57 protein-coding genes and 2 pseudogenes (2 of these 59 running past the window's edge) are annotated in these 57,671 nt (G+C 40.0%); 28 read left to right on the forward strand and 31 right to left on the reverse strand.

Annotated elements, in window-relative coordinates; genetic code table 11:
- The 3 genes from carB to ACT3S9_RS05850 form a co-directional block, all read left to right on the forward strand.
- A protein-coding gene (gene carB, locus ACT3S9_RS05840; protein WP_441834823.1) for a carbamoyl-phosphate synthase large subunit crosses the window boundary here: on the forward strand, positions 1 to 872 show its end. It extends 2,347 nt beyond the left edge of the window; the window shows 872 of its 3,219 coding nt (coding positions 2,348-3,219); its start codon lies off the left edge, out of view; the stop codon is at positions 870 to 872.
- 51 nt (positions 873 to 923) lie between these two features.
- Positions 924 to 1,400, forward strand: a complete 477-nt coding sequence (greA, locus tag ACT3S9_RS05845; RefSeq protein ID WP_441834822.1) for a transcription elongation factor GreA — start codon at positions 924 to 926, stop codon at positions 1,398 to 1,400.
- 382 nt (positions 1,401 to 1,782) lie between these two features.
- Entirely contained in the window at positions 1,783 to 2,841 is a 1,059-nt protein-coding gene (locus tag ACT3S9_RS05850) for a S66 family peptidase (protein WP_441834821.1), read from the forward strand.
- An 80-nt stretch (positions 2,842 to 2,921) separates the two neighbouring features.
- Here the strand turns inward: ACT3S9_RS05850 and ACT3S9_RS05855 are convergent, their stop codons facing one another.
- On the reverse strand, positions 2,922 to 3,578 hold the full coding sequence (locus ACT3S9_RS05855) for a nitroreductase family protein (protein ID WP_441834820.1): 657 nt from the start codon (positions 3,576 to 3,578) through the stop codon (positions 2,922 to 2,924).
- 100 nt (positions 3,579 to 3,678) lie between these two features.
- Here ACT3S9_RS05855 and ACT3S9_RS05860 point away from each other — a divergent pair, with 100 nt between their 5' ends.
- The gene (locus ACT3S9_RS05860; RefSeq protein ID WP_441834819.1) at positions 3,679 to 4,620 is read left to right on the forward strand and encodes a LysR family transcriptional regulator; all 942 of its coding nucleotides are present in this window, start codon (positions 3,679 to 3,681) and stop codon (positions 4,618 to 4,620) included.
- Positions 4,621 to 4,701: 81 nt separating this feature from the next.
- On the opposite strand, the gene ACT3S9_RS05865 is transcribed toward ACT3S9_RS05860, so the two are convergent.
- Positions 4,702 to 6,624, reverse strand: a complete 1,923-nt coding sequence (locus ACT3S9_RS05865; RefSeq protein ID WP_441834818.1) for a S9 family peptidase — start codon at positions 6,622 to 6,624, stop codon at positions 4,702 to 4,704.
- Between the two features lie 158 nt (positions 6,625 to 6,782).
- Here ACT3S9_RS05865 and ACT3S9_RS05870 point away from each other — a divergent pair, with 158 nt between their 5' ends.
- On the forward strand, positions 6,783 to 7,373 hold the full coding sequence (locus ACT3S9_RS05870; RefSeq protein WP_441834817.1) for an ABC transporter ATP-binding protein: 591 nt from the start codon (positions 6,783 to 6,785) through the stop codon (positions 7,371 to 7,373).
- Positions 7,370 to 8,482 (forward strand): DUF6136 family protein, encoded by a 1,113-nt coding sequence (locus ACT3S9_RS05875; RefSeq protein ID WP_441834816.1) that lies wholly within the window; start codon positions 7,370 to 7,372, stop codon positions 8,480 to 8,482. Before ACT3S9_RS05870 ends, ACT3S9_RS05875 begins: the two co-directional genes overlap by 4 nt.
- Before the next feature lie 11 nt (positions 8,483 to 8,493).
- Here the strand turns inward: ACT3S9_RS05875 and fadE are convergent, their stop codons facing one another.
- The gene (fadE, locus tag ACT3S9_RS05880; protein WP_441834815.1) at positions 8,494 to 10,953 is read right to left on the reverse strand and encodes an acyl-CoA dehydrogenase FadE; all 2,460 of its coding nucleotides are present in this window, start codon (positions 10,951 to 10,953) and stop codon (positions 8,494 to 8,496) included.
- A 262-nt stretch (positions 10,954 to 11,215) separates the two neighbouring features.
- Here fadE and ACT3S9_RS05885 point away from each other — a divergent pair, with 262 nt between their 5' ends.
- The gene (locus ACT3S9_RS05885; RefSeq protein WP_441834814.1) at positions 11,216 to 11,980 is read left to right on the forward strand and encodes a class II glutamine amidotransferase; all 765 of its coding nucleotides are present in this window, start codon (positions 11,216 to 11,218) and stop codon (positions 11,978 to 11,980) included.
- A 72-nt stretch (positions 11,981 to 12,052) separates the two neighbouring features.
- On the opposite strand, the gene ACT3S9_RS05890 is transcribed toward ACT3S9_RS05885, so the two are convergent.
- The 8 genes from ACT3S9_RS05890 to ACT3S9_RS05925 form a co-directional block, all read right to left on the reverse strand.
- Positions 12,053 to 12,781, reverse strand: coding sequence for a DUF3108 domain-containing protein (locus ACT3S9_RS05890; RefSeq protein ID WP_441834827.1), 729 nt, complete (start codon positions 12,779 to 12,781; stop codon positions 12,053 to 12,055).
- 16 nt (positions 12,782 to 12,797) lie between these two features.
- Positions 12,798 to 13,445 (reverse strand): phosphoribosylglycinamide formyltransferase, encoded by a 648-nt coding sequence (gene purN / locus ACT3S9_RS05895; RefSeq protein ID WP_441834813.1) that lies wholly within the window; start codon positions 13,443 to 13,445, stop codon positions 12,798 to 12,800.
- The gene (gene purM / locus ACT3S9_RS05900) at positions 13,445 to 14,497 is read right to left on the reverse strand and encodes a phosphoribosylformylglycinamidine cyclo-ligase (RefSeq protein ID WP_441834812.1); all 1,053 of its coding nucleotides are present in this window, start codon (positions 14,495 to 14,497) and stop codon (positions 13,445 to 13,447) included. Before purM ends, purN begins: the two co-directional genes overlap by 1 nt.
- A gap of 206 nt (positions 14,498 to 14,703) precedes the next feature.
- A complete protein-coding gene (gene cmoB, locus ACT3S9_RS05905) occupies positions 14,704 to 15,672 on the reverse strand; it encodes a tRNA 5-methoxyuridine(34)/uridine 5-oxyacetic acid(34) synthase CmoB (protein WP_441834811.1) in 969 nt (322 codons plus the stop codon).
- Between the two features lie 20 nt (positions 15,673 to 15,692).
- Positions 15,693 to 16,418: a carboxy-S-adenosyl-L-methionine synthase CmoA gene (gene cmoA, locus ACT3S9_RS05910; protein WP_441834810.1), complete on the reverse strand. Its 726-nt coding sequence runs from the start codon at positions 16,416 to 16,418 to the stop codon at positions 15,693 to 15,695.
- Positions 16,419 to 16,557: 139 nt separating this feature from the next.
- A complete protein-coding gene (locus ACT3S9_RS05915; RefSeq protein ID WP_441834826.1) occupies positions 16,558 to 16,815 on the reverse strand; it encodes an ATP-binding protein in 258 nt (85 codons plus the stop codon).
- A gap of 199 nt (positions 16,816 to 17,014) precedes the next feature.
- On the reverse strand, positions 17,015 to 17,515 hold the full coding sequence (locus ACT3S9_RS05920; protein WP_441834809.1) for a M48 metallopeptidase family protein: 501 nt from the start codon (positions 17,513 to 17,515) through the stop codon (positions 17,015 to 17,017).
- A 22-nt stretch (positions 17,516 to 17,537) separates the two neighbouring features.
- Positions 17,538 to 18,386: a DUF72 domain-containing protein gene (locus ACT3S9_RS05925; protein ID WP_441834808.1), complete on the reverse strand. Its 849-nt coding sequence runs from the start codon at positions 18,384 to 18,386 to the stop codon at positions 17,538 to 17,540.
- A 198-nt stretch (positions 18,387 to 18,584) separates the two neighbouring features.
- On the opposite strand from ACT3S9_RS05925, the gene aspS reads away from it, so the two are divergent.
- Both aspS and ACT3S9_RS05935 read left to right on the forward strand, forming a co-directional pair.
- Positions 18,585 to 20,372 carry an aspartate--tRNA ligase gene (aspS, locus tag ACT3S9_RS05930; protein WP_441834807.1) on the forward strand — a complete coding sequence of 596 codons (1,788 nt, stop codon included), beginning with the start codon at positions 18,585 to 18,587 and terminating at the stop codon, positions 20,370 to 20,372.
- A 96-nt stretch (positions 20,373 to 20,468) separates the two neighbouring features.
- Positions 20,469 to 21,074, forward strand: coding sequence for a pentapeptide repeat-containing protein (locus ACT3S9_RS05935; protein WP_441834806.1), 606 nt, complete (start codon positions 20,469 to 20,471; stop codon positions 21,072 to 21,074).
- A gap of 40 nt (positions 21,075 to 21,114) precedes the next feature.
- Here the strand turns inward: ACT3S9_RS05935 and ACT3S9_RS05940 are convergent, their stop codons facing one another.
- Entirely contained in the window at positions 21,115 to 21,438 is a 324-nt protein-coding gene (locus ACT3S9_RS05940; protein WP_441834805.1) for a hypothetical protein, read from the reverse strand.
- 93 nt (positions 21,439 to 21,531) lie between these two features.
- Entirely contained in the window at positions 21,532 to 22,734 is a 1,203-nt protein-coding gene (locus ACT3S9_RS05945; RefSeq protein ID WP_441834804.1) for a bifunctional alpha/beta hydrolase/OsmC family protein, read from the reverse strand.
- A gap of 235 nt (positions 22,735 to 22,969) precedes the next feature.
- On the opposite strand from ACT3S9_RS05945, the gene ACT3S9_RS05950 reads away from it, so the two are divergent.
- The 3 genes from ACT3S9_RS05950 (at position 22,970) to ACT3S9_RS05960 (ending at position 25,241) form a co-directional block, all read left to right on the forward strand.
- Positions 22,970 to 23,809, forward strand: coding sequence for an isopenicillin N synthase family dioxygenase (locus tag ACT3S9_RS05950; protein ID WP_441834803.1), 840 nt, complete (start codon positions 22,970 to 22,972; stop codon positions 23,807 to 23,809).
- 89 nt (positions 23,810 to 23,898) lie between these two features.
- Entirely contained in the window at positions 23,899 to 24,399 is a 501-nt protein-coding gene (locus ACT3S9_RS05955) for a transposase (protein ID WP_444750572.1), read from the forward strand.
- On the forward strand, positions 24,396 to 25,241 hold the full coding sequence (locus tag ACT3S9_RS05960; protein ID WP_444511517.1) for an IS3 family transposase: 846 nt from the start codon (positions 24,396 to 24,398) through the stop codon (positions 25,239 to 25,241). Before ACT3S9_RS05955 ends, ACT3S9_RS05960 begins: the two co-directional genes overlap by 4 nt.
- Positions 25,242 to 25,354: 113 nt before the next feature.
- On the opposite strand, the gene trpA is transcribed toward ACT3S9_RS05960, so the two are convergent.
- From trpA to ACT3S9_RS05990, 6 genes are read right to left on the reverse strand one after another with little or no spacing between them, the layout of a single operon-like run.
- Positions 25,355 to 26,185 (reverse strand): tryptophan synthase subunit alpha, encoded by an 831-nt coding sequence (trpA, locus tag ACT3S9_RS05965; protein ID WP_441836037.1) that lies wholly within the window; start codon positions 26,183 to 26,185, stop codon positions 25,355 to 25,357.
- Positions 26,182 to 27,366, reverse strand: a complete 1,185-nt coding sequence (gene trpB / locus ACT3S9_RS05970; protein WP_441836036.1) for a tryptophan synthase subunit beta — start codon at positions 27,364 to 27,366, stop codon at positions 26,182 to 26,184. Before trpB ends, trpA begins: the two co-directional genes overlap by 4 nt.
- 7 nt (positions 27,367 to 27,373) lie before the next feature.
- Positions 27,374 to 28,738 (reverse strand): bifunctional indole-3-glycerol-phosphate synthase TrpC/phosphoribosylanthranilate isomerase TrpF, encoded by a 1,365-nt coding sequence (gene trpCF / locus ACT3S9_RS05975; RefSeq protein ID WP_441836035.1) that lies wholly within the window; start codon positions 28,736 to 28,738, stop codon positions 27,374 to 27,376.
- Positions 28,731 to 29,810, reverse strand: a complete 1,080-nt coding sequence (gene trpD, locus ACT3S9_RS05980; RefSeq protein ID WP_441836034.1) for an anthranilate phosphoribosyltransferase — start codon at positions 29,808 to 29,810, stop codon at positions 28,731 to 28,733. Before trpD ends, trpCF begins: the two co-directional genes overlap by 8 nt.
- 11 nt (positions 29,811 to 29,821) lie before the next feature.
- Positions 29,822 to 30,424: an aminodeoxychorismate/anthranilate synthase component II gene (locus ACT3S9_RS05985; RefSeq protein WP_441836033.1), complete on the reverse strand. Its 603-nt coding sequence runs from the start codon at positions 30,422 to 30,424 to the stop codon at positions 29,822 to 29,824.
- Positions 30,425 to 30,435: 11 nt separating this feature from the next.
- Entirely contained in the window at positions 30,436 to 32,001 is a 1,566-nt protein-coding gene (locus ACT3S9_RS05990; protein ID WP_441836032.1) for an anthranilate synthase component 1, read from the reverse strand.
- A gap of 431 nt (positions 32,002 to 32,432) precedes the next feature.
- On the opposite strand from ACT3S9_RS05990, the gene rnm reads away from it, so the two are divergent.
- The 6 genes from rnm (at position 32,433) to ltrA (ending at position 38,093) form a co-directional block, all read left to right on the forward strand.
- Positions 32,433 to 33,290, forward strand: a complete 858-nt coding sequence (rnm, locus tag ACT3S9_RS05995) for an RNase RNM (protein ID WP_441836031.1) — start codon at positions 32,433 to 32,435, stop codon at positions 33,288 to 33,290.
- Positions 33,283 to 33,903, forward strand: coding sequence for an L-threonylcarbamoyladenylate synthase (locus tag ACT3S9_RS06000; protein ID WP_441836030.1), 621 nt, complete (start codon positions 33,283 to 33,285; stop codon positions 33,901 to 33,903). Before rnm ends, ACT3S9_RS06000 begins: the two co-directional genes overlap by 8 nt.
- Before the next feature lie 5 nt (positions 33,904 to 33,908).
- A complete protein-coding gene (locus tag ACT3S9_RS06005) occupies positions 33,909 to 34,745 on the forward strand; it encodes a segregation and condensation protein A (protein ID WP_441836029.1) in 837 nt (278 codons plus the stop codon).
- A 140-nt stretch (positions 34,746 to 34,885) separates the two neighbouring features.
- Positions 34,886 to 35,440, forward strand: a complete 555-nt coding sequence (locus ACT3S9_RS06010; protein WP_441836028.1) for a cytochrome b — start codon at positions 34,886 to 34,888, stop codon at positions 35,438 to 35,440.
- A gap of 1 nt (position 35,441) precedes the next feature.
- The gene (locus ACT3S9_RS06015; RefSeq protein WP_441836027.1) at positions 35,442 to 36,020 is read left to right on the forward strand and encodes a YceI family protein; all 579 of its coding nucleotides are present in this window, start codon (positions 35,442 to 35,444) and stop codon (positions 36,018 to 36,020) included.
- 798 nt (positions 36,021 to 36,818) lie between these two features.
- On the forward strand, positions 36,819 to 38,093 hold the full coding sequence (gene ltrA / locus ACT3S9_RS06020) for a group II intron reverse transcriptase/maturase (RefSeq protein WP_086960535.1): 1,275 nt from the start codon (positions 36,819 to 36,821) through the stop codon (positions 38,091 to 38,093).
- Positions 38,094 to 38,517: 424 nt separating this feature from the next.
- Here ltrA and ACT3S9_RS06025 read toward each other — a convergent pair whose 3' ends face one another.
- A complete protein-coding gene (locus ACT3S9_RS06025) occupies positions 38,518 to 38,685 on the reverse strand; it encodes a hypothetical protein (protein WP_441835015.1) in 168 nt (55 codons plus the stop codon).
- Between the two features lie 548 nt (positions 38,686 to 39,233).
- Here ACT3S9_RS06025 and icd point away from each other — a divergent pair.
- Positions 39,234 to 40,508 (forward strand): NADP-dependent isocitrate dehydrogenase, encoded by a 1,275-nt coding sequence (gene icd, locus ACT3S9_RS06030; RefSeq protein WP_441835014.1) that lies wholly within the window; start codon positions 39,234 to 39,236, stop codon positions 40,506 to 40,508.
- A 149-nt stretch (positions 40,509 to 40,657) separates the two neighbouring features.
- Here icd and ACT3S9_RS06035 read toward each other — a convergent pair whose 3' ends face one another.
- The 3 genes from ACT3S9_RS06035 to ACT3S9_RS06045 all read right to left on the reverse strand — a co-directional run bounded on the left by ACT3S9_RS06035 (position 40,658) and on the right by ACT3S9_RS06045 (position 43,522).
- Positions 40,658 to 41,101 carry a hypothetical protein gene (locus ACT3S9_RS06035; RefSeq protein ID WP_441835016.1) on the reverse strand — a complete coding sequence of 148 codons (444 nt, stop codon included), beginning with the start codon at positions 41,099 to 41,101 and terminating at the stop codon, positions 40,658 to 40,660.
- Between the two features lie 193 nt (positions 41,102 to 41,294).
- The gene (locus tag ACT3S9_RS06040; protein ID WP_444750811.1) at positions 41,295 to 42,410 is read right to left on the reverse strand and encodes a GGDEF domain-containing protein; all 1,116 of its coding nucleotides are present in this window, start codon (positions 42,408 to 42,410) and stop codon (positions 41,295 to 41,297) included.
- A 212-nt stretch (positions 42,411 to 42,622) separates the two neighbouring features.
- Entirely contained in the window at positions 42,623 to 43,522 is a 900-nt protein-coding gene (locus ACT3S9_RS06045) for a TIGR01777 family oxidoreductase (RefSeq protein ID WP_441835012.1), read from the reverse strand.
- A 185-nt stretch (positions 43,523 to 43,707) separates the two neighbouring features.
- Between ACT3S9_RS06045 and ACT3S9_RS06050 the strand changes: the two genes are divergently transcribed.
- Positions 43,708 to 44,745: an AI-2E family transporter gene (locus tag ACT3S9_RS06050; RefSeq protein ID WP_441835011.1), complete on the forward strand. Its 1,038-nt coding sequence runs from the start codon at positions 43,708 to 43,710 to the stop codon at positions 44,743 to 44,745.
- Between the two features lie 375 nt (positions 44,746 to 45,120).
- Here the strand turns inward: ACT3S9_RS06050 and ACT3S9_RS06055 are convergent.
- From ACT3S9_RS06055 to ACT3S9_RS06070, 4 genes and pseudogenes are all read right to left on the reverse strand, one after another.
- Positions 45,121 to 46,462 (reverse strand): annotated as a pseudogene (locus tag ACT3S9_RS06055) (ATP-binding protein).
- A complete protein-coding gene (locus ACT3S9_RS06060) occupies positions 46,456 to 47,130 on the reverse strand; it encodes a response regulator transcription factor (protein WP_441835010.1) in 675 nt (224 codons plus the stop codon). Before ACT3S9_RS06060 ends, ACT3S9_RS06055 begins: the two are co-directional and overlap by 7 nt.
- 4 nt (positions 47,131 to 47,134) lie before the next feature.
- Complete coding sequence (locus ACT3S9_RS06065) at positions 47,135 to 47,398, reverse strand: PepSY domain-containing protein (RefSeq protein ID WP_441835009.1); 264 nt, start codon at positions 47,396 to 47,398, stop codon at positions 47,135 to 47,137.
- Positions 47,399 to 47,546: 148 nt separating this feature from the next.
- The gene (locus ACT3S9_RS06070) at positions 47,547 to 47,849 is read right to left on the reverse strand and encodes a YciI family protein (RefSeq protein WP_441835008.1); all 303 of its coding nucleotides are present in this window, start codon (positions 47,847 to 47,849) and stop codon (positions 47,547 to 47,549) included.
- A 219-nt stretch (positions 47,850 to 48,068) separates the two neighbouring features.
- Between ACT3S9_RS06070 and ACT3S9_RS06075 the strand changes: the two genes are divergently transcribed.
- Positions 48,069 to 49,493 carry a sodium-dependent transporter gene (locus ACT3S9_RS06075; RefSeq protein ID WP_441835007.1) on the forward strand — a complete coding sequence of 475 codons (1,425 nt, stop codon included), beginning with the start codon at positions 48,069 to 48,071 and terminating at the stop codon, positions 49,491 to 49,493.
- A 50-nt stretch (positions 49,494 to 49,543) separates the two neighbouring features.
- Here ACT3S9_RS06075 and ACT3S9_RS06080 read toward each other — a convergent pair whose 3' ends face one another.
- Together ACT3S9_RS06080 and ACT3S9_RS06085 are read right to left on the reverse strand one after the other, a co-directional pair.
- Positions 49,544 to 50,182 carry a CPBP family intramembrane glutamic endopeptidase gene (locus ACT3S9_RS06080; protein WP_441835006.1) on the reverse strand — a complete coding sequence of 213 codons (639 nt, stop codon included), beginning with the start codon at positions 50,180 to 50,182 and terminating at the stop codon, positions 49,544 to 49,546.
- Positions 50,183 to 50,241: 59 nt separating this feature from the next.
- Positions 50,242 to 50,785, reverse strand: a pseudogene (locus ACT3S9_RS06085) (inner membrane-spanning protein YciB).
- A gap of 209 nt (positions 50,786 to 50,994) precedes the next feature.
- Here ACT3S9_RS06085 and ACT3S9_RS06090 point away from each other — a divergent pair.
- Positions 50,995 to 51,264, forward strand: coding sequence for an HU family DNA-binding protein (locus tag ACT3S9_RS06090; protein WP_441835005.1), 270 nt, complete (start codon positions 50,995 to 50,997; stop codon positions 51,262 to 51,264).
- 96 nt (positions 51,265 to 51,360) lie between these two features.
- Complete coding sequence (locus ACT3S9_RS06095; protein ID WP_441835004.1) at positions 51,361 to 52,770, forward strand: DEAD/DEAH box helicase; 1,410 nt, start codon at positions 51,361 to 51,363, stop codon at positions 52,768 to 52,770.
- Between the two features lie 71 nt (positions 52,771 to 52,841).
- Here ACT3S9_RS06095 and ACT3S9_RS06100 read toward each other — a convergent pair whose 3' ends face one another.
- Both ACT3S9_RS06100 and ACT3S9_RS06105 read right to left on the reverse strand, forming a co-directional pair.
- On the reverse strand, positions 52,842 to 53,588 hold the full coding sequence (locus ACT3S9_RS06100) for a DUF3307 domain-containing protein (RefSeq protein WP_441835003.1): 747 nt from the start codon (positions 53,586 to 53,588) through the stop codon (positions 52,842 to 52,844).
- Positions 53,585 to 54,214 carry a hypothetical protein gene (locus ACT3S9_RS06105; protein ID WP_441835002.1) on the reverse strand — a complete coding sequence of 210 codons (630 nt, stop codon included), beginning with the start codon at positions 54,212 to 54,214 and terminating at the stop codon, positions 53,585 to 53,587. Before ACT3S9_RS06105 ends, ACT3S9_RS06100 begins: the two co-directional genes overlap by 4 nt.
- Before the next feature lie 185 nt (positions 54,215 to 54,399).
- Between ACT3S9_RS06105 and ACT3S9_RS06110 the strand changes: the two genes are divergently transcribed.
- From ACT3S9_RS06110 to nagA, 5 genes are all read left to right on the forward strand, one after another.
- Complete coding sequence (locus ACT3S9_RS06110) at positions 54,400 to 54,912, forward strand: LabA-like NYN domain-containing protein (RefSeq protein ID WP_441835001.1); 513 nt, start codon at positions 54,400 to 54,402, stop codon at positions 54,910 to 54,912.
- 129 nt (positions 54,913 to 55,041) lie between these two features.
- On the forward strand, positions 55,042 to 55,470 hold the full coding sequence (locus ACT3S9_RS06115; RefSeq protein WP_441835000.1) for a hypothetical protein: 429 nt from the start codon (positions 55,042 to 55,044) through the stop codon (positions 55,468 to 55,470).
- A 1-nt stretch (position 55,471) separates the two neighbouring features.
- A complete protein-coding gene (locus ACT3S9_RS06120) occupies positions 55,472 to 55,684 on the forward strand; it encodes a helix-turn-helix transcriptional regulator (RefSeq protein WP_441834999.1) in 213 nt (70 codons plus the stop codon).
- Between the two features lie 332 nt (positions 55,685 to 56,016).
- Positions 56,017 to 56,925 carry an N-acetylglucosamine kinase gene (gene nagK, locus ACT3S9_RS06125; protein WP_441834998.1) on the forward strand — a complete coding sequence of 303 codons (909 nt, stop codon included), beginning with the start codon at positions 56,017 to 56,019 and terminating at the stop codon, positions 56,923 to 56,925.
- Positions 56,925 to 57,671: the 5' portion of an N-acetylglucosamine-6-phosphate deacetylase gene (gene nagA / locus ACT3S9_RS06130; protein WP_441834997.1), read on the forward strand. The gene runs 372 nt beyond the window's last position; 747 of the gene's 1,119 nt are visible here — the first part of the coding sequence; it begins with the start codon at positions 56,925 to 56,927; its stop codon lies beyond the right edge, outside the window. Before nagK ends, nagA begins: the two co-directional genes overlap by 1 nt.

Here is a 57,671-nt window from a genome sequence, read left to right on the forward strand (position 1 = left end):
AAGCGGGCGTTCACTCGGGTGACTCAGCCTGTTCATTACCAGCACACTCGTTAACGCAAGAAGTACAAGACGTAATGCGCAAGCAAGTAGCGGGTATGGCCCTTGAGCTTGGTGTGGTTGGGTTGATGAATACTCAGTTTGCAGTAAAAGATGGTGAAGTTTATTTAATCGAAGTCAATCCACGTGCAGCACGTACCATACCGTTTGTATCTAAAGCAACCGGTGTGCCACTTGCAAAAGTAGCTGCGCGTTGTATGGCGGGTCAATCACTTGCAAGCCAAGGTATCACTAAAGAAGTGCTTCCACCTTACTATAGCGTAAAAGAAGTGGTACTTCCTTTTGCTAAATTTCAAGGTGTTGATCCTATTCGTGGTCCTGAAATGCGTTCAACCGGTGAAGTAATGGGTGTGGGTGATACATTCGCAGAAGCTTTTGCAAAAGCACAACTCGGTGCAAGCAATACTTTACCACGCGGTGGCCGCGCGTTATTATCAGTACGTAATAGCGATAAACCACGCATTGTTGAGCTTGCAAAAACCATGACCGATCTTGGTTTTGAAATTGATGCAACAGGCGGTACAGCCGTAGCGCTTGAAGAAGCAGGTATTGCTGTACGTCGTGTAAATAAAGTATTCGAAGGCCGTCCTCACATTCTTGATAGAATCAAAAATGGTGAGTACAGTTATATCGTTAATACCACAGAAGGTCGCCAAGCGATTGAAGATTCGAAGGTGTTGCGTCGTGGTGCTTTACAGCACAAAACTAACTACACCACGACCTTGAATGCAGCGTTTGCTAACTGTACTGCTAACCAAGCAGATGACCGTAGCAGTGTAACGTCAGTTCAAGAACTACACCAACGATTGAACTAAGGAAATGTGCCAAGGGTGAATGTGTCACCCTTGGGATTAAGTGAGAAAAGTATGCAATCAATTCCGATGACAGTTCGTGGCGCCGAGTTACTTCGCGCAGAACTTAACGAATTAAAAACAGTTACCCGTCCTAAAATCGTTGCAGATATTGCTGATGCACGTGAACACGGTGATTTGAAAGAAAACGCTGAATATCATGCTGCGCGTGAACAACAGGGTTTTTGTGAAGGTCGTATTCAAGAAATTGAAGCGAAACTTTCGAATGTTCAAATCATTGATGTGACAAAGTTACCTGATACCGGCAAGGTTATTTTTGGCACTACTGTGACTATTGTCAACGTAGAAACCGATGCAGAAGTAAAATATCGTATCGTAGGTGATGATGAAGCTGATATTAAAAATAACTTAATTTCAGTTAACTCACCAATTTCTCGAGGGCTAATTGGTAAAGCAGTGGATGACGCTGTAACTATTAAAACTCCAAAAGGCGATGTTGAGTACGAAATCATTGAAGTTGAGTATCTTTAACTTTAATTTACTTACTTTTAATAAAAGCCGCCGCACTTGCAGCGGCTTTTTTTATGTTTTAAAGTATTTAATACTTTAGGCCTAATTCAGTTTATATAAATTTAGCCTATGCTTTGATAGTAAACGTACACGATACCTATTTTATTAAAGCATGATCACTTAGCGGGTTAAATAACTTACTAACTGGGTTAAAAATTATTTATATACGACTGTTTGGATGCAGAAGATAGGGCAACATAGGAGCAACTGCTGAAAACAGCTATATTTCATAATTTTCGCCTTGTTATTGCGTTATTTTCCTGTAGCAATAATAAAACGCTAATTCATTGTAGTTGGCATTAATTTTATTATATTTGAACTGTCTTCGAAAATAAGGAAAATGATGGACAAAATTATTTATCCAGCGCCTTTAAAGGTCGGCTCTAAAATTGCTGTATGCTCGTTGTCATCAGGCATTAAAACTAAATATCACCCACGCTTAGATATTGTTATTAATGGCTTAAAGCTACGCGGATATGAAGTTACTGAGGGCGAATTTTTAAGGCAAAGTAAATCAGATGATGATATTGCCGCAAAATATCATGCCCAGCAACTAATGCAGTTTTTACTCGATGATGAAATTGACGCAATAATGCCGCCATTTGGTGGTGAGTTGGCAATGGAAATACTGCCGTTACTTGATTTTGATGCTATCAGTGAAGCCAAGCCTAAATGGTTAGTTGGTTTTTCAGATGTAAGTACCATTTCCTGTGCACTAACAGCAAAATGTGGTTGGGCAACATTACACAGTGCCAACCTAATGCAATTACACCCGGATGAAAAAAATCCTTATTGTTTACAAATTTTTGAAACGCTCACATATGAGGTGGGTAACGAGTTTGAACAGGCTCCTTCAACTCACTTTCAAAAAGAAAAACCCGACTACGTACAAAGCCCAGATGCATTATTTGATTATACCGAACCTACTCAGTGGCAGTGTTTAAATCACCTGGATGAACGTACTATCGAAATGTCTGGACGGTTATTTGGTGGCTGTCTTGATACGGTTGGCTTATTACTTGATTCACCGTTTTTATCATTACATGAATTTAAAAAGCACCGCGCTCCAGAAGGGCTCATTCTTTACCTTGAAAATTCAGAGCTTACTCCAACCACTGTCGCACGGTTTTTGTTATCGTTAAAATTAGCGGGAATTTTTGACGACATTAACGGCATCATTATTGGTCGAAGCGAAGTTGTTAAAGGCCATACACAAGTCTTTGATTATAAACATGCTTTAGAAGTTGCACTCGGGGACTTTTTATTCCCAGTGATCATAGATGCTGATATTGGTCATATACCGCCTAATTTGAATCTTATTAATGGGGCTATGTGTACCATTACCGCAGGGATCAATGAAGGTAAAGTACTTGAAGCTTCTATAAATACACAGCTTTCATAGTTGTGATCAAATAAAAATGGCTCATAGTTAATGAGTCATTTTTATTTATTTCGGAATTAACCAAGGTAATTTCTTTACGTTTATAAAACCTGTATCACTTGCTCTGCTGCTAAGCGTGATTTAGGTAAACCCGCGTTATAATCCTCCTCTGATGAATGGTAACCAAGCACAAGTGCAACATCACAAATATATCCATCGAGCTCTTTTGAAAATGTTTTACCAATAAGTTCAGCATCTATGCCTTCCATTGGGGTTGAATCAATTCCTAGACGCGCTGCCGTGTGAAGTGTGTTACCAAGTGCAAGATAAGCCTGCGCCTTCGTCCAAGACGCATTATTGCCTTGTTCATCGGTATTTAAATCAACAAATACATAAGCGCCAAATGCCTGCTCACGTTTTTCTTTAAGGGTACGGCCGTTTTGTATATCGGCGTCGATGATTTTTGCATAATCGTCGCGAGTATATTTCGGGTTGTAGGCAAATAAAATAATATGTGAGGCTGCTTTTATATGCGGCTGATTAAACTGAAACTTATCAGCAAAGGTATCGTGCATACGTGCTTTAGCAGCATCTGACTCAATAACAATGAACTTCCAGGGTTGAGAGTTGATAGATGAAGGTGAAAGCCGCATTGCTTCATAAATAACTGCCATATCATCAGGTGATACGCGCTTGTTGGTATCGTATTTTTTTGCTGTGTAACGCTTTTCAAGGTCGCTAATAATAGGGTGGTTCATAAACTTTCTCATTCATTATAAGTTGATCAGAGAATACGCCTTGCTAAGTTTTAAATAAACAGCATAATCATTGAATCATTATCAAAAATAAATAGATAATATGCAGATTGACGACTTAAAGTTGATTTTAAAAGTAGCTGAGTTTAGAAGTATTACCCAAGCGGCAGCAAAACTTGATATGCGAACAGCTACGGCCAGCGCAGCAATTAAAAGGGTAGAAGCTGTGCTTGGAACAGAGCTGTTTATAAGAACAACTCGGCATTTAAGGTTATCTTCCGCAGGTGAGCGTTATTTACCGCAGTGCGAACAAGCCATTGCAGTGCTTGAGGAAGCTCGGAGAAACTTAAAAGGTGAACATGACGAAATAGAAGGAGAGTTACGGGTTGCGCTATCTTCAGATTTAGGCCGTAATTTAATAGTTCCTTGGCTGGATGAAATAATGGAAAGTTATCAAAAAGTCAGTTTAAGGGCGCATATTAGCGATAGCAATATTGATTTTTATCGCGACTCGGTCGACCTAGCTTTACGCTACGGCTCACCAAAAGATAATAGTCTATATGGTTTTAAAATATGTAACGTACCGCGACTATTATGTGCAAGCCCCGATTATTTAAAAAGTTACAGTGAACCCCAGCATCCAAATGAACTGCTAAGTCATCAAGGTTTATTTTATCAGTTGCAAGATATTATTAATAACGTGTGGGAGTTTGAAAGTGCCGATGGCGTGATAAAAGTAAAAATGAATGGACGTCGCGCGGCAAACGACGGTGATCTAGTTAGACGTTGGTGTGTTAACGCAAAGGGGCTCGCCGTGAAATCAGCGCTTGATATTGCTGATGATATTTTAAATGATAGAGTCGTGTCTGTGATGCAACAATACCCACATGTAATGGGTGAGTTATGGCTCATATGCCCAAGCAGGCAAAGTATTACGCCTGCTGTGAGGAAGTTAAGGGATGTATGTCGTGAGAAAACAGCGGCTATTTTAGGGCAACTGGTTAATAAAGGTGTAATTAACGAAAATGTACTAAGGCAACCGTAGCTCAGTTTTAACTATTAAAAATAGCCCTCACTTGGCGGGCTATAGATTATAAAGCTTAGTTATTTATTAGCCTTACGGGCGTTATTTTAAGTAAGTATCTAAAAAGTTTAAATAGGCATTTGAGGCGCTAATGCGGTTTTCTTTTTTAGTAAAACCATGGCCTTCATCGTCAAATAATACATACTCTACTGGTACGCCGTTGGCTTTAACTGCCGCGACTAGCTCGTCACTTTCTACTTGGAGAACTCGCGGATCGTTAGCACCTTGAATTACCATTAGAGGTTTAGTGATGTTATCGGCATGAAACAGTGGGGAAATAGCACGGTGACGTTCTCCGTCTGTGGCCGGATCGCCCATTTCATCATACAGTGCTTTTTTAAAGCTTTCCCACCATGGTGGAATAGAGTTCAGTGTTCTTACCCAGTTGGTCACGCCAAAAATATTGATGCCTACTTTGAACTCTTCTGGCTCAAAGGCAAGCGCTGCTGCGGTCATAAAACCGCCGTAGCTTCCACCCATGATGCCAATTTTATCTGCATCGACCCAATCTAAGCTTTGTAAGTGTTTTTTACCGTAGACAATATCTTGTAAATCATCAGTGCCATGCTTTTTATCATCTAAATGGAAAAATGTTTTACCATACCCTGAGCTGCCGCGGTTATTAACGGCAAAAATGGCATAGCCATGATTAACTAAATGTTGCTGCATTGCACTGTAACCGGTGCGACTTTGCCCGCCTGGGCCACCATGCACCCATATAAGCGCAGGTACTTTATTATTGCTGCTGGCCTGTTTTGGTTTATACAAAACGCCTGGTATGTCTAAACCATCAAAACTTTTAAAGCGCACGATTGTGCTCTGTACTAAGTCGTTCTGATCGATATCATCACTTAATGTGTTTGTGAGTTGTTTGGCTTCATCACTACCAACTTGCCAGACAAATAAATTACTTGGTGAGGTGTCTGAGTTTAAGTAAAACGCCATGGTTTTCTCATCGCGTGAGAAATTCACACTGCGTAGATTCCCAGCTGGCAATTTAGGCATAGCGATTTCTTTACCGGTATTGGTATCTTTGACGGTTACTTTGGTGCTGGCATCAGCATTAACACCACTAACTTGATAGCGGCCAGAATTAGAGAAATACATAAAGCTGACATCCCAATCATCCTTTAAAGCTGGACTATGTTCGCCTGTGGCTAATTCATAACGCCATACCTGTGAAAACTCTCCTTTAGCATCTGTAGAGTAGTATAAATATTTACTGTCTACAGAGAAGGTAACAGGCGTATATTGAGCCGGTGTATCATGTTTAGAAATTAATTGCGGTTTGAGTGTTTTTTTTAAAGTATCTAGGATGAAGGTATCGCTGTCTTTATTGGTATTGTTTTTAGATAGGGCAATGTAACGTCCATCAGGGCTAATAGCACCTACATCTAAACCAAGCGTGTTTTGATATATAGGCGTGACTTGATACGTTTGACTATCGACTCGGTATAAGTCCATAAACTTGGCATCACGCTGATTACTGGTAATAAAAAATTGGCTACCGTCTTTAGTAAAGCCTGCAAAGCTTGCACGCGTTTCATCGCCAGGGGTTAAGTCTTTGATGGTGCCATCAGTTTCGCGCACGTAAACATGGTATCGTTCGTTACCGCCTGAGTCTTTGCTAAATAATACGCGCTCATCATTAGGAAAATAGCTTACGGGGTAGGTGCTGTCTTCAAAATTGGTTAAGCGCGTTTTGCTGCCTGTTTTAACATCGACCTCATATAAGCTGTAAATACCGCTTTCATCACTACTGACAAGTACCTTATCGCCAGAGGGAGAAAAGCTACTGCCCATAATAGATGTTGTATCAAAAAAGGTTTTTGCATTATATGTTTTGACTTGCTGTGTTTGCTCAGCAACCACAGGGGTAGAGGCGGAGTTATTAGATTGACTGCAGCCAGCTAATGCAATAGATACTGCACAAGTGATACAGGCAAGTTTGAGGGCTTTTTTCATAGATACATTCCTTGGATTATTGTTATACCAGTGTTAACCGAACGTTTTTTAAACGCAAGTTTTTAGCTTATTGGTAGCATAATAAAGTGTTACAAAGCGTGTATCGTTTTTAGATAAGTATTCGTTATAATAATCACTTATTGAAAAAGGGAGTATTTATGATAGAAGTCATTGGGTTGCATAAACAGTTTGCTGAAAACGTGTTGTACAGTGATTATAGCGTGCAATTTTTAGCACCTAAGCTATGTATTGAAGCGCCTAATGGCCAAGGGAAAACAACCTTATTAATGATCTTAGCAGAGCTTGAAATACGGCAAAGTGGACAGGTTTTGTTTTCTGCAGACGCATTAACCGAACCACATAAGCAAGTTGCTATAGCCTCAGACTGCATTGCTTTACCCGACTTTCTTACGGCAAAGCAAATTATTAACTTATCCGCGAATACGCTTGGTTGTCGTTGGCCAGCAGCAATAATAGATGGGTTTAATTTTAATGATTTTTTAAATACTCGGTTTGATGCGCTGTCGTCAGGTAGTCAAAAGAAATGCCAGTTAATTTTAGCGCTTATGCGTGATGCACCGTATTTACTATTAGATGAACCCAGCGCAGCCCTTGATCAAACCAGTATTCACTTTCTACTAAATTTACTCGATGAGCATTTAATTGATAAGCCTGAAGGGCAAATAATCATCACCTGCCATGAACCAGCGCCATTTATTGAGCATGGCTTTGAGTGTATGCCTTTATGATTGCAAATTTAAAACAATCAATTGGGCAATATCGCTCTTTTATGGATTATCGGTACCAAGCTTACAAAGCTGAACTTACGCAATTATTGTTGCAGCTCAAAAACTTTGGCTTGTTATTTCTAGTGGTACTTGGCTCTGCCATGCTTGGTATGATTTTACTGTTATTTTTAGGACTAGGAAAAATTATCGATAGCAGTGATGCACCGCAGTATGGTGCGCAAATGGCTTGGCTGTATCTACTACTGCAAAGCGTAATGCTTGGCACGATGGGATCAGCTATTAAAAATAGCCAACAGCGGCTTTTTCAACGCACTATTGTAAGGTCAAACTGGCTTAGGTTAATGGATATAAAACTATTACTTTTAAGTAATGGTTGGTTGTTAGCAAGTGCAGTTATTGCTCTGGATTTAACCGTGTCACAATGGCTACGAGTCCCTCACTTTTTACTGTTTATGTTACTGCAGCTTGGCTTAGGTGTGCTGTGTTTGTACAAGCCTACGGCATTGATATATGGCTTATTATTCACATCAGTATTAGTTTTGTTGCCCATTGATATAACGCCGTTAGTGTACCATTGTGGCTTTATTATATTATTTGTGTTGAGCATATTACTGCCAGCAATTTCGCTAAGTGACCGGTTATCAGTTAATTCATTATTTACTTTTTGGCTAAGTTTCTTTCTTCAACACAGTTGGATTATAGTGTGGCGGGTGGCTTTATTGTTAAGTGTGTTTATGGCCGTTACTACTTTACTCAATGAGCGTACAGATTTAGCCGCTATATTTAGCGTTGTAGCGGTTGCTTTTATGGTGTTATTTACCAGCTCACTGCAATTTGATTGTGGCAAGTTACGAGATAAACATGCTTTGTTTTTTCAACTAAATAACCAACAGCGGCTTTTTTTTATTAGCCAATTTATACCAAGTTGTTTGTTCTTTTTGATAACTATGCTCAGCTATCTGATGTTTGTAGCTAAAATACAGTGGCTATTACTGAGTTTGAGTGTTGTTTGGTGCGCTTTACAATTATATATAGCACAAAAAAAACCAGCGCATTATGCGCTGGTTTGGATGGTTATAACAGGTTTATTACTTGCTTTAATGACTTAAATTATAAGTGATCAAGCAGCATCAGAGCTTTTATCGGCAGCACTTTTTCGTGCCGCATTACCTGCAAGTAAGTCAGCTGGATCAAAGTCATCCACGTTAATAGTATCTAAACGTGCTTTTTCAACAGCAGCTAATTTATCAGCTTCGGCTTGCGTTAAAATACCCGCTTCTAGGCCCATTTGCGCCACTTTATCCAGCTGGAAGAAAGGTAGTTTTTTACCTTTTTCACGGCATACTTTGTCAAATAATGGCTCAACTTCAAGTACGTCTTTAAGCGTTTGCTCTTGACGGCCGACCAAGTTAAGCGGCTCATTGGTTAAGTATACATAGCTTGCTAAACGGTTACGCGTTTCGCTAGGTACTTGTAGAATACGTGCTAGCTTATGCTCAAGTTTGTCCGTTGGTTTTCTCACTGGACGACCAAACGGAAATAACATAATTTTTAGTACAGTACGCAGTGGCGCTGACGGCATATTATTAATTAAATCCGCAAGGGCACGTTGGCAGTGGTAAAGGTGATCTTGGCAACTCCATTGAACGAGTGCTAAATCTTCTTTTTTACGGCCTTCATCGTTATAACGTTTAAGCGTAGCTGATACCAGATATAAGTAACTCAGTAAATCACCTAAACGAGCAGAGATACGCTCTTTACGTTTTAAAGAGCCGCCAAATACGGCCATACTGATATCAGACATTAACGCAAGGGATGCACTAAAGCGTGATGCAATACGGTAAAACTCTGCCGTTTCGTCTTTATAAGGTGTGCCGGCAAAGCGTGCCCCCGTAAAGGAAAGCCATTTAGTACGTACAAGGTTTGAAATTGTAAAACCAATGTGGCCCATTAATGCTTTGTCAAATACGGCGAGAGCTTCATCGCGGTCTTCAATTGAGCATGCATTTAATTCTGTTAAAACAAACGGATGACAGCGTATAGCCCCTTGACCGTAAATAATCATGTTACGGGTCAAGATATTTGCGCCCTCAACGGTAATGGCAATCGGCGCACCTTGATAACCACGACCTAAGTAGTTATTTGGCCCAAGCATGATGCCTTTACCACCGTGAATATCCATAGCATGGATGGTTGAGTCACGCATTTGCTCGGTTAAATGGTATTTAATAATCGCTGAAACAACAGACGGCTTTTCGCCTAAATCGACCGCTCCGGTAGACATGCTCACTGCGGCGTCTGAGCTATAAGCGTAACCGGCAAGTTTAGCAAGTGACTCTTCAACACCTTCCATTTGACCAATAGGTAAACGAAATTGCCGACGAATACGGCTGTAAGAACCACTAGCAAGGGCTATTGTTTTAATGCCACCTACAGAGTTTGAAGGTAATGTGATTGCACGACCAACCGATAAACATTCAACCAGCATGCGCCAGCCTTGCCCGGCCATTTCTGGTCCACCAATGATGTAATCAAGCGGTACGAATATATCTTGGCCACGAGTAGGCCCATTTTGAAATGGTACATTTAGTGGAAAGTGACGACGACCAATTTCAACCCCCGGCATATCTGTCGGGATCAGCGCACAGGTAATACCGAGCTCTTTTTTGTCGCCTAATAAACCATCTGGATCTTGCATTTTAAATGCAAGACCCAGTACGGTCGCAACAGGTGCAAGAGTAATATAGCGCTTATTCCACGTTAGGCTAATACCGACAACTTCTTCACCTTCCCATTGCCCTTTACATACTACGCCATAATCAGGAATAGCGCTGGCGTCAGAGCCTGCTTCTGGTGAGGTTAGGGCAAAGCAAGGAATTTCAGCACCGCTGGCTAAACGCGGTAAGTAATGATCTTTTTGCTTAGTCGTACCATAATGTTGTAGTAATTCACCCGGACCTAATGAGTTAGGAACACCAACAATTGATGAAAGTAACGTAGATTTACTGGTTAGCTTTTGGAGCACACACGATTGTGCAAATGCTGAAAACTGTAAGCCGCCGAATTCTTTTTTGATGATCATGGCAAAGAATTTATTATCTTTTAGGTATTGCCATACATCTTCTGGTAAATCAGTTAGCTCGTGAGTGGCTTCCCAATCATCAAGCATGCCACATACTTCTTCAACTTGATTGTCGATAAAGGCTTGCTCTTCGATAGTCAGTTTTGGAATAGGATATTGGTGCAGCTTTTCCCAATCAGGGCGACCACAAAAAAGATCCGCTTCCCACCACGTAGTACCGGCATCAATGGCTGACTTTTCAGTTTCAGACATGGTTGGCGTCACTTTTTTAAACGCAGTAAAAATGGGTTTAATAATATATTGTTTACGAATACCGGTTACAGATAATGGCACCGCAATTAGCAAGAAAACTAACCAGCTAATAGCGCCAAAAGCACCTGCAAAGGTACCGACAAGTAAAGTAGCAATAGTAATACCTAAACAGGTGTTCCAGCTTGCACGTTGGTAACTTGCAATACTCAGTAATATGAGTAACCCAAGTATAAATAAGAGTGTCATGTATTTAATCCTTAATAGAGGTCAGACCACCTCTGTAAGAGTAGCGTTAGAAGCTGTAATTATCAAGCCCAATAATTAGATTACTGCTGACTTTTATTGCTACCAACTTAAGTCGAAGGCTAGAACAAAATTGTTACTTGCCTTGATATGGCATATGTTCAACAATACAGAATATAGCTTTGTTTTTGAATTTACTTTTTCGTTCTATATCAAGTTATTACTTTTGCAGTTGATCATCTGATTTTAAAGGTTAATTTATTTTATGTGTGAACTTCTTGGCATGTCGGCGAATGTGCCTACGGATATTTGTTTTAGTTTTTCAGGCCTGTTGGAGCGAGGGGGCAATACCGGCCCCCATAAAGATGGTTGGGGTATTACTTTTTATGAAGGAAAAGGGTGTCGCACGTTTAAAGATCCTGAGCCAAGTTACAGCTCTGAAATCGCAAAGCTCGTTAAAGCATACCCGATCAAAAGTGTGTCAGTGATAAGCCATATTCGCCAAGGTAATCGTGGTCACGTCTGTCTTGAAAATACCCACCCATTTACGCGTGAGCTGTGGGGGCGGGAGATCACCTACGCTCACAACGGCCAGCTTTCTAATTATCATGATTTACAACCTGAGCACTATCGACCAGTAGGTAATACCGATAGTGAGCTAGCATTTTGTTGGTTGCTTGATAAAATTCGCGAAAAATACCCTAAGCGCCCATCAAATATGGCATCTGTTTTTCGTTATGCAGCAAAACTTTGCCATACACTACGCGAAAAAGGCGTATTTAATATGCTACTTACAGATGGGGTATTTGTATTGGCGTACTGCACTAATAATTTACACTATATAACGCGCCGTGCTCCCTTTGGTAAAGCAACGCTTATTGATGCAGATATGGTGGTTGATTTTCAACAAGAGACTACACTCAATGATGTCGTCAGCGTAATTGCTACGCGGCCATTAACCAACGACGAACGCTGGCATAAAATGGAATCGGGTGAGTTTGCTTTATTTAAAATGGGTGAGTTGATTTAATTCTTAGGTGCAAGTAAAAAGCGCGATATAAAAAATCGCGCCTACTTTAAATAATAAATAACTATTGAACTACTACGGGGTTACTTCGCTTTTAACTTCTTCAGGGACCGCAACTGGGCTTGTTACTGTGAATGATTTAAGTTGCACTTCAAATTGTTCTACACCTTTTTCACCTTTCCACATTCTTACCAACATGTAGTCCATTTCTGGGGCAAACCAAGCAAGCGCTTGGCGTTTGTCATTATCATATAGACGCTTAACTTTAATCGCTTCAATATTGCCAATCGGCAATGGGATCACTTCTTTGCCAACAACTTCAAAGTTGTAGTCGCGCAGATTTCCCTTTTTATCGATTAACGGATATGAAAGGTTAGTTTTACCCATTTTTAATTCTTCACGAACTTGTACTTGATAGGATAGAGAATCCTGAAACTCATTAGTCCATTCGTATTCAAGCGGATATTCGTTTTCGCTACTATTAACTATCTTATTTGGGTTATCAAATTCGAGGGAATAGTCTTTATCAGGTCCTGTTCCTGAGCGCTCCATGGTGTAACTGATTGGGGAAATAGCATGGTCTTTATAAGTGAATTTAGACGTTTCTTTGCGAACATCTGAAAAAATCATCCACTCGATTTCACTATGATAAGTGACTTCGTAGCTATTATCAGCTATTTTTTTTAGCTCTCGTACTGCTTTACCATGCGTTTCGCCTTTACGCAGAACATCATAGCTTGCTTGATATTGGGTTAGTTCACCAGCAATTAAGCTAGTTGGAAGTAAAGTGCCCGCACACAAAATTAGGGCACTTAATTTTTTATTCTGGGTAGTGCGCGCCGTGTGCAGGAAGTTGTTTTTTGTCAAGAACTGCATAATCTGCTTCCATAGTAAGTCGTTGTTCACTGAACCATTTGACCACCAAAGGATAGATTTTATGCTCTTGTGCATGTACGCGCTTAGATAAAGTATCGGCAGTATCGTCTGCCAGTACTGCTACCTTGGCTTGAAGAATAACTGGACCACCGTCTAATTCTTCAGTCACAAAGTGAACACTTACGCCATGAACGTCGTCTTTTGCATCTATTGCTCTTTGATGGGTATTCAGCCCCTGATACTTAGGCAACAAGGAAGGATGAATGTTCAACATTTTTCCTTTATATTTTTGCACTAAGCTAGGTGTAAGAATACGCATAAAACCAGCTAATACAACTAGATTAGGTGCAAAAGAGTCAATAACGTCCATTAATTGTGCATCGTAAGTCTCGCGCGAGTCAAAATCTTTGTGGCTCAATACTGCGGTTGCAATACCGGCTTGTTTTGCTCGCTCAAGGCCATAGGCGTCTGCTTTATTACTTATAACAGCTGCTATGTTTGCATTTATCTCGCCATTATTGCAGGCATCAATAATGGCTTGTAAATTCGAGCCACTACCTGAAATTAAGACTACCAGACGAGAAGGAGCCATTAATCATGGCCGCCTAAGATTTCTACTTGTTCTTCGTCTGCTTTAGCGTCCTTTATTTCACCAAGGTGCCAAGCATTTTCGCCAAGATCTTTTAAGATACTTAAGCTTTGCTCAAGCTTGTCAGCTGGAACAACAACTACCATACCGACACCACAGTTAAATGTACGATACATTTCGTGGGTAGTGATGTTACCATTTTCTTGTAGCCAGTTGAAAATGCTAGGCCACTGCCAGCTATCACCTTTAACGACTGCTTTTGCAGATTCAGGTAATACGCGTGGAATATTTTCCCAAAAACCACCGCCAGTAATATGAGAAAGAGCATGAACGTCTACTTTTTTGAATAACTCAAGAAGCTGTTTAACGTAGATACGTGTTGGTTCAAGTAGTGTTTCGCCTAATGTTTTTCCTTCAAACTCAGCATTAGTATCCGCGTTTGATACTTCAAGGACTTTACGAATTAATGAGAAACCGTTTGAGTGAGGACCGCTTGAAGCAAGAGCAATTAGCTGATCCCCAGCGGCTACTTTTGTGCCATCGATGATATTGGCTTTCTCAACTACGCCAGTACAAAAGCCAGCCATGTCGTAATCTTCACCGTCGTACATGCCAGGCATTTCAGCTGTTTCGCCACCAATTAATGCACAACCCGAAAGTTCACAGCCTTTACCAATACCTGTAACAACATCAGCTGCAGTATCAACATCTAACTTGCCAGTTGCGTAGTAGTCTAAGAAAAATAATGGCTCAGCACCTTGAACAATAAGGTCATTTACGCACATTGCAACTAAATCGATACCCACGGTATCGTGTTTTTTAAGGTCGATTGCTAAACGTAGTTTAGTACCAACGCCATCTGTACCTGCAACTAATACTGGTTGCTTGTAGCCTTCAGGAATTTCGCAAAGTGCGCCAAAACCACCAATTCCGCCCATTACTTCTGGACGACGGGTTTTTTTTACTACGCCTTTAATACGCTCAACAAGTGCATTACCGGCATCGATATCTACGCCCGCGTCTTTGTAGCTTAGAGACTGTTTTTGTTCGCTCACAGGTTTTCCTCAAAAAAGTTGCATGGTTGCATGTGAATTCATAGTGCTTAGAAACGCGCACATTTTACAACAATTGCAAAGGCGCGGCTAGTTCAAATGTAACTTTAACCGTATTACAAGGACACTTGTCCGCATGGTAAGCAAAGGAGATTTTAGGGAATTGCTTACAGCTTGTTAGTAGCATATTGCCCCCTCATGTCTTTACCTTATGCTTTAGCGGTTAAAATAGCGCGTAATGGTGCAGGGTAGCCCTCAATAGTTTTGCTATTGTCGTCTGGGTTTAAAAAGTCGATAAGTGACTCGTTTTCCATCCAATCTGACTTACGCTGTTCTTCTAAAGTGGTTATGGCACAGTCTTTAATTTGTACATCTTTAAAGCCAACACGTTCCATCCATAGCTTTAGCGCTGCTGTGCTTGGAATAAACCAAACGTTACGCATTTTTGCATACCGGTCGGTTGGTACTAATACGGTGTTTTCATCCCCTTCGATGACTAAGGTTTCAAGTACGAGTTCACCGCCTGGGCGAAGCTGTGCTTTTAACTGCGCTAAAAAGTCGATAGGCGAACGGCGATGATAAAGCACGCCCATTGAAAATACCGTATCGAATGCTTTTAATTCAGGCAGAGCTTCAACACCTAGTGGTAGTAAATGTACATTTTCGTCAGGGTTAAAGTGCTTAATAGCCTGAAACTGACATAAAAATAAATCAGACGGGTCAATGCCTACTACAAATTCTGCACCTTCCCCGCGCATACGCCACAAATGATAACCTGAGCCACAACCAATATCTAAAACAGTGCGACCTTTCAATGGCTCAATATGAGGAAGTAGGCGGTCCCATTTCCAATCACTGCGCCACTCTGTGTCTATCTCAATACCGTGCACATTAAATGGACCTTTACGCCATGGCATCATCCGTTTCAATAAGTGTGTGGTTTGCTTTTGCTCACCTTCACTCATTTCGCCGGGGGCACCAATTTCAACCTTGTGGGTAGTATCAACATGTTGAGTGGATACGTCTGGCAAGTTTTTCAGCACTTTTTGCCATTTAGGTAAATCACCGTGACTGGCTTCATTTTGCCAGTGTTTTAACTGACTCGGTAAAGTTTCAAGCCAGTGGCTAAGTGGACTCTGTGCAATTGCAGCATAAAATTGGTTAAACCATGAAGACATTGAATTACTCTTTATATTTGTTACTTGATTGCGACTAATGAGCAAAAGTTAAAACATTGATACCATACTTGAGTTTGGCTAAAGCCAATATCGCTCAAACGTGCAAGGTGCGAATTGAGGGTGTCTGGGCGCATTACATTTTCAATCGCGGTGCGCTTTTGGCTTATTTCAAGCTCGGAATAGCCATTATGACGCTTAAAGTCATGATGAAGATTAATCAGCAAGTTATCGCATTGCTCGTTTTCACCTTTTACTTTTTCACTTAATAGCAATACACCACCAGGCTTTAAATTAGCATATATTTTTTCAAGCACCGCTTGGCGCTGCGTAGGTGGTATAAATTGTAGAGTAAAGTTCATCGCTACAACCGAGGCATTTTCAAGTTTTAACTCGTTAATATCACCGAGTGTTACTGTCACTGGCACTTCGGAGCGAAAGCCATTTAAGTGTAACTTACAGCGTTCAACCATTGCTTGTGAATTATCAACAGCAATAATCTGGCAGTTATCAGTGCGAATATTGCGGCGCATACTTAGTGTTACCGCGCCTAGGGAGCAACCTAAATCATATAAATTAGAATTACTTTGTGCGTATTCACCGGCAATTTTGCCCATTGTACTGACAATCGTGGCGTAACCTGGTACCGAGCGCTGGATCATATCAGGGAATACTTCTACTACATGTTGGTCAAAGCTAAAGTCTTTAACCGCTTGCTCACTGGCATAAATGCTGTCTTTTATCGTCACACAAACAGTCTCTAAAAAAAAATAATAAAGTTATTTTAGCATTTTATGCTAGATAGTCAGTGATAAATTCAGTCGTTTGGCTAGAAATAATGAATAATAAGTATAAAAAAGAAATTTTTAATAACTAAAAGTAAAGTGATTAGCACTGATGATATTTTAGCAACGATATTTGACCACCATGTGCCTCTACGATTTGTTTGCAAAGTGCAAGTCCTAAACCCGAGCCGCCGTGCTCTCGGCTGCGAGATTTTTCAAAGCGATAAAAACGCTCAAACAATTGTTGTAAGTCGTCAGGTAAAACCCCTGGCGCTGAATCTTGTAAAGTAAGCTCAATGTTATTATGTGTTTTATTGGCAAGTATTGTTACTTGCCCGCCTTTGTGTGTATTTGCACGTATTTTCTAACAGGTTTGAAAATAGCTGTACAAGGCGTTCTTTGTCGCCATTTATGATGCATTTAACAGCCTTGGTTAAGCTTTGCTGTCTACATTTAATTCACGCTCTTTAAAACGAGCGGTGTAGTTTTCAACTGATTGCTCAAAAATAGTGATTAACTCAATGCGTGCATTGTTATAGGTTAAATTAACGCTAAAACCCTTATTTTAAATAAGGGTTTTCATTCATTGCGACTACCACACAAAAAATTCTTAAATCTAGCTCTAGCTGGTGGTAACTCGGTTCCATATGGCAGCAAAGTTGATAAAAGCTTTTGTTATGGTCTTTTTCTTTAAAATGGGCAAGCTCATGCACTACTAATGCTTTTAATAACGGCTCGGGAGCGCGTAGCAAGTCGCTATTTATCGCTAAATCGTGCTTACGTGTTTTACCTTGCATTCGGTACGTATGCGTTCCAAGTGCGCTGGTGATCATATCGCCTTGTTTTTTAAATGCTGCGCGACCAAACGGTGGTGCGTTTTTTAAATACTGTTTTTTAAGCTCGGTGGCGTAGTTATAAAGTAGTTTATCACTGGTAATAGTGTGTGCTTGCGGGTACTTTTTAAGTAAGTAGTCGCATACTTTATTGTTATTAATTAGGCTTAATACCTGTTCAACAATGTTTGCAGGGTAGCCGGTAAAGTATCGTGCGTATTCACTCATTTATATTCTCTAATTTTATTATTTAAAAAAGCGCTTGCTGGTAGGCTTCTTTTTCGCCAGTAAATGGGTTTAATGCTTTGTGATTATAACCAAGGTCTTTACAAAACTGCCTTGCTAATAAAGGTGCTTCTCGGTTATCTGCCGTATGAAAAAACACATAAGGCGTTTTTCCTTCATCAAGCCATTGTTTTAGTTTACTTAGCCACGGTTTATAAAAGGGTTTATAGTCGTTTTGTAAATCGGCGATAACAAAGCGCGCCATGGGTTGCGTGCTTGTAGCAATGGCATGTACGGGTAAGTGTGGCTTTTTCTGTTGTGCATCAATTAAAGCTTCGGTTGTTGGCTTTACTGAAAATAGGGCGCGTGTATCCATCGATATACGATTTATGTTGTTTGCCATTAATAACTGATTAAGCGCTATTTCGGCTTCACCTTTTTGAAAAAACGCAATATGGCGTACCTCTACACCGTAATTAACTTCTTTTGGTAATAGGCTAATAAATTGGGTGAGTTTGGGTAAATCATTTGGACCAAATGCTTTCGGTAATTGCAACATGACCTGCCCCGTTTTTTCTAAAATAGGGGAGAACAAGTTAAGCCAATCAGTAAGCTCGGTTTGTATATTAGTTAGGTGCAGCTCGTGGCTAAAGCGACGATTAAACTTAAAAGTAAATTTAAAATCGTCGGGTACGCTGTTTGCCCAGCGTAATACAGTGCTTGCTGAAGGGTCAGCGTAAAAGCTGGTATTGCCTTCAACTGAATTAAAATGCTGGGCATATTGGCTAAGCATATCGGCGTTTTTACATCGGCTTGAAAATAAATTGCCTTTCCATGCATTGCTCGACCACTGTGGACACCCTAAATACAACATAAAATGGCTAACTGATTGTGTGTTTGATTTAGTGTAACAAATACTTGAGAAACTAGCATCTGCAGGCAACTTGGGTATAATACGGCCTTAAAATGATTACTCTTTAAAATAGTGGATTTATTATTTAAATAAAGGTGCACTTGGCGCTTTCAATCAATCTAATAAATTGGCTATTAGTCTTACACTGACAGGAATACTATGCGCTCTATATACTGCGGACAGCTAAATAAAACCCACGTTGATCAAGAAGTTGAATTATGTGGTTGGATCAATAAACGCCGTGATCTTGGTGGCTTAATCTTCGTTGATTTACGCGATAGAGAAGGGTTAGTGCAAGTTGTATTCGATCCTGAAGTTGAAGGCTTAATGGATAACGCTAACAAATTGCGTCAAGAGTTTTGTGTGCAGTTAAAAGGGATTGTTCGTGCTCGCCCTGACAGTCAAGTCAATAAAGATATGCCTACTGGTGAAGTAGAAATTTTGGGCACAGACCTTACCATTATTAACCGCTCTGAGCCTATGCCACTTGATTTTAACCAAACAAACTCTGAAGAGCGCCGTTTAAAGTATCGTTACTTAGATTTACGCCGCTTAGAAATGAGCGATCGTATTAAATTACGTGCTAAAGCAAGCAGCTTTGTGCGTCGTTTCTTAGATGAAAATGCGTTCTTAGATATTGAAACACCGGTACTTACCAAAGCTACGCCAGAAGGCGCACGCGATTACTTAGTACCGAGTCGTGTTCATAAAGGTAGCTTTTACGCATTGCCACAATCTCCACAATTGTTTAAGCAATTGTTGATGATGTCGGGTTTTGATCGTTACTATCAGATTGTTAAATGTTTCCGTGATGAAGATTTACGTGCCGATCGTCAACCTGAATTTACCCAAATAGATTTAGAGACTTCATTTATGAGCTCTGATCAAGTACGTGGTATAACTGAGAAAATGATCCGTGAAATGTGGCAGTCATTGCTTGATGTTGATTTAGGCGATTTCCCAACAATGCCTTATAGCGAGGCAATGAGCTTATATGGTTCAGATAAGCCAGATTTACGTAACCCAATGAAGTTAATTGACGTTGCTGATTTAGTTAAAGATGTTGAATTTAAAGTATTCTCAGGCCCTGCCAATGATGAAAAAGGCCGTGTTGCAGTGCTTACTGTTCCAGGCGGTGCTAAGCTTTCTCGTAAGCAACTAGATGATTACACTAAGTTTATTGGTATTTACGGCGCCAAAGGTTTAGCGTGGATGAAAGTAAACGATCGCGAAGCTGGTGTGGAAGGGGTGCAATCACCGATTGCTAAGTTCTTAAACGAAGACGTTATTACTCAGTTACTTGAGCGTACTAACGCACAAACTGGCGATATCATTTTATTTGGTGCAGATAAACGTAACACTGTAAATGAAGCCATGGGCGCACTTCGCTTGAAAATTGGTATTGATTTACAAATCACCAACCTAAATAGCTGGGCACCGCTATGGGTCGTTGATTTCCCAATGTTTGAAGAAGATGACGAAGGCACATTGCATGCTGTACATCATCCATTCACTGCACCAAAAGATGTTACTGCAAGTGAGCTTGAAGCAAATCCAGCAACGGCTATTTCAGATGCTTACGATATGGTATTTAACGGCTACGAAGTGGGTGGCGGTTCGGTACGTATTCATAACGCTGACATGCAAGAAGCGGCCTTTAGAATTTTAGGTATTGATGCACAAGAGCAGCAAGACAAGTTTGGCTTCTTACTTGACGCCCTTAAGTACGGCACTCCACCGCATGCAGGCTTAGCGTTTGGTTTAGATCGTTTAGTTATGCTGCTTTGTGGTACTGACAATATTCGGGACGTCATTGCATTTCCTAAAACAACACAAGCATCGTGTTTATTAACAGACGCACCAAGCAAAGCTAATGCTGATTCATTAACTGAGCTTGCTATCAATGTTGTCGATAAAGCTGAAAATTCAGCAGAACAGAATAAGTAATTAATTAACTAAAAATTGGTTAATTTTTTAAAACCCCTTAGGCTCAAACCTAAGGGGTTTTTGTTTGACTAATAGCTAAAATGATTAAGGAATAGTATGGCTCAAAGCAACCACTTTTCTGAAAACGATTATTACGATCAGACATTTTCAAAGCTCGGAGCTCACACTGCGCGACTTAACGACATTGAATTTGAACAATGCCAATTTATTGATTGTGACTTTAGCCAAAGTCAATTTAGCGATTGTCGCTTTATTGATTGCGAATTTATAAACTGCAATTTGAATGAATTAAGTTGGAATTACAGCTCATTAGAAGACGTTACTTTTAAGCACTGTAAACTGACTAGTATTCAGTGGGGAGAAGTTAACTGGCCGCAATTAGCGTTAACGGCGCCAATAAGTTTTAAAGACTGCGAACTCAGTCATAGCTCGTTTTATGAGTTACCGTTAAAAGGGCTCACACTAACAGGCTGTTTTGCAAAAGACGTTGACTTTAGACACGCAAATTTAATCACGAGTAACTTTACCGGCACAGACTTTAGAGACAGCCTGTTTCAGCAAACTAATTTGAGTAAAGCGAACTTTGTAGGTGCTAGAAACTTTAATATTGATATTAAAAATAATGATATTAGTCAGGCAAAATTTGAGCGATTTGAAGCGTTAAACCTATTAACGGGACTAAATATAGAGCTGGTGGATTAGCCGTAAATGCAAACGGCTAACTACTTTATTTTATAAACGACTAACAAGCTGGGCCGTTTTTATTACGTGCACTTGCAAGCTGTCTTGCGATTTCTAATAACGCAGGAGAAATATCGCTCGCGCCATCTTTAATTAGTTTTGTTACATCTCCCGAAGAATACAAGCTATCGCGCGGCGATTTAATACCTAACTCACGCACAAAATCTTTAGTTTTACCTGTACTGCCGGTTTCAATAAACTTGAAAATAATGCGCTCGTTGTTATTTTTCGGCTCAGCTTTTAAAATTTTTATTTCATCTTGGTAGGCTGTAATTCGCTCTTGTAAAATATTAATACGTTCTTCAATGCTGCTATATGATTTCATGGTAAGTCTCTTTACTAAATCTGTGGTAACAATAACGCCATTATCGCATAGATTTGAAGTAATGGCGCTGCTAAGCACAGCACCACTGTATCTTTATTTCACAAGTTCACTGACAATCAACGGGTTGTTGTGCAGTGTTTTATGCACTGGGCATAAGTCAGCAATTTCGATTAAACGCTTTTTTTGTTCGTCGGTTAAATCGCCTACTAGGGTGATTTTACGGGTGATGGCTTCAATTTTTCCGTCTTTTTCACAATCGTCGCAATCTGCGTGGTAGTCGCGGGTATGGTCAAGCTCTACTTTTACATGTTCAAGTGCTAGCTTTTTACGGGTGGCGTACATACGTAATGTCATTGATGTACACGCGCCAAGTCCTGCAAGTAAGTGATGGTACGGATCTGGCCCTAAATTATTACCTCCGACTTTTAGCGGCTCATCAGCAAGCCAAGTATGATCTTTGGTGCTTACATGCTGAGTAAAAACATGATCTTTTTCTTCAACAAGCACATTACCGCCCGTTAAGCTTGCCGTGTATTTAGTTTTGTCGTACTTAACATAACGGTTTGCCCATGTTGCAATTATTTGTGCTGCGTAGTCGGCATCGTTTTTATTTGTTAAAAGGTGATCGGCGTTATCTAGGCTAATAAAGCTTTTAGGGTGTTTTGCCGATGCATAAATTTTTTCAGCTTCACTAATATTTACCGTCGCATCGATAGGGGAGTGCATTACTAATAATGCGCGCTTAAGTTTACTAATATGGCTTTTATCGTACTTGGCTATATCGTCAATAAATTGCTTTTTAATGGTAAATTCACGACCGGCTAAGTTTACTTTAGCTTCACCTGCTGCGTTAATTTCATCAAGGTGTGCTTGAAAGTTATGCGCTACGTGCTGCGCATCTGACGGTGCACCAATGGTTGTAATAGCCGATACTTCAGGAATATGCTCTGCAGCAGAAAGTACCGCAGCTCCGCCTAAACTGTGGCCAATGAGTAGTTGCGGCGCCGCAAAATGCTCACGTAAATGATTAGCCGCTGATACTAAGTCTTGAATGTTTGATGAAAAGTTACTGTTGGCAAAGTCGCCATCGCTATTACCTAAACCCGTAAAATCAAAACGTAGTACGGCGATACCTTGTTGTGTTAAAGCTCGGCTAATACGTGTGGCCGCCGCAATGTCTTTACCGCATGTAAAGCAGTGTGCAAATAGTGCGTAAAATTTAATTTCACCCTCGGGGGCTTCTAGTTGGCCTGCTAACGTTAAGTCACCACTTTGAAAAGATACTTTTTGTCGCATAAGTTCGCCTTATTAATTTTGCGTGTAAAATCAGGGGTTACTAAATAATAGACCCTATTTAGCATAGTATGCTTTCAGTTTCTTTTTTGTTGTTTTGATCTGTATCAAAAATGTAATTGCGAGACAATAAGGTGCGGACATAAGTCCTTATACTTTTTGGGCTAGTTTACTATCCTCGCGAAGCGCTATAATAAGCTAATAACTAGCTTAACAACCTAATTCATTGGATACCATCATGCAATTACCTACCGTTGATTATAAAGCGAGCGATGCGGCCGCTCAATTTGTCGAGTCTCTGAGAAATACAGGCTTTGGGGTGTTAAAAAACCACCCAATTCCGCAATCATTAGTTGAGTCGATTTATAAGAATTGGCAGGACTTTTTTAACTCTGAGCAAAAGCACGAATTTTTATTCTCAAAAGATAATCAAGATGGTTATTTTCCGCCTTCAGTGTCAGAGGTTGCGAAGGGGTTTACGGTAAAAGACATTAAAGAGTACTTTCATGTTTACCCTAAAGGACGTGTACCAGAAGAACTTGCAGCCGATATTCACGAGTATTATCGTTTAGCCAATGAGTTTGCAGCAACATTATTAAGTTGGGTGCAGGCTGAAGCGCCAGCCGATGTACGTGCTAAATTTTCAATCGATTTAAAAGATATGATTGCTGATTCTGAGCAAACATTACTGCGTATTTTACATTATCCCCCAATGACAGGGGATGAAGAACCTGGCGCAATTCGGGCTGCAGCACATGGCGATATTAATTTATTAACGGTATTACCTGCATCTAATGAACCAGGGTTACAAGTGCAAAAAACCGATGGCGGTTGGTTAGATGTCCCTTGTGATTTTGGTAGCTTAATTATAAATATCGGTGATATGTTACAAGAAGCGTCGGGAGGATATTTTCCATCGACCATTCACCGTGTAATTAATCCAACAGGTAAAGGCTCGACTAAATCGCGTATTTCATTACCTTTGTTTTTACACCCGCGCCCAGATGTCGTTCTGTCTGAGCGTTATACCGCCGATAGCTACTTACAAGAGCGCTTACGTGAACTGGGCGTTAAATAGCACTCGTAGAATGAATAAATTAATAAAAAAGCCGCTAATTTTGAAGTGACCCCCAATAGTTGGACAGTCCAATTACTGGGGGTCTTTTTATGTCCAAACATCATCGAGCTTTTAAGCTCAAAGTAGCTGAGTTCGCTTTATCTGAAAGCTCTCCGGCGATAGGTAATAGATTTAATGTTACACAAAGGCAGGTCCGATATTGGACCGCTGTTTATCGAATTCATGGCGCTGAAAGCTTCAGGTCTGTTCACAAACCTTATTCTCAAGCATTTAAGATAGAAGTGTTAAAATCGATGGCAGCTAACAGTTGGTCACTCAGCTATACCAGTGCGTTCTTCGATTTATCGTCCCCAGGTATTCTTTTTCAATGGCAAAAGCTTTATGCTCGCGATGGTATATCCCGTCTCCAACCACAGAAAAAAGGTAGGCCAACCATGACAAATAATTCTTCTTCATCAAAACCAGTAGAGCAAATGACTGAGGAGGAGTTACGAGAAGAGTTAGCATACTTACGAGCAGAGAATGATGTGCTAAAAAAGTTAGAAGCCTTGGCTCAAGCCAGAAAGAAAAAAGCAAAGACAAGACGATAGTCGTCGAAGAGTTCAAGGCAAAACATAGCTTACGACATCTATTAAAGGCCACGGGGTTGGCGAAGAGTGTCTACTATTATCATCGAACTACATGTGAGCAGCCCTGCGCCAACAGTGATTTACTCGTAAAAATACGTGATATCTATCACACGCATAAAGGGCGATATGGCTATCGCAGAATTACGAGTGCCCTAAGAAAAATGGGGGTACTCGTTAATCATAAGCGCGTTCAACGTCTAATGAATGAGTTAGGCCTTAAGTCAAAAGTAAGGCCTAAGCGCTATAAATCTTACAAAGGTGAAGTGGGTAAAATCGCAGAAAATACGCTTAACCGCGAGTTTACTGCGCAGAAGCCTAATCAAAAATGGGTAACGGATGTGACGGAGTTTAAAGTGGATAATGAGAAGGTATATCTATCGCCTATGATTGACTTATTCAACCAAGAGATAATCAGTTACGAAGTAAGAAAATCCGTTGCGCTTCCCTTGGTAACTGACATGCTTAAAACCGCAACGGCTAAGTTGAAGCCGAACGAGAAGCCGATAGTACACTCAGACCAAGGATGGCAATATCAAAACAAGCAATATCAAAAGCACCTTAAAGAAAAAGGGTTAAAACAAAGTATGTCTAGAAAAGGAAACTGTTTAGATAACGCTGTTGCTGAAAATTTCTTTGCCATACTGAAAAGCGAGATGTATCACAACGAAACGTTCAAGGACGCGAATGAACTCATTGAAAACATCAAAGAATATATCCACTATTATAACAATGAGCGTATTAAGCTGAAACTAAAAGGCCTGAGTCCGATACAATATCGAAATCAGGCCTTGGCTGCCGCTTAGAAATGAGTCCAACTTTATGGGGTCACTTCATTTAGCGGCTTTTTTATTGGTGTTAACTTACCTGTAAGCGCTAATTTATTTAGCGCTTTTTTAATTGCGAAATGCAAACTATTCTAATCGAGCTGTGTAGCGGCTTTCATCTTTGTAACAAAGGCTTTGAGTTCGCTGAGCATAGCATCACTATTGGTTAAGTTTGCTTCGATAATTTTAACTACGGCAGAGCCTGAAATAGTGCCTGCTGCTCCTGCATTAAGTGCGGCTTTTACATCCACTGGTGTTGATATACCAAAACCTAATAATGCCGGTGCGCTGTGGTACTCTTTTAGCTTAGTAACAATAGATGATGCTGGCATTTGCGCTTTAGTTTCAGTGCCTGTAACGCCTGCGCGTGATAATAAATAAGTATAACCACGGCCATAAGATGCACACTCGCGAAGCGTGTCGTCAGGTGCATTTGGTGTGGCAATGAAAATAGGGTCGATGCCATTATCTTTAGCTGCTTTACGAAACACTTTTGATTCATGTAAAGGCACGTCAGCCACTAAAATAGAGTCAACGCCTGCTGCTTTTGCGCCCTTATAAAATGCCTCAATACCGCGTTTGAATACTAAATTAGAGTAAAGTAATAGCCCGATAGGAATGTCCGCATTGTAGTCACGTACTTGTTTAATAATATCAAAGCAGTCTTCGGTATTAATATTTTCATCAAGGGCACGAATATTAGCCGCTTGAATAACGGGACCATCGGCAATTGGATCTGAATACGGAATTCCTAGTTCTAATGCATCAGCGCCGCCATCAATTAAGCTTTTAATTATTTCTACGCTTAATGCTTTATTAGGATCGCCGATAGTAACAAATGGCACAAATGCGCCTTGGTTTTGCTCTTTTAAGGCTGCAAAGGTTTGTCCGTAACGATCCGTATTTTGAGTCGAATGGCTCATAGCTTGCCTCCTTCAGATAATACGTTGTGAACGTGGGCTAAGTCTTTATCACCACGGCCACTTAAATTAACCACTAAAATGCTTTCTTCGGTTTGTTCCTCGGCATATCTGAGTGCGTAGGCAAGGGCATGGCTTGACTCAAGCGCGGGGATAATCCCTTCTTTTTTAGCAAGTAGCTGAAACGCTTCAAGGGCTTCATCATCAGTAATGCCAACATATTGCGCGCGGCCAGTTTCGTGTAAAAACGCATGTTGCGGGCCTACCGCAGGGTAATCAAGCCCCGCTGATACCGAGTAAGACTCTTCAATTTGGCCGTCGTCATTTTGCATAATGTAGGTATAAGTGCCGTGTAATACACCTTTGGTGCCTTTACATAGCGTTGCGCCGTGCTCTTTAGTATCAAGGCCTTTGCCTGCCGGCTCTACGCCAATAAGCTTAACGCTTGGCTCGTCAATAAAGTCATTAAACATACCAATGGCGTTTGAGCCACCACCGACACAAGCAAGTACCGCATCAGGTAAACGACCTTCAGCTTTTAATACTTGTTGCTTGGCTTCTTCACCAATCATTTTTTGAAACTCACGTACAATCGTTGGAAATGGATGCGGACCTGCTGCGGTGCCTAATAAATAGTGGGCATCTTTATAATTGGCTGACCAATCACGAAGTGCTTCGTTTACTGCATCTTTTAAGGTGCCTGAACCTGCGGTTACGGGGATCACTTCGGCGCCCATCAGCTTCATTCTAAATACATTAGGTTGCTGGCGTTCTACATCTTTAGCGCCCATGTAAACACGACACTTTAAACCTAGTAATGCACAAGCAAGGGCGGTTGCTACACCATGTTGACCTGCGCCCGTTTCAGCAATAACCTGCTTTTTACCCATGCGTTTGGTGAGTAGCGCTTGACCTAACACTTGATTGGTTTTGTGCGCGCCACCGTGGAGTAAATCTTCGCGTTTTAAGTACAGTTTTACTTTTGGGTTTTTAACTAAGTTACGAGTAAGTGTGAGTGGCGTAGGGCGCCCAGCATACTCGTTTAATAGTTTTTCAAATTCAGCTTGAAAGTCAGCATCGGTTTGCGACTTATTAAATTCATTTTCTAACTGCTTCAGTGCAGGAACAAGGAGCTCTGGGACAAACATGCCACCAAACTCACCAAAATAGGCTGGATTATTCATTGTAACCTCAATATTGACGGATGCTTACAAAGGCATCATTTAATTTTTTTGAACACTTTTTACCTGGCGACGTTTCTACCCCAGAATTAAGGTCTAGGCCAAGTGCGCCATGAAAAAGTGCGTCAGGAATATTTATAGGATTAAGCCCGCCAGCGAGCATAAAGCCGGTTGTGGCATCATCAAGCATTGACCAATCAAAGGTTTTACCTGTACCGCCCGCTTGGCTGTCGCTATGGGTGTCGTATAAGTGCCGGTCAACACCATTTACAGGTGATGGTAACGCGTTTTTAATTGCTTGGGCTTTCCAAATTTGACAGCTAGTTGGTAACAGTTTTCGCAAACTTGTAATGTAGTCGTCGTCTTCTTGGCCATGCAATTGCACCGCAGCAAGTTTAAGAGTGTGCGCATATTCACTTACTTGTTCAATTGCAGTGTTTACAAATACGCCAACATAAGCCAATGGTGCACTTTGGGTGATGGTTTTTGCGCAATCTAAATCAATATAGCGAGGCGATTTAGGATGAAAAATTAAACCGCCAAACACAGCCCCGCTGCTATAAGCGGCTTGTGCATCTTGCTTTCGGGTAAGGCCGCAGACTTTGTTTTCACCTAATATAACACTACGACAAGCGCGTTCTAGGTCGCGCTCAGTCATTAATGAGCTGCCAATTAAAAAGCCATCACATAAAGGCGCAAGGCGTTTTACATCTTGATGGGTGTAAATGCCCGACTCAGAAACGACCACTTTATCAATTGGGATCAATTGTCGTAACTTTTCTGTGGTGGCTAAATCGGTGCTTAAATCCCGTAAGTCACGATTATTAATACCAATAATGTTGGCGTTTAGGGTAAGCGCGCGAGTGACTTCTTGTTCGTTACTTACCTCTGTAAGCACAGCCATATTAAGTGATTCAGCAACGCTGCGCAATGTGTTGTATTGTTCATCATCCAATACTGAAAGCATCAGTAAAATAGCATCGCCGCCATAAATACGCGCCATATAAACTTGGTATTCGTCGATGAAAAAATCTTTACAAATAAGCGGCTGCTCTACTTGGCTACGCACAAATTTAAGATAATCAAAACTACCTTGAAAGTATTTTTCATCGGTAAGCACGCTCATACACGTAGCGTACTTTTTATAAACTGAAGTGATCTCGGTTAAATCAAAAGGTTCACGAATAAGCCCTTTAGAAGGTGAGGCCTTTTTACATTCTAAAATAAATTGTGTGCCTTTGGCGGCAAGGGCGCTATAAAAGTCGCGACTAGTCGGTACGGCCTGCTCTTTAAAGTTTGCTAGTGGGCGTTTGGCTTTACGCTCAATGAGCTCTAATTTTTTATCAGCGATTATTTTATCTAATACATTAGCCATTATTTACCTCTACCGCGTTTACTTGTGAATTACTGGCTGTAATGATTGCATTTAACGTGGCTATTGCTTGGCCACTTGCTAATACGTTTTTAACCTGTTCTGCACCGGCTTTCAAATCGCTTACTTGCTGGGTTAAATATAATAATGCCGCCACATTTGCAATAATTGCTGCGTTATGCGCATCACTCCCTTTACCTGCTAAAATCGCTTTGCTAGCACGGGCGTTGTATTCTGGCCCTTCACCGGCTAGTTGTTCAAGTGAATAGTTTGCAAGACCAAAGTCAGCAGGGGTGAGGGTGTACTCTTTAAGCGCGCCATTATTAAGCTCAACCACAGTCGTTTCGCCGTGTAGGGCTATTTCATCAGTACCTGCACCATGTACCACCATCGCGCGTTTAGTGCCTAATGTTTGAAGTGTTTTTGCCATCGGTAAGCAAAGGCTTTTATCGTACACGCCAAGTAGCTGTACTTCAGGTGCGGCAGGATTTGCCAACGGCCCTAAAATATTAAAAATAGTGCGAGTTTTAAGTGCGGTACGCACACCCATCGCATGACGTACGCCGCTGTGATAGTGCGGGGCAAATAAAAACGTAAACCCGGTTTGGCTTAAACACTCACTTGCATGCTCTGGGTTCATATCAATATTAATACCCAGGGCTTTAAGTAAATCGGCTGAGCCTGAATTGCTCGATACGCTACGGTTACCATGTTTAACCATATTAATACCGCAAGCAGCAGCGACAATGGCAGCCGTGGTGCTGATATTAATGGTGTTTGAGCCATCACCACCGGTGCCACAGCTATCACATAGGTTTGTTAGTGTTGTATTAAAGTTTTTGGCATTAGCGCGCATAGAGGCCGCTGCACCTGCTATTTCATCGCTCACTTCGCCTTTTATTTTAAGCGCGATTAATAGCGCTGACAGTTCAATATCAGAGACTTTGCCTTGCATTATTTCAGCAAATAACTGCTGGCTTTGGCTAAAGCTTAATGGTTGCTGAGCTATTAGCTGATTGAGTAAAGTCCCAATATTTGCTATGTCAGCGTTCGTTTCTGGTTGTGTTGCTGGCATACTATTCTCGCTTAATTCGAGTTGGCTAAAAAGTGCATACTTTGCTGTAATAGTGCAGCGCCGTTAGGCGTTAAAATTGACTCGGGATGAAACTGAAAACCTAAGGTGTTATCGCTGTGGTGGTAAATCGCCATAGGAATATCAGCAAACTCGGCTATAACCTCAACGCTTTTAGGTACTTTTGTGGCCATTAATGAGTGATAACGTGCCACTGGCATTTGTTTACCCATACCTGCAAATACAGGGTGGTCGCTAAGCTCAATAAGTGATGATTTACCATGTACGGTTTCCCCTGCATGGCCAATAATACCGCCATAACTTTGGGTTAATGCTTGTTGGCCTAAACAAATGCCTAGCATCGGGAATCGGCCTTTACAAAGCTCAATCAGTGTCATTAAACAGCCTGCATTGCTCGGAGCGCCAGGCCCTGGCGAAAGCACTAAAATAACCGGGCTGGTTTCGTTACACATTTTGTCAAAAATAACCTGTGCATCTATGTTATTACGATATACCACTAAATCGCTTCCCAACATAGAAAGTTCATCGACTAAGTTATAACTAAAAGAATCAAAGTTATCTAAAAAATAGATTTTAATTTTGCTTAAATCTTGCATAGTATTCCTAATTAACCTTGATACGTCGATTGAATTGCGGCGATAACCGCTTGGGCTTTAGCGCGGGTTTCATTGGCTTCTGATTGCGGATCTGAATCAAATACAACGCCGGCACCGGCTTGTACATAAGCAACATTGTTTTTTACAAACGCAGAGCGAATAACAATACAACTGTCCATTACACCATCACCGGTTAAATAACCCACCGCGCCACCGTAACTGCCACGGCGCTTGCCTTCTGTTTGACGAACTAACTCTGCCGCACTGACTTTAGGTGCGCCGACTAAGGTGCCCATGTTCATACAAGCTTGGTAAGCATGCAGGGCGTCAAGTTCAGGCTTTAAGGTGCCAACCACACGTGATACTAAATGCATAACTTGTGAATAACGGTCTACCTTTAATAACTCTTTTGCGTGACGTGTGCCGGGTACGCTAATACGAGCCACATCATTGCGGGCTAAATCAACCAGCATTAAATGCTCGGCGCGTTCTTTTTGGTCGTTACGAAGTTCAAGTTCGATGCGGCTGTCTAAGTCTGGGTTTATTTGTCCGTTGGCAAATTTACCACGCGCACGAGTACCAGCTATCGGATACACTTCTACTTGCTTTGAATCAGGGCAAAATTTAAGGGCTGATTCAGGAGAGGCACCAAATAAAACAAATTCACTGTCGCGCATATAAAACATATAAGGGCTGGGGTTTTGTTTTTTAAGTTGGCTGTAAGCATGTAGTGAATCGGCGCAAGGTAATGAAAACGTGCGTGAAGGCACAACTTGAAAAATATCGCCATCAACAATATTCTTTTTTAGTTTTTCAACTTGCTGACAGTAAGTTTCATCGCTTATATCAACCTTCACTTCGCTTTTACCTGCACAAGGTTTACCGGTGTAATTACTTGCTTGGTCGCATACTGCATTTAAACGTTCGAGTTTTTCACCTATTTCAAAACAATTTGCATGTACGTCTGGACCATTAAATACATTGCCAATTAGCTCAGTGGTTTTCGCTTGGTGATCGATTACAACTAAAGTTTCAGCAAGGTAAAAAACGTAATCTGGGCAGCTATTTTCGCCGTCAGGTACATCGCTTAGCTGTTCAAAATTGGCTACCATGTCATAGGCAAACACACCGCCTAAGAATAACGAAAAAGGGTTGTCGGTAGTGCTAGTGATATTATTTATACAGCTACGTAAAGTGCTAAAAGCATTGTCGGCAATCAGCTTTGAGGCTTCGTCAATATCGCTTGAAATGCCTTGGTAAGTTAAAGTAAGTTGATTACCTTGTTGACTTACTGCGCAATTTTGCAAGTTAGCTTGTAAGTAGGGTAGTAATTGTTGGCCGTTATTTGACTGCGCGGTAATCGTTACTGTTTTACCAGTACAGACAATTTTTAGTGCACTGTCGACCAAAATTAAACTTTTTACGCTATCTTTTGAATCAATTTCAGCTGACTCTAATAGCAGTGAATTGGGCTTATCAAGTAGCCCGTAAAGCGCCAATGGGCTACTTATATAATCGCGTATTTGGGTGATACTGGTTACTTCACCCGGCGTTGTTGTTATATGACTAAATATCAAACCTCATTCCCTCAAAAAAAGTAAACCCCGCAAGCTATGCTGTGCAGGGTTTGAATAACGATACCTATTTTTAGATAAACCATTACCGTCCCGCTATATCAGGCGCCACCACCAACGATGCGTAAGAGTAAGACCGTTATTCATATTTTTTGCCTCAAGCTAAATTAAAAAAAAGATATAAAAAAACCCGCAATAAGCGGGTTTTGAATTTGTTAGACACGACAATTCGTCACCCGATAAATTACGAGTGCCACCACCAGATAGTGTTTTGGATTGAATTAATCATTATTTTAGTTCTTTATGTGTCTTAAGTGGATACAGTAAACCGTACTAACACCTTAAGTGTCAAGTGTTTATTTAAAACATTTTAGTTAAAATTTTTGTTATACTTAATAACAACTTTGTACATTTACGATGAGCAGTATTCTCTTTTGATAAAATACGATTTACATAGCCACACCACTCACTCAGACGGACAATTAACTGTTGAGCAATTATTGTTGCGTGCGGTTGATAAAAACATCGATGTATTTGCCATTACTGATCACGATACGGTTGCGGCTATAAAGCCCGCTAAAGCTTTTATTAAAGAAGAGGCTCTACCGCTTACCTTGATTAGCGGTGTTGAAATATCTACTAAATGGGAAAGCTTTGAAATTCATATTGTTGGTTTAAATGTTGACTCCGAGCAACAATCATTGCAATTATTATTGCAACAGCAACAACAAAAACGTGCCGATCGAGCCAAGGAAATAGGCCGCCGCCTTGAAAAAAAAGGTTTTGATGGTATTTATGAGCAAACAGCGGAACTTGCTGCTGATGCACAAATTACCCGTGCTCATTATGCCAGAGCACTTATTGCGCGCGGCGTGGCAAGTACTATACCCGGTGTATTTAAAAAGTATTTGGGGCGCGGAAAAACCGGCTATGTACCAAGTACATGGTGTGATATGCAAACGGCCATCACGGCCATTCATCAAGCTGGTGGGGTGGCCGTTATTGCGCACCCAGGGCGCTATCAGATGTCTAATAAATGGTTACGTAAGTTATTGGCACAGTTTAAAGAAGCTGGAGGTGATGCTATGGAAGTAGCACAGCCGCAACAGGCGCCGAGCGAAAGACAGTTTTTAGGTCAACTAAGCCGAGAATTTGATCTATTATGCTCACAAGGTTCTGACTTTCATTTTCCTACCAGTTGGTTGGAGCTTGGCAAAAATTTATACTTACCTAAGGACTGCCAAGGTGTTTGGCAATCTTGGGAAGGGCAACAAGGAGATGAAAATGAGTGATTTTTTATATATTCATCCTGATAATCCACAGCCACGTTTAATAAATCAAGCGGTTGCTATTATCGAAAAAGGTGGAGTTGTGGTTTATCCAACTGACTCTGGTTATGCCATTGGATGTAGCTTAGGTAACAAACAAGCAAAAGAACGTATTGAACGTATTCGTGGTATTGAAAAACATCATAATTTTACTTTAGTGTGCCGTGATTTATCTGAGCTTTCAACCTATGCACGGGTTGATAATCAGTTATTTAGGCTAATTAAAAATAACACACCTGGGCCTTATACGTTTATTTTTAAAGGTACTAAAGAGGTACCTAAAAGATTATTAAACGATAAAAAGAAAACTATTGGTATCCGCGTAATAGAGCACCCAATTACTTGTGCGTTGCTTGCTGAATTAGGTGAACCGATAATGTCGTGTTCACTAATTTTACCGGGCGAGCAATTTACCGAGTCAGATCCAGATGATATTCGCGACCGAATTGGTAACCAAGTTGACTTAATTATTCATGGTGGACACTTAGCTGAGCAAGCCACGACGGTAGTTGACTTATCTGAAGATGACATACAAATATTACGTGTCGGTTGCGGTGATACATCACCCTTTGAGTAGATTTAATGTCGCAGAGCAACAATGAAGCAACAACGTTAAATGAGCCAGTACAGCAAAAGCTGCCACTGGCTTTTTTGCATGGTAAAGCGGTTATAGATAAGCCTGAAGACTTATATATTCCACCTGATGCTCTTAAAGTGATCCTCGAAACTTTTGAAGGCCCGCTTGATTTATTACTTTATCTAATTAAAAAGCACAGACTGGATATTTTAGAGCTGTCTATTTTTAGCATTACCGAGCAATATATGGGTTATGTCGAACTGATGACCGAGTTTCAGCTAGAACTCGCTGGTGAGTATTTAGTGATGGCCGCTTTACTTGCACAAATTAAGTCGCGATTGTTGTTACCAAAACATGAAGAGCTTGAAGAAGAGGAGGACCCTCGTGCAGAGCTTATCCGGCGACTACAAGAGTACGAACAATTTAAAAAAGCGGCAGAAAATCTCGACGAAATTCCTCGTGTAGGACGCGATATTCAATTAGCGAAAGCACAAATGCCAGAGCAAAGTGAGCAAGCTCAGATATTACCCGATGTAGAGCTCAAAGACTTACTAGTGGCACTTAGTGATGTTATGGCAAGAGCTAAAACTTTTGAGCATCATCAAATAACTGCAGAAGCGCTTTCTACTCGTGAACGCATGAGTTTAATATTACAAAAGCTTTCACAAACGGGTTCGCAACTGCCATTTAGTGAGTTATTTACTTTTAATGAAGGACGCAGCGGTGTAGTTGTAAGTTTTGTTGCTATGCTTGAGCTGATCAAAGAAAACCTGGTTAGTTGTTTTCAAACCGAGCCGGGCAGTCAACTGTATGTAAATTTAGTTGAGCATGAAAGTGATTAGGCTTATTAAACTTTAACTGTTTAGCTTTAGGTTAGTGAAATACTTTGTGTTTATATGCACATAAGTTGTTTGTTAAATGCTATTTTATTTTCATTGGGCACGCGATATTGTTGTTTTAATGATGTTTAGGATTAATGAAGATGTTTAAAAATACGCGCACTGGTTATGGCTGGGTAGCAATTACCTTGCATTGGCTAATGGCTGTCATGGTGGTTGGCTTATTCGGCCTTGGCTTATATATGGTTGAACTTACTTATTATGACAGTTGGTATCGTGGTTCGATGGATTTACATAAAAGTATTGGTATCACCCTAGTAATATTACTGATATTTAGATTTTTTTGGCGGGTACTGGGCACTAACCCAGAACCGGTTTCAGGTGGCAGTACTAGGCTCAATAAAGTAGCAAAGACGGCACATGTCTTATTATATATTTTACTGTGTATTATAGTTGTAGCAGGTTACATGATTTCTACTGCTGATGGTCGCTCGATTGAAGTATTCAGCTTATTTAGTATTCCAGCAATTGACTTTAGCATTGCAGAGCAGGCAGATATTGCTGGTGAATTTCATTATTATACGGCCTGTACGCTAATTGGTTTAGTGCTTTTACATGCGTTTGGGGCGTTTAAACACCATTTTATTGATAAAGATAAAACCTTAGTTCGAATGATCAAACCTATAAAGGAAGATTAAAATGAAAAAGTTATTAGTTTCTGCTGCTGTTGCAGCTACATTATTTGGTGCAAGCGCGGCGCAGGCTGCTGATTATGTTATTGATACAAAAGGTGCTCATGCCTTTGTTAACTTTAAAATTAAGCATTTAGGTTATAGCTGGTTACATGGCCGTTTTAATACCTTTGATGGTGAGTTTAGCTATGATGCAAAAAAACCTGATGCATCACAAATAGTAGTAAATATTGATACTAAAAGTATTGATTCAAACCATGCTGAGCGTGATAAACATTTACGTGGCGATGACTTTTTAAATGTAGATAAATTTCCTAAAGCATCATTTAAAAGTACTTCAATTAAATTTGAAGATGACGGTGAAGAGGCTGATGTGACCGGCGAGTTTACTTTACATGGTGTTACAAAAACGATTACCTTTGAAATTGAAAAAATCGGTGAAGGTAAAGATCCATGGGGAGGGACCCGTGTCGGCTTTGAGGGGGAAACAAGTTTAAAACTCGCTGATTACGATATTGATTATGATTTAGGCCCAGCTTCAACGCATGTAGATATTGGACTATTTATTGAAGGGATACGTAAATAAGAGTCTATAAATAGATAATTAGATTTTATATCAAAAGCCACACATACATTGTGTGGCTTTTTGTTTGCCCAGCGAAGCTGGCAAACCCGATAGGCTGAAAGATGCCTTATCACCCTGACTAAGGGGAAGATAATCTGAATGGCAAGGGCGTCACTGGCCAACGGTGGGGTCTGAAGGAAGCCATAAGAAGTTAGAGGTACACAACTAACCGTAACCTGTTTCGGCAGTATTGGTGGGTCAGCGTGCAAAATAGCGCAACGCCCTATACTTAGTCAGACCAATACTGTGCTTGAGGGTGGGATTTCTAACAGGGAGCCAGTGCAGTAACTGGGGAAGCCTGGCATCTAAACTTAATGAGAGTAAGTGGCCTAAATTCAAGGTGAAAGCCAAGATTTAGTGTCGGTGTGAGGTGGCAGATGAACCCGTAGTAGTGAGTAAGGCTAGGCCGATGAAAGCCAGTAATGGTGTGGAGGGGAAAACCAAGCCGACCATCAACATTATGTTTGATGGGGTCAACTTTAGCCAAAAGCTTTAATTGATTGCGAAGGGGGGAAGTATTCTTTAAGCGTATGAAAGACGGGAACTTTTGTTTATCGGCTCACAAGTATTTCGACGGAAATAGCCAAAATATGACGGCCAAACAGGAATGTAGACGCTGAGAATTGAAGGGCGAGCAATGGAGTAATGACTGACCACTTAGGCAGATTGCCAAAAAAGGCTAGCACACCTAATGTCATCATGAAGAATCAGCGATAAGTAGAGTGACACGAGCAGACATACCGCAAGCAAAGGCAGAAAATGACAGTTTACTACAGCTTGTACGGACAATTATTAGACATTAATAACCTGTACAAGGGATTCAAAAAAGTGAAAGCAGCTAAAGGAGCGGCCGGAATAGATAGGCAGACCGTAGGCGCATTCGCCCTGAATTTAGAAGCAAACTTAAAACAACTGCAACTTGAGCTGCAAACCAAGCAATATAGGGCACAACCTGTCAAACGGGTGGAAATACCCAAAGATGATGGCGGTGTCAGAATGCTAGGTATCCCCGCAGTTCGAGACCGAATAGTGCAACAAACACTATTGAACATACTCCAACCGATATTCGACATCGACTTTCACCCATCGAGTTATGGGTATAGGCCGAAACGAAGCTGTCATGACGCTATCAGTAAAGCAAGTGTATTTATCCGTAAATACCATCGCGACTGGGTCGTAGACATGGATTTGTCGAAGTGTTTTGACCTGCTTGATCATGCTTTGATAATTAGGAGTGTTAGACGCAAAGTGACGGACGGTAGTATTTTAAAACTGATTAATCAGTTCTTAAAAAGCGGAGTAATGATAGGTGAACACTGGGAGGCTAGTACGATAGGAAGCCCACAAGGTGGCGTAATTAGCCCGTTATTGGCCAATATCTACCTAGATGCTTTCGATCAAGAAATGAAAAAGCGTAATCACCGAATAGTGAGGTATGCAGATGATATCTTGATTTTGTGCAGCACAGAAAAAGCAGCGCAAGAAGCACTTAAGGCATCCACCCAGATACTAGAGCGAGACTTGAAATTAACCGTGAACCAAAATAAAACCCATATTGCTCATAGCAGCAAAGGAGTGAAGTTTTTGGGAGTAGAGATAGGTAGCCAGTGGACACGGATACAAGCATCAAAACTCATCGGGTTTAAACAAAAAGTGAAGCAATTAACAAAACGTAACGGCGGCATAAATTTAGCAGAAGTAATAAAACGGCTAAATCCAGTTGTGCGCGGTTTTGTAAATTATTTTAGTATAGCCAATTGTAAACGAGAGCTAAAAGCCTTGGCAGGTTGGATCAGACGAAGACTAAGGGCAATACAGCTGAGGTTGTGGAAGAAGCCATCAAGGCTACATCGACGACTAAAACAGTTAGGAAAAAAGCCACCGTTTAAGTTCATTAAGATGAACTCGTGGCGTAACTCACTAAGCCCTTTATCTTGTGTATCGATGCCAAACCAATGGTTTGAGGAGCTTGGTTTATATCCAATAGAAAAAGTGAATACGGGATGGCTTGCTTTATCGGCGTTTAGGAAATAAGTTGATAAAATGTGAAGGGTACAGGAGCCGTATACGAGGTCCGTACGTACGGTTCTGTGAGAGGGATGAGGCATAAGCCTCACCCTACTCGATTGTAGCTCAGTTGGGTAATGAACACGTAATGACTGTGTTTAATCTCGTTTAAGTTGCTTAGCAAGCGCTTCGGGAATCGCAAAAGGAGATGATAAACCTATGGTTGAAAACTCTTTGCTAAAAACAATGTGGTCTTTTGTTGTTTGTTTTTATAAAGCGAAAACATAAATTAATGCTTAAACTGATTGGAAAGCTCGTAAGCAAGTAGGACTTGGAAAAGTTGTGTTAAAGCTATAATGACTCATAAATTCAGTGTGGCAGAAAACCGAGGATTAAAAAGCAAACCGCCAGCAAGTAGCTGGCGAATTATTATATGATGAGATAAATCAACTTAATTTGATTTTAGCCATTTAACAAATAGGCGTGCATCACTTGCTTTACTAAATAAGGCATTTTTTAAGCCTTGCGTATCAGAAAATATAACACGTTGTTTATTTACTGAAATTGATTGCACTGGATGGGCAATCTGGATCATCGATCCGTTATAACTATAAGACATAATAAAACTCACTTTTTTCTTGTTATCAATTATGTTGCCATTACTTTTGTGGCGCTAATACATAATTAGATGACCGTGTTGTGTTTAGCTTCATTACAGTGTTGACGATCTTTATGACATTTATGCGACTATATATAAAAAATATATGTCGTAGTCTGAGTTGGGGTTCTCGCCGTTACAATAATTTAGCTTTAGATATACGTTTGTGCGGGCTTACTGGATCAGGGTAAAGAGGTTAACCGCGAGGTTTTTTAAAACCAAGCAAGTACTATAATTGTAATTCATAAAATAAGCAAGGTTTTTATTCTTGCTTTGATAAAATAAATGATGCTTTATTTTGGCCTTATTTATCAATAGTTGATAAACCTTCAATACTTTGTACATTTTTAATAAGTAGGCTGGCTTAAACAGTTAATATAGGGAGTTTAACATTAAGTTCGGATATGTATTTATACGTTGAATAGCAAGTATAGCGGGATACACAAAGACAAATTAGCACAGCCATGCTTTAATAAATCTCATGTCAAATAAAGTGGGTTTTATCAGTCATGCAATATCAACATATCACTATACCGCCAAAAGGCGAAGCAATCACTATCGACGATAATGGGCAATGGTCTATTCCGTTAGAGCCTATTATTGCTTATATAGAAGGGGATGGTGTGGGGGAGGATATCACCCCTATGATGCTAAAAGTGGTTAATGCGGCTGTTTTAACCTGCTATCAAACTTCGCGTAAAATCCATTGGATGCAAATATATAATGGTGAAAAAGCGGCACAATTATATGACGGTGATTGGTTTCCTCAAGAAACTATTCATGCTGTTAGGCAGTTCAAAATTGCTATAAAAGGACCGTTAACGACACCGGTAGGTGGCGGTTTTCGTTCTTTAAATGTAGCGCTTCGCCAAGAGATGGATTTGTTTGTGAATATGCGTCCTATTAGAGGATATGCAAACTTACCTTCGCCACTTAAAAAACCTGAAAATACTAATATTGTAGTCTTTCGTGACAGCTCGGAAGATATTTACTCCGGTGTTGAATGGCAGGCGGGAAGTGTTGAGGCTGAAAAAGTATTGGATTTTTTGTGTCATGATATGGGAGTCACACGGCTACGTTTTGATACTCAATGTGGCATTGGCATTAAAAATATTTCTAAAGAAGGTGCTTCGCGGCTAATGCGCTACGCGCTTAACTACTCACTCAAACATAAAAGTGACTCATTAACCTTAGTACATAAAGGTAATGTATTAAAATTTACTGATGGAGCATTTAAACGCTGGGGCTTTGAAGTTGCTAAAACCGAATTCGGGGCAGTTGAGCATGCGAATGGGCGATGGCTGCAAATAGCAAGAGAAGGTCAAGATCCGCTGATAATAAAAGAAGTCATTGCTGATAATATGCTACAACAAGCGCTTATGACACCAGAGCATTTTGATGTTGTGGTAACAACAAATCAAAATGGTGATTATTTAGCGGATATGCTTACCGCGCAAGTGGGTGGCATAGGTATATTACCTGCGGCTAACTTAAATCAAGAAGTTGCTTTTTTTGAGCCAACTCATGGTACTTTTTCACGCATAGCGGGAGAAAATATGGCGAATCCCAGTAGCAGTATTTTAAGTGCTGTGATGATGTTACGCTTTATGGGTTGGCACGATGCTGCAGACTGTATTGAGTGTGCGTTAGAGCAAACATTAGAGGCGGGTGAGTTGACTTTTGATTTACACGAAAACCAGGCAAGCTTGGAAAATGATCACCCGAAAGTTTTTAGCTGTAGCGAATTTGCAGATAAAATTATTGAACGCTTACAAACTCCATAACTAGAGACGATTTACTTTAACCTTCACGGGACTAAGCAAGGAGCATGAACTGGAAGCTGTAGTTTTGCTCTATTTTTACTTAGCCCATAAGGTTAAAACTTCGCACTGCGATTAAATCATCTCTAGTTTGAAAGTCCTCAAAGGTCACTCTAGGCTGCATTTGTATTTAATTTTTCGCGGTATACGTTTTCACGTTGACATAACTGTGCTGCACGTTGATATATCGCTTGTGCGCCTGGTTCGTCATTAAATGTACCGCTTAAAGTATCAATTAGGCTTACTACAATAATAGCCGGAACTTGGCAGCAGTATTCATCTAGAACTGCGTCCGTAGTTTGTGCATCAACATGACACAATGGATGCTTTTTCTCAGATTGATAAGCATAAAGTAGTGCCTGTGCATCTAGAGTGTCATTATTTTGATGTTTGTTCTTACGGCATTGGCAACCAAATTCGTCAACCAAAGTTGCTAGCGTTTGATACACGTCATCGCAAGCAATTTTATCTGATTTACACAGTTGCTCCTCGATAAACGTATGTAGTTTCCCATAAATGAATAAACCATCTTGTTGTGTGAAGTGTGTAGTTGGCATCATAATCGCCTCTTCTGTCTGTTGGTAAAGTTATAAGTATTAAACTGAATAATTGGTACAGCTTCACTCTAGCTCGCTAGATACTATTTATGAAATTGTTGCTTTCAATAATAGATATTAATTTAATCAATAAAGTTAAAATTAGTAGTAGAAATACAAATTTAAGTATAGAAAAAACATCTGGCAGAGGTAATTATAATTGGATGAGTAAACTTTTTTCGTCTTGGATAACTACTTTGTCACGACCGGTCTTTTTGGCAATGTATAGACAACGATCGGCACTTTTCAGCAATTCATTAATGCTTAGAGTGCCATCTTGGGAGCAGCTCACTCCAACACTGATAGAGAGGTGTATCTTAAAGTGTTGGCAGTGTAGAGGGAGTTTTCGAATACATTCGTGAAGCTTTTCAGCATTTTGTTTTGCTTCGATAAGCGTGTGGTTAGGTAAAATAATAGCGAACTCTTCTCCGCCAATACGCGCGCAAACCCCAATATCAGAGAATAGCGCTTTTATATGTTGAGAAATCCATTGTATAGCCGAGTCGCCAATACTATGTCCGTACTTATCGTTGACACTTTTAAAGTAATCAATATCTACCATGATCATGCTTATTGGCTTGTTATGTTTTATCACCTCTTGACGCAATTCTTCTCCTTTTATAAATAAACCACGGCGGTTTAATAACGTACTTAATAAATCTTGGTTGGCTAAATCTCGAAGTTTAGCTTCATCATCAGCAAACATAATAAAAGGCAGTAGAAATGAGCAGACAGTGGTTAGGATCAAGTGATTAATTAAAATAGTATTAAGTGTTTGAGAACTAACAGGGGGGGTGTAACCATAAATGTTGAGTAGCAGCAAAGCCCCTTGGTAGAGCATTATAAAGCCATGGCTGATAAAGCAAGCGGTGAGGATTTTTTGATGAATAGCTACATTACTTTGCAACTTATGAATGAGATATGCTGAATATAAAAATAAAAAACCAATAATAAGGCTGGTAACAAGTTGTCCAGCGGGGTGAGTATATATGGGTATCAGAGTTATCGCACTGATACCAAATAAAGCTAACATTGGCTGTTGAGCGTTTTTTTTACTCGGCGATATTCTTTCAATGCCTGTGGTGACAAGTATGGGGGATGCAATTATAGCTAAGCTAGCAAGGTAATGAGTTATAAATGGGCTATCAATTACAATACGTAAACTAGTTAGTATTTCTGCACTTGCAAACAGCGCACAGGCTGTAGCGAAGCATAAATAGTATGATTGTTTTTTATAATGATAAGCTGTAAAAAAAAAGCAGCTGATCAATATATTAAGCAGTAAAGATATCCCTATAACTGTTGGTAAATGTAGCATTTGCTATCTCTTGCTGCTCAGTATTGCATTGTATAGTTCAATAATTTTAACTTACTTTAGTGCTATTCACCAGTTGGTAAATAGCAAGTTAGTATTGGTTTTAACTAAGTCAAAATGTGAGCATAGTATTGGCATACTAATTTAACAGTTTAATTATACTTAACTCATTGTTTATTAATAATGTTATTGAGAGCCTCTGGTAAATCAGGGTATCTAAAATTGTATCCATGGTTGAGTTGTTTAGTTGGTTTTACATATTGCCCATAAATGAGTAATTCAGCCATTTCTCCCATTGTGAGATTCAAAAACCATACTGGTACAGTGAGTTTAACGGGGCGATTCAGTACTTTACCTAGCTGGTGGCTAAATTCTTTATTGCTAACTGGGTTTGGCGACGTCGCATTAATAATACCGTCTAGAGCTTCATTTTCTATTACAAAGTTAATAAGTGCCACCATATCGTCAATATGCACCCATGACATACCTTGGTTGCCATCGCCAATAGCTCCACCTAGAGCAAACTTAAACGCAGGCTGCATCTTGCTTAAAGCACCTTGGTGTTTATCAAGTACAATACCGGTTCGTAATAGACATACACGGGTATTACTTGATTGAGCTTGTTGTGCCGCTTGCTCCCACTTTAGACAAAGCTGGTGGCTAAATTCATCATGAACGTCTGTGTAACTTTCATCGATAGCGCGAGTTGATTGTCGTCCATAATAACCGATTGCGCTGCCTGAAATAAACACAGAAGGAGGGGTTTCAGCTTGATTTATTGCGCAACTAAGCTGTTTAGTTAACTTTATACGGCTGTTGCTAATTAATGCCTTTTGTTTATCAGTCCAACGTTTATTGGCTATGGGCTCACCGGCCAAATTAATCACACAATCAAGAGCATTAAAATCAATATCATTCACTTTACTCACGACCTTAATGTCTGTCCCTAATATTTGTTGAGCTTTAGATGGTGTGCGTGTGAGTACATAGATCTGATGTTGCGACTTTAAAAGCCCGCAAAGGTGCTTCCCAATAAGTCCTGTTCCGCCAGTGATTAAAACATTCATTAGTGATCCTACTTAAATTGGCTGATTATTTAACTATACAATACTTATACGAAGAGTTGATGAATATGATCACAATGCTCTTTTGCTTTGCGCGCGGATCTCAAATATATAGGGATAGTAAACGTTTTATTTTATTGGGAATTCACATACACTTAGTAAAGTTTTTGGTTAATAAGGATAAGAGCTTGTCAGGTTTAACAGGAGTTAATAGAAGTTTAGTTATATTTGCGACGTTAGTGATTGTATTAGCGGGCATTAAATCGGCGAGTATGATTATAGTTCCATTTGTTTTGGCTGCATTTATTGCCATAATTTGTAATCCTTTATTGCAGTTTTTTGGTCGCTACCGTATTCCAAGAGGGATAGCCATCATATTAGTTATATTGATGATGGTCGGTATTGGTATTAGTTTAGGTAGTTTAGTAGGGCAGTCACTGAATGACTTTTCTAAGCAGTTGCCAGAGTACAAAGAAAAGCTGCAAACTGAATTTGTGTGGTTGGTTGATATTGCAGCAGGATATAATATCATCGTCAACAAAGAGCAACTTCTTGCAATGTTTGATCCCGGTAAAATAGTTGATTTAGCTACTGATATGCTCACCGGTCTTGGCGGTGTAATGGCTAATTTATTTTTGATTATTCTAACCGTTGTATTCATGTTATTTGAAGGGCCAACACTTGGCCATAAAATACACATAGCACTGGATGATCCTGATAGTAAAATGCAGCAAATTAACCGCTTTTTAAATTCTATTAATTCATACCTTGCCATTAAAACTTTAGTTAGCGTAGGCACTGGTATTTTTGCTAGTTTTTTATTGTGGATACTTAATGTTGATTACTTTGTGCTGTGGGGAGTTATCGCTTTTATGCTTAACTATATACCCAATATTGGCTCTATGATCGCGGCGATACCACCGATGTTGCTTGCACTAGTTACGCAAGGGCCCTTAAGCGCGGGGCTAGTCGGAGCTGGATATATGGTGATCAACACTGTGATGGGCAATATTGTTGAGCCTAAGTTTATGGGTAAGGGTTTAGGGTTATCAACATTGGTGGTATTTTCATCATTAATTTTTTGGGGGTGGTTGCTCGGTGCAGTTGGCATGCTGTTGTCGGTTCCTTTGACCATGATTGTTAAGATTGGTCTTGAAACGAGCCAAGAAGGGCGTTGGCTTGCAATTCTGTTAGGTAACGGTGAAGAAATACAGCAGTCTAAATAGCCTCTTGTAATAACTCAATATGTTGTTCTAACATAATTATCTCATACGGCTTATAAGTAGCTTTGGTGGCGTTTGGCATTTTATGCAAGTAACGTCACCGACAGCCTCCCTCTAAAAACTGGCTTTGACTAATTAAGCTACGTTTAAAAATAGGTAATAACTGACTGTTGCCAGTTTCTGTTCAAGTTTATTTAAATCTAAGGTTAACTTATTGATCCACATTGTTTGGTTGCACTATAAGGCTGCAATCTTCTCAATTAAACAACCTATATAGTTTTTTACTCCTGGGGGGCGCTATCTTTTGGTATACATTCATTAGCTTTAGCGTAGCTTAAAGTATTTAGCCATAACAATGGAGTACTACACAGTAATGCTTTATTTTTTGTTATGGTAATTTAAACTCTAAGCTAAATAACGCACCAGCTAACTGTTCGCTATCACTAATAGTTAGGCTTCCATGATAAGATTTTACTAAATCAGACACGATCGCCATTCCCACACCGTGACCACTTTCATAGGTATCCAAACGTGTGCCTCTGGTTAGTAATGAGTCACGCTTATCTTCAGGTACACCAGGGCCATCATCATTAATATTTATAACGAGCTTTTTGTTTTTTTGTATTACATTAATACTGACCTGTGAGCGACATGCTTTACAAGCATTATCGATAAGATTACCAAGTAGCTCCATTAAGTCGGTTTTATCACCTAAAAAGAAGGCTTTCTCACTTACTTGGCAATCAAAAATGATATCTTTATCACGATAAACTTTGTTCATAGCGCTTAAAATAGAGTCAAGTAGAGGTTTGATAATTGTTTGCTTTTTCCAGGTGTCAGATGCGCCCGTAGCAGCACGCTTGAGCTGATGCTCGATCATCACATTAATGCGATCTAATTGTTCTTGTGCATCGATATCGTTAGCAAGGGGACTTGATTTTAATACAGCTAGTGGGGTTTTTAATGCATGAGCAAGATCACTTAATGAAGCACGATACCGCTCTTTTTGTCTTTGCTGTGATTCAAGTAATAAGTTTAAGTCAGCTTTTATTGTCTGTAACTCTACAGGGTACAGACCTTTTATTTGTTGGTTGTCACCAGATTCAATTGCTTTAATTTCTTTATCAAGACGCTGTAAAGGCCGAGCACTCCAGATAAATCCAATAGCAATAAGTGCTGCAATGGCAAAACCCATAACAAACATCCAGTTTACGAGTGTTCGTCTAAAGCCGTCCATTAACCTTAACAAGGCGTCGTTTCGCTTTAGTAAAATAAACCGTGCTTGTTCAGACTGATTTATATTATTCAAAATCACCGTAAAGCTAAGCTGCCAGTATATGGTGTCTTTATACGATACACGGCGAAAGTCAGCAGAGCCAGCGCGAGGTTCTACGTACTCTGGCACAATATTAACGTTAACAGCTGATTCAGAGTGCCAAACCGCTTGTTTATCGCGGTATATCATTGCGTAAGTGTCGGAGTTGAGTCTATTAAGTTCTGGCGCCAAAATAGTACTTGGCATGACAATCCCACGCTCTGTAAAATCAACTTCAGAAATCAGTGAGTAAAGGTGCGCTTCGAGGGTTTTTTCAGTGGCTTCAACCAGTGAAGCGTAATAGGCTTTTCCGATTGAAAAAAACAGAATAGGTAAAGCAACTAATAAAACAAAGACAAGGATAAATCCTTGCCTTACTTTTAACGGAATTTGCGATACTACCACTGGCTTTTAAGCCTGTAACCACGGCCACGTAATGTTTCAACCGGGTTAAGTATGCCTTCTGGATCAAGTTTTTTACGTAAGCGTAGTACAAATACTTCAATTACATTTGAGTCTAAGTCAAAGTCCTGGTCATAAATATGCTCAGTTAATTCTGATTTAGAAATCACTTTTTGCGGATTAACCATTAAATACTCAAGTACTTTGTACTCGTAAGCCGTTAAGCTTAGTTCTTTATCATCCACCCATACTTGCTGCGAACGAGTGTGAATCTTTATTGGTCCTGCGGTCATTTCAGGGTTTGCTTTGCCGGCGCTTCTACGAATAAGTGCATTACAGCGAGCAATAAGTTCTTCAACATGGAATGGTTTGGTTAGGTAATCGTCAGCACCAGCATCGAGACCTTCAACTTTATCTTGCCAGCGGTCACGTGCAGTAAGTATTAAAATCGGGATAGTAACCCCTTGCGCACGAGCTTTATTAATTAGCTCAATACCGTCAACTTTAGGCAACCCTAAATCTACAACAGCCATATCGAGCGGGTATTCAGTAATATGAAACAAACCAGCTTCGCCATCGTGACATAAGTCAACACTATAGCGTTCTTTTTCAAGGGCATTGCGCAGGTTATCTGCTAAGTGTAAATCATCTTCAATTACTAAAATTCGCATTAATTTAATCCTTTTTCACTTTGCCGGTTTTTTTGTTTATATGGACATCAATAACATGTCCATCGGTCTTTAAAATTCGTACGGTATAAACGTTGGTTTGTTCAGTAATTTTTAGGGTTTTGCCATGCTGGCTTCCTTTGGCAAGCTCAACAGCTTGTTTTTTACTTACTTCAGCTTTTTGTACTGATTGATTAGCGTATACATTATTTAAAGCTGTGCTTAAAAATAAAATGCTAGTCGCTATGCTGAGTGTAAATAATATACGCATAATGAAAAAACTCCTAAACCTGACACTACTAATAGTTTAATGAACCTGTTAGCTAAAACTCAAGTAAAAGCTACCAATAACATAATTCACTTAAACTAAATGTTAATTAATCTCTAGTGAACAAGCCCTTAATAGCATCTTGGAGGACTTAATTAGGGAACACTTTTTTATAAGGTTTGACGACTGAGTTGTCGTACACACAAGCGCTGATGTAAGGGTCTTGACCAGCCCATTCACGAGCAGCCTCGAGTGAGTCAAATTCAGCAATCACTAAAGAACCTGTAAATCCGGCTTCACCAGGGTCATTACTATCTACCGCTGGTAATGGCCCCGCAGTGAGTAATCGTCCTTGTTGATCAAGCTCTTGTAAACGAGCCAAGTGAGCAGGGCGAGCACTTTGTCGTGCAGCAAGACTATTAGGCACGTCAGTTGAATAAATGGCATATAACATTGTTTTAATCTCTTACAGTTTTTTTGATGGTAGCACAGCTATGACTTTTATACCCAAACCCCATTGAAATACTGAGCTCTTCACCTTGAAGTCGCTTGGATATAGGTGCCGATATAAATTTACACTATGTATTATGCCTTTAACTTATAATGCTTGAAAAGCTTAGCGCAACACTGATAAAGTCGAGTCGATAAAAGAAAATAATAAAAAGGTTTTTAAATGAGCGATAAACGCGAGCATTTTAGCTCCCGCCTCGGATTTATTCTAGCAGCAGCAGGTTCTGCAGTTGGGATTGGTAATTTAGTTGGTTTCCCTGTTTCTGCAACAAAAAATGGGGGAGGAGCATTTTTACTCGTCTATGCATTGTTTGTTATTTTTATTTGCTTACCGGTGATGATTGCTGAAATGGCGATGGGACGTAAAGCACAAAAAGATCCTTTTGGTTCATATAAAAGCTTGTCTAATAATGATTCTAAATGGAGCATTGCTGGATTTTTAGCCGTTCTTACTCCGTTTATGATTGCGGTTTTTTATATGGTGATCACTGTTTGGATTTTTGGTTACCTAAGCCAAGTCGTGATAGGTAATTTAGATGCGTTATCGAGACCTGAGCATTTCGACACGTTTATTAATAGTTATACCGTGTTTGGTTACATGGCAGTGGTAGTGCTGATTGTTAACTTGATTTTAGTTGGCGGTGTAAAGCGAGGAATAGAAAAGGCGGCAAAGTTTATGATGCCGGCGTTGTTTGCTTTACTCATTGCATTAGTCGCGTATGTTTTAACGCTTGATAATGCCGCTGCGGGTGTGACGTATTATATTATACCTGACTTTTCTAAAATGGACGCCAGTGTACTTAATGGTGCGCTAGCACAAGCCTTTTTCTCTTTGTCATTGGGAATGGGTATTTTAATTACTTATGCGTCATACATTTCAAAGAAAGAAGATATTGTAGGCAGTGCTAAGGTTGTTGCATTTACCGATTCACTGGTCGCTTTCATTGCGGGTCTTATGGTATTGCCTGCTATTTTTAGTTTTAACCCAGATACTAATCCTGCTAATTTATCAGAGTCGTCAGTGTCAATGATTTTTGTTTACTTACCGAAAATCTTACTTGCTCTGCAAGCTGATATTGGTTACATCGGCGCGTCAATTGTAGCTTTCGTATTCTTTTTATTAGTCTTTTTTGCCGCTATTACTTCATTGGTCTCTATTGTTGAAGTACCCACTGCGACATTAAGCGATCGTAGAGGTATTAGTCGTAAAAAAGCATTAGTCATTTTAAGCTTAGCGACGGGTGTTTTAACTGTTTTATGTACGATGTCGTTTGGTATGGTGGAGAGTTTAACGTCGTTTACTAGCTATGGTGGGAATAGTAAAAGTGTATTCGATATTGTGTACGACGTATTTTACGATACTATTTTACCGCTTAACGGCCTAATGGTGTGTCTATTTGTTATGTACCGCTGGAAAAAGGCGAACCTCAGCGAAGAGCTTAGTCAAGGCCGCCCAAGTTATATTGGTAGTTTTAGTGAAAAGTATATTAACTTTTCACTATCGACCTTTATTCCTGTTGTTTTAGTGTTGATTTTTGTAAACACTGTGGCAACTAAGTTTTTTGGTTTAAGCATCTTCGGTTTTTAGGCGTCAATTTAGCTGAGTCATGCTCTGTATGGTTCAGCTACTTTAATACTTCAAAGTGCACCAGAATCTAGGTATTTCCCTAACCCTAAAGTAAACATCCACAAGCCCCATAAACTATGTTCAATTACGCACACGAAGGTTGAACGACTTTGTGCGTAAGTATATGAAAAAAGTAAGCCCCCTAAAAAAGCTAAAATAACCGCCACAACATTAGCATATACAATATGAGCTAAAGCAAAAACGCTGGCACTGATAACAATGCGAACAGTTTTACTTGGCATAATTCGTTTATAGCGATGAAAAAAGTAGGTGCGAAAAATCAACTCTTGCGGCAGTACAGATAATAACGGATAAAGCAGCAATAATAATAGCCAGTCATAAAATGAGTTACGTGGAAGACTAAACCAATTTCCTTGGTTAATAACGGCGTAAAAAACCCCAGAAAATAACGCCCCCAAAAATAAAAAACTAAATAACCGACGTTTAACCGCAGAGAACTCACCTAAACTGGTGAGCCGAAAGCGTTTAAAGTGTGGATCGCTTAGTAGCAACCAGCAACACACGCTCATTATTATAATAAGTGCGGGGATCAGCCAATTTGTCAGGTAACTGCTAAAAGTAAAGCCAAGTATTGGTAGCAGTATAAAAATAAAGATAAATTCAAACCAGCGGTATTGATTGGCGTTCAAGGTTGTCTCAGGTTGATTTTTAATTCACCATAACAAGTTAAGGCGACATTTTTATGACATTACTTGGACGGGTTTTTTTTATCCGATGTGGCAGTCTTTTCATCGTCAGGTACGTATTTAAACAGCACCATAATGGTAATAAAAATACATACAAACGTAACTCCCATTAAGCCAAATACTTTAATGTTAACCCAAAAATTTAGTGAAAAATTATAGGCTATGTAAGGTTTAACAACGCGATAGCTGCAAAAATAGCAATCCATAGTAAATTTAGTTTCCCCCATAAAGGTGCGGGAACTTGCACCTGAGATTGCTTTTTTGATGCGTTAATTAAAACAGTACTGAGTGATTTTTTGACGAGACTTTTCCCTGCCAATAGCAGCTTACTAACAAGCTGTTCGATAATCCTGTGTAGATTATGGTGGCTTTGAGTTTTACAAATTGATCGTCATGAAAAACTAATGTAAGTGTTCCAAGCACGGCAGCAATACCAAAAAAGACCCAGTGGCGAGTAGATACTTTTTTATGTTTAACATCGTAGTACAGCACTTACATAAACGTGGTTGTCATCAATAAGGCGGTTGCCTAATAGATATCGACCAGTTTACATACCGCAAAAAATTAAATTAGTGGAATGTATTCAATTAATGCCTGCCTAAAGTTCAAGAGGGTTTAACAAGTAATTGCTCAATTTACAAGGTTGACTTACTGGCTTGTAAGCCTTAGCCTGCGTGACTTTTAGTTGGCTACTTAAGTAATTATCACTTTCTACGCTGAACTCATCATCAGTTCGCGAGCATTTCGGAGCATTTATGAATAAGTCACAATTAATTAGTACCATGGCAAGGCACAGTGAATTAACAAAGAAAGACTCAAAAGCCGCATTGACATCGTTATTAAAAAGCATTCAAAAATCATTAAGTGAAGGCGACCAAGTACAAGTTAATGGCTTTGGCACTTTTTCGTTGAGTTATCATCCTGCGAGATCGGGGCGTAACCCGCAAACAGGCGAAACGATAGAAATAGAGGGCGCTAACAAGCCGGTATTTAAAGCGGCAAAAGCATTAAAAGACAGTTTATAAGAAAAACCACGTAAGAAAATATTATCATGCATTATTTCGTGTGATCGGTATAATGCGCGCTTGGCCACTTCGGCCGTGCAATTATTGAGAGAGAATATGAGTTTTGATGGGTTAGGTTTATCACAGTCTTTAGTTAATGCGGTTTTAGAAAAGGGCTATGAAACGCCAACGCCAATCCAGGCTCAAGCTATTCCAGCTATTATTGACGGTCGCGATGTTATGGCTGCTGCGCAAACAGGTACAGGTAAAACTGCAGGGTTTACTTTGCCTCTTATTGAGCGTCTATCTAAAGGGCCAAAAGCCAAAGGCAATCAAGTGCGTGCGCTTATTTTAACGCCAACACGTGAGCTGGCATTACAAGTAAGCGAAAATGTTGAAGAGTATGCAAAGCATTCAAATGTTAGCTCATTTGTGGTTTATGGCGGGGTAAAAATAAACCCACAAATGGCGCGTTTGCGCAAAGGCGTAGATATTTTAGTGGCTACCCCTGGACGCTTGATTGACTTACATAATCAAAACGCGATTAAGTTTGATAATTTAGAAGTGTTGGTGCTTGACGAAGCCGACCGCATGCTTGATATGGGTTTTATTCATGATATTAAACGTATCATCACTAAATTACCGCCGGTACGCCAAAATTTAATGTTCTCGGCGACATTTTCTGATGAAATTCGTAGTCTTGCAAAAGGACTTATCAACTCCCCCATTGAAATTTCTGTCGCTGCTAAAAACACCACAGCTAAAAGTGTTACACAATCAGTTTACGCGGTTGATAAACCCCGTAAAACAGCCTTGTTAAGCCATTTAATACGTAGTAATAATTGGCAGCAAGTGTTGGTGTTTAGCCGTACTAAGCATGGCGCTAATCGCTTAGTAAAACAGCTTGAGCGTGATGATATTGTTGGCGCTGCTATTCACGGTAACAAATCGCAAGGTGCACGTGTAAAAGCGCTAGATGGTTTTAAAAGTGGTGAAGTGCGCGTATTAGTTGCAACAGATATTGTTGCCCGTGGTTTGGATATTGTTGAATTGCCACATGTCGTAAACTACGACCTACCTAATATTTATGAAGATTATGTACATCGTATCGGCCGTACTGGTCGTGCAGGTGCAAGTGGGCACGCAATTTCACTCGTAACAGTTGATGATGCCGCCGATTTATACGGTATTGAGCGATTTATTGGCGAGCTTATTCCGCGTGCTTCTGAGCCTGGGTTTGAACCAACACAAGGTGTACCAGAGCGCGAGCTCGATGCTAGACCAATCAAACCGAAAAAGCCAAAAAAAGCCAAACAACCATTTTCAAAGCCTAAATCAGATTCCAAAAAGTCTAACAATGGTGGTAATGGTACAGGGCCTCGTCGTGGTGGCTCAGGTAAAAAGGCTGATGCGAATAAACACGATGCTGACAACGCGCAAACCCCGTGGTCAAAACGCCAATCAGTTGGTAAGGCTAACCAGCGCCGTCGTCGCCCAAGTAATGCTGGCTCAGAAGGTAATAACTAAACTAGCTACTTTTTAACGACACTAAAAAAACGCGTCAATTGACGCGTTTTTTTGTATCTATATCACTTTATTTAATTTTTAGCTAAATAGCTTACAGCCAGTCCTATAAATAACGTTACAGTGACACTTAATAATGTGCCTAACATCACATATTCAGTAAGTTTTTTGTCTTTACTGGCGCTTAAGTCACCAAATCTAAAAACTGACTTAGCTGCTAATAAAAACCCGACACCGGCAAATTGGTCGAGTAAAATAAAGCTCAACATCAGCACACGCTCTAGCATGCCTATACTTTGCCCTGCTGCGGGTAAACTGCCGGTAGTGCTAAACCCTGATGTTATCCGCTCTAGCATCATACGGATAAATACGGCACTAGGATTAAGTATTAATAAGTAGCCACATAGCACCCATAAAGTGTTTGGTGCTAAAAACAACTGCCCTATATGAGTAAAAAGTTCAGTGTTGTCAGTTAACCAAACTGTGACTAATAATAAAATTAGACAGTGTGCCAGTTGGTCAAGTATGAAGGGTATAACCCCCTTGTTTGAATAGGATTTTGCAAGGTCGATAAAGTAATGGGTGATCATTATAATCAGGCTTGCATAGGCAATTCGAATACAGTCTTGCCAACCATAATAATACTCCCAACCCGCGATGATTACTGCACTAGTTAGACCATGCACTAACACATGTAAATAAAGCTTATGTGCCCTAAAATGCTGCGTGTTACGATTATTAACCCAGCCCATCGGTTGCCAATAAAAATCAGCTAAAATATGGCCTATAAATAAGGCAACAAGTAATAAAGTAAATGTCATGCAGAGGCGCCCTTAATATATTCGCGGAGCGTGTATTCTGCGTAAGTTAAAAAGCTTTCAATTAACTGGTAGTGAGCAAGATTAAGTAGTTTAGTGACATTTTCTCGACTAGTTTTAAGTTGTTTGGCCAGTTCACTATGTAGCTTGTTTTCAGCTGTTAAATACACAAATAAGGCATTGGCTTGCTTTTGACTCATTTTACTTAGTAACACTTCAACAAAGGCAATATTTAACTTTAAACCAGGGTTAACTTGTTGCTTAGCAATATTGAGCACCAACCGTTTTGAATTCATTTCATCTAAATGTTGGCCAGATAAAGTAAAAGCAGAGCCAGTCGCGGTTTTTATATCGGCTCGGGCGTTATCAATATTACCCATTGCTAAGCTTTGTCTAACCTCATAGCCTGCTGCTTTTATTTGTAAATAAAGCAGTAGTGCTACAGTACAGAGGTGTTCACTTTGATTAAGTTGTAATTGGAATTCGTCTCCTCGGTAAAGGTTACTTTTTGCATCAAAACGCTGATCAATATTGCGCAGGCTTTGATCAAGCTGATATAGCATGGCATCGTATTGTTGTTTGGGAATACTCTGTGATTTGATCACATCGCCTGTTATAACTGCAATCATAGTTTTACCTAGTTTTAAGTAATCGTATTAAGTTACACTTATACATGTAACTAAATACGGTTACAAGTTGATATGTAACTAATTTAGGTTACAAAGAATAAAAAATCAAGCCGGGTAACTATGTTAAAGTAGTTGAAAGTGAATTTAACGCTTTAATTTAGGCTCTTAAAAGGAACAACAAAGTAATGCCAGCGAACCCAGCAATTGACAGCCAGCCGCTTAATAAGCCTCGAGTTGGTATTTTTGTCGATGTACAAAATATTTATTATACCTGCCGTGAAACCTACGGTAAAAACTTTGACTACAACGCTTTTTGGGCCAAAGTAAGCGCAGAAAACCAAATTGAATGTGCATTCGCGTATGCTATTTATCGCGGAGATGAAAAGCAAAGCCAGTTTCAAAATATTTTGCGTGCAATAGGCTTTGAAGTGAAGCTCAAGCCTTTTATACAGCGCCGTGATGGCAGTGCGAAAGGGGATTGGGATGTCGGTATTACCATTGATATGCTAGAGCAGGGTAAAAAGTTAGATAAAGTGATTTTACTCTCAGGTGATGGAGATTTTGCTTTATTACTTGGTCATTTGCAGCATGAGTATAATGTTCCTGGCGAGGTATACGGAGCGGATAGGCTCACTGCCGATGCGCTTAAACAAAGCGCAGCGCAATTTCACTGTATTGACGATTCATTGTTATTGTAAAATAGCAATGCAAATAAAACTTAACTCAATGTTAATTTTATTTGACATTGTTAATGTGTGTTTCTATAGTTTCTATGTTAGTTATTTTTAACATTAAGTCCGAAATACTTTGCACTAGAGGCCACAATAATGAGTTACACACAAAAAACACGGTTATTAGAAGCCGGTATAACGTTAATAGTGCTGTTTAATTATTTACAAGCTGTATTATCAATGAGCCCTGAAGCGCAGATGGATCCAACACTTGCGAGCGGTTTAATTATAAAATTGGTTATCCAAACGCTAGTAATGCTTGTTGTTATGCATAGTATTTTAGCTGCTTTTAATTCTAAATATGCTAAGCAGCTCAAAGATGAGCGTGAGCAAGCAATAGCGTTAAAGGCTAAAAGTGTGAGCTTGTTTATTTTACAACTCGGCGTTGTAAATACTGTTTTTGCTATATTGGTTGACTCAGTGTACCCAATACCAATGAGCCCGGTGCATCAGTTAGTTATAGCTGCATTATTGAGTGAAGTGATTGGCGCTGCTGTAGAAACATGGTTATTGCATAGAGGTTAAAATGGCAAAGTTAGCAATCACAAATACAATTAGAACCCTGCGATTTCACCATGATGGAATGACTCAGCAGCAATTAGCAGATCATGTAGGGGTAACGCGGCAAACAATTGCTGCAATAGAAGCTGCTAGATATTCTCCTTCATTAGAAGTGGCATTTAAAATTGCAGCGGTTTTTGGAAAGTCGCTAGAAAACATATTCCACTACTCACCTTAGATCTTTACTAAATTATTATTTTAGGTAAGCTTGGTTGGTTAATTGACCAAGGTGTTTTTGAAAAAGAAACTAAAATTGGCTAATATGACGTGATTTGAATATAAAATACGTGTTTTTAAGCCCTTGGCTAAATTTTTAAGAATAATAATTGATAAATATTTCAATGCGTTAAAGTTTAATAAAAACGAGGGATGTATTTTATTGAAAAATAAATGACAACGCTGTCATTTTTTGTGTAACATTAACTCGCCGTGGTTAGGGAATACCGCATTCAGATAATAAGAATTAAATGTTGTTAAATACAAATACAAACGAAGGTTAGAGGTCGTTACATGATGGCTAAGAATGAGGACCAATTGTTTATTGGTATCGATGGAGGCGGAACAAAGTGCCGTGCAACTATATACTCAAAACAACACGGGGTATTAGGAACAGGTCTTGGCGGTCCCGCGAATCCATTACATGGTTTAGACCGCACATTAGAGTCGATTATGGTATCGACACAATTGGCCATGCGTGATGCAGGATTAAAGTTAGATAGGGTGCACCAAATGTATGCCGGTCTTGGCTTGGCTGGGGTAAACTTACCTAATTTATATGACAAAATTAATGAGTGGGATCATCCATTTAAGCAACTTTTTTTAACCACTGACTTACATACAGCTTGTATAGGTGCGCATGACGGTGGTGATGGTGCTGTTATTATTACAGGCACTGGATCATGTGGGTTTTCATGTGTAAAGGGTAAGTCGGTTAACTATGGTGGTCATGGCTTTGCGTTAGGCGATAAAGGCAGTGGTGCTTGGATGGGCCTTGAAGCGATTAAGGCGGTGCTTGTAGAACTAGATGGTTTAGGGCCAAAAACAGCTATGACAGAGACCTTTAAAAACCACTTTGAGGTTAATAGTGCCATGGAAATTGCCGAAAAAATGGCCGGGCAGCCATCGAGCAGTTATGCCAAACTAGCACGCATAGTATTTGAAACCGCAGAAAAAAATGACTTGATTGCATTAGCAATAGTTAAAGAAGGCGCTGATTATATTAATCAATTATCAGAACGTCTATTAGAAATTAAACCACCGCGTTTATCAATAATCGGTGGGTTAGCTGAGCCGTTAAGTAAATGGCTTGATCCGAAAATAGTAAAGTTGGTTAAGCCTCCTGTTCAGCCACCCGAGATGGGCGCTATTTATTTTGCTCAACAGTCAGTGCTTAAACAATATCAAGAGGTTACTGCATAATGAAAACTTTTTACCGTGCTAAGCAGTTGTTTACCGCAGAAGATTTTATCGACAACGCCTTATTTAGTGTTGAAAATGGTGTGTTTAATTTAGAAAGTTCAACGGATGAAAATATCACCGAACTTGACGGCTTAGTTGCTCCCGGCTTTATTGATGTACAAGTTAATGGTGGCGGTGGTGCATTTTTTAATGCTGAGCAAAGCCCTGAATGTTTGGATAAAATTGTTAAGGCTCACGGCCAGTTTGGCTCAACTGCATTAATGCCAACGCTTATCACCGATAAAGTTGAAACTATGCAAGCGGCGGCTGATGCAACCTCAAAAGCAATTAGCGAAGGTACTCCTGGTGTGTTAGGGATTCATTTTGAAGGCCCACATTTATCATTACCAAAGAAGGGCACGCACAGTGAGCAATTTATTCGCCCGATTAGCGAGCAAGAATTTGCCATTTATGCACGTCAAGATTTAGGTATAAAAATGGTCACATTAGCACCTGAAACGGTCAGTGTTGCTGATATAGCTCGTTTAGTTTCCTGTGGCGTAAAAGTCTCAATTGGTCATACAAATGCTGATTATGCGACCACTATGGCAGCACTTAACGCAGGTGCTGATGGTTTTACACATTTATATAATGCCATGTCACCGTTCACGTCTCGCGAACCGGGTGTGGTAGGCGCAGCACTTTGGCACGATAACAGCTGGTGTGGCTTAATTGTAGATGGCCATCATGTTCATGCCCTGTCCGCT

The organism is Pseudoalteromonas sp. AOP31-A2-14 (assembly GCF_052378035.1).
Classification (GTDB): Bacteria; Pseudomonadota; Gammaproteobacteria; order Enterobacterales; family Alteromonadaceae; genus Pseudoalteromonas.

Bases quoted from the DNA above. Each gene is read 5' to 3' on its own strand.
- greA (WP_441834822.1), top strand. From the start codon at position 924: ATGCAATCAATTCCGATGACAGTTCGTGGCGCCGAGTTACTTCGCGCA.
- ACT3S9_RS05850 (WP_441834821.1), top strand. From the start codon at position 1,783: ATGGACAAAATTATTTATCCAGCGCCTTTAAAGGTCGGCTCTAAAATT.
- ACT3S9_RS05855 (WP_441834820.1), bottom strand. From the start codon at position 3,578: ATGAACCACCCTATTATTAGCGACCTTGAAAAGCGTTACACAGCAAAA.
- ACT3S9_RS05860 (WP_441834819.1), top strand. From the start codon at position 3,679: ATGCAGATTGACGACTTAAAGTTGATTTTAAAAGTAGCTGAGTTTAGA.
- ACT3S9_RS05865 (WP_441834818.1), bottom strand. From the start codon at position 6,624: ATGAAAAAAGCCCTCAAACTTGCCTGTATCACTTGTGCAGTATCTATT.
- ACT3S9_RS05870 (WP_441834817.1), top strand. From the start codon at position 6,783: ATGATAGAAGTCATTGGGTTGCATAAACAGTTTGCTGAAAACGTGTTG.
- ACT3S9_RS05875 (WP_441834816.1), top strand. From the start codon at position 7,370: ATGATTGCAAATTTAAAACAATCAATTGGGCAATATCGCTCTTTTATG.
- fadE (WP_441834815.1), bottom strand. From the start codon at position 10,953: ATGACACTCTTATTTATACTTGGGTTACTCATATTACTGAGTATTGCA.
- ACT3S9_RS05885 (WP_441834814.1), top strand. From the start codon at position 11,216: ATGTGTGAACTTCTTGGCATGTCGGCGAATGTGCCTACGGATATTTGT.
- purN (WP_441834813.1), bottom strand. From the start codon at position 13,445: ATGGCTCCTTCTCGTCTGGTAGTCTTAATTTCAGGTAGTGGCTCGAAT.
- cmoB (WP_441834811.1), bottom strand. From the start codon at position 15,672: ATGTCTTCATGGTTTAACCAATTTTATGCTGCAATTGCACAGAGTCCA.
- ACT3S9_RS05920 (WP_441834809.1), bottom strand. From the start codon at position 17,515: ATGAGTGAATACGCACGATACTTTACCGGCTACCCTGCAAACATTGTT.
- ACT3S9_RS05925 (WP_441834808.1), bottom strand. From the start codon at position 18,386: ATGTTGTATTTAGGGTGTCCACAGTGGTCGAGCAATGCATGGAAAGGC.
- aspS (WP_441834807.1), top strand. From the start codon at position 18,585: ATGCGCTCTATATACTGCGGACAGCTAAATAAAACCCACGTTGATCAA.
- ACT3S9_RS05935 (WP_441834806.1), top strand. From the start codon at position 20,469: ATGGCTCAAAGCAACCACTTTTCTGAAAACGATTATTACGATCAGACA.
- ACT3S9_RS05940 (WP_441834805.1), bottom strand. From the start codon at position 21,438: ATGAAATCATATAGCAGCATTGAAGAACGTATTAATATTTTACAAGAG.
- ACT3S9_RS05945 (WP_441834804.1), bottom strand. From the start codon at position 22,734: ATGCGACAAAAAGTATCTTTTCAAAGTGGTGACTTAACGTTAGCAGGC.
- ACT3S9_RS05950 (WP_441834803.1), top strand. From the start codon at position 22,970: ATGCAATTACCTACCGTTGATTATAAAGCGAGCGATGCGGCCGCTCAA.
- ACT3S9_RS05955 (WP_444750572.1), top strand. From the start codon at position 23,899: ATGTCCAAACATCATCGAGCTTTTAAGCTCAAAGTAGCTGAGTTCGCT.
- trpA (WP_441836037.1), bottom strand. From the start codon at position 26,185: ATGAGCCATTCGACTCAAAATACGGATCGTTACGGACAAACCTTTGCA.
- trpB (WP_441836036.1), bottom strand. From the start codon at position 27,366: ATGAATAATCCAGCCTATTTTGGTGAGTTTGGTGGCATGTTTGTCCCA.
- trpCF (WP_441836035.1), bottom strand. From the start codon at position 28,738: ATGGCTAATGTATTAGATAAAATAATCGCTGATAAAAAATTAGAGCTC.
- trpD (WP_441836034.1), bottom strand. From the start codon at position 29,810: ATGCCAGCAACACAACCAGAAACGAACGCTGACATAGCAAATATTGGG.
- ACT3S9_RS05985 (WP_441836033.1), bottom strand. From the start codon at position 30,424: ATGCAAGATTTAAGCAAAATTAAAATCTATTTTTTAGATAACTTTGAT.
- ACT3S9_RS06000 (WP_441836030.1), top strand. From the start codon at position 33,283: ATGAGTGATTTTTTATATATTCATCCTGATAATCCACAGCCACGTTTA.
- ACT3S9_RS06005 (WP_441836029.1), top strand. From the start codon at position 33,909: ATGTCGCAGAGCAACAATGAAGCAACAACGTTAAATGAGCCAGTACAG.
- ACT3S9_RS06010 (WP_441836028.1), top strand. From the start codon at position 34,886: ATGTTTAAAAATACGCGCACTGGTTATGGCTGGGTAGCAATTACCTTG.
- ACT3S9_RS06015 (WP_441836027.1), top strand. From the start codon at position 35,442: ATGAAAAAGTTATTAGTTTCTGCTGCTGTTGCAGCTACATTATTTGGT.
- ltrA (WP_086960535.1), top strand. From the start codon at position 36,819: ATGACAGTTTACTACAGCTTGTACGGACAATTATTAGACATTAATAAC.
- ACT3S9_RS06025 (WP_441835015.1), bottom strand. From the start codon at position 38,685: ATGTCTTATAGTTATAACGGATCGATGATCCAGATTGCCCATCCAGTG.
- icd (WP_441835014.1), top strand. From the start codon at position 39,234: ATGCAATATCAACATATCACTATACCGCCAAAAGGCGAAGCAATCACT.
- ACT3S9_RS06035 (WP_441835016.1), bottom strand. From the start codon at position 41,101: ATGCCAACTACACACTTCACACAACAAGATGGTTTATTCATTTATGGG.
- ACT3S9_RS06045 (WP_441835012.1), bottom strand. From the start codon at position 43,522: ATGAATGTTTTAATCACTGGCGGAACAGGACTTATTGGGAAGCACCTT.
- ACT3S9_RS06060 (WP_441835010.1), bottom strand. From the start codon at position 47,130: ATGCGAATTTTAGTAATTGAAGATGATTTACACTTAGCAGATAACCTG.
- ACT3S9_RS06065 (WP_441835009.1), bottom strand. From the start codon at position 47,398: ATGCGTATATTATTTACACTCAGCATAGCGACTAGCATTTTATTTTTA.
- ACT3S9_RS06070 (WP_441835008.1), bottom strand. From the start codon at position 47,849: ATGTTATATGCCATTTATTCAACTGACGTGCCTAATAGTCTTGCTGCA.
- ACT3S9_RS06075 (WP_441835007.1), top strand. From the start codon at position 48,069: ATGAGCGATAAACGCGAGCATTTTAGCTCCCGCCTCGGATTTATTCTA.
- ACT3S9_RS06090 (WP_441835005.1), top strand. From the start codon at position 50,995: ATGAATAAGTCACAATTAATTAGTACCATGGCAAGGCACAGTGAATTA.
- ACT3S9_RS06095 (WP_441835004.1), top strand. From the start codon at position 51,361: ATGAGTTTTGATGGGTTAGGTTTATCACAGTCTTTAGTTAATGCGGTT.
- ACT3S9_RS06100 (WP_441835003.1), bottom strand. From the start codon at position 53,588: ATGACATTTACTTTATTACTTGTTGCCTTATTTATAGGCCATATTTTA.
- ACT3S9_RS06105 (WP_441835002.1), bottom strand. From the start codon at position 54,214: ATGATTGCAGTTATAACAGGCGATGTGATCAAATCACAGAGTATTCCC.
- ACT3S9_RS06110 (WP_441835001.1), top strand. From the start codon at position 54,400: ATGCCAGCGAACCCAGCAATTGACAGCCAGCCGCTTAATAAGCCTCGA.
- ACT3S9_RS06115 (WP_441835000.1), top strand. From the start codon at position 55,042: ATGAGTTACACACAAAAAACACGGTTATTAGAAGCCGGTATAACGTTA.
- ACT3S9_RS06120 (WP_441834999.1), top strand. From the start codon at position 55,472: ATGGCAAAGTTAGCAATCACAAATACAATTAGAACCCTGCGATTTCAC.
- nagK (WP_441834998.1), top strand. From the start codon at position 56,017: ATGATGGCTAAGAATGAGGACCAATTGTTTATTGGTATCGATGGAGGC.